At 67.5% G+C, this 57,671-nt stretch carries 45 protein-coding genes (1 of these 45 running past the window's edge); 39 read left to right on the plus strand and 6 right to left on the minus strand.

The annotated features are described in order from the left end of the window. Together NFU04_RS10295 and NFU04_RS10300 are read left to right on the plus strand one after the other, a co-directional pair. A partial coding sequence (locus tag NFU04_RS10295; RefSeq protein ID WP_251309352.1) for an Ig-like domain-containing protein occupies positions 1-2,206 on the plus strand: 2,206 nt, incomplete at its 5' end. Between the two features lie 76 nt (positions 2,207-2,282). Then, a complete protein-coding gene (locus NFU04_RS10300) occupies positions 2,283-2,603 on the plus strand; it encodes a tryptophan synthase subunit beta like protein (RefSeq protein ID WP_251309353.1) in 321 nt (106 codons plus the stop codon). A 143-nt stretch (positions 2,604-2,746) separates the two neighbouring features. Here NFU04_RS10300 and NFU04_RS10305 read toward each other — a convergent pair whose 3' ends face one another. From NFU04_RS10305 to NFU04_RS10315, 3 genes are all read right to left on the minus strand, one after another. Beyond that, positions 2,747-4,648 (minus strand): EAL domain-containing protein, encoded by a 1,902-nt coding sequence (locus tag NFU04_RS10305; RefSeq protein ID WP_251309354.1) that lies wholly within the window; start codon positions 4,646-4,648, stop codon positions 2,747-2,749. A 67-nt stretch (positions 4,649-4,715) separates the two neighbouring features. Continuing rightward, on the minus strand, positions 4,716-5,420 hold the full coding sequence (locus NFU04_RS10310; protein WP_251309355.1) for a transglutaminase-like cysteine peptidase: 705 nt from the start codon (positions 5,418-5,420) through the stop codon (positions 4,716-4,718). Between the two features lie 58 nt (positions 5,421-5,478). Further along, positions 5,479-6,174, minus strand: a complete 696-nt coding sequence (locus NFU04_RS10315) for an arylesterase (protein WP_459382083.1) — start codon at positions 6,172-6,174, stop codon at positions 5,479-5,481. On the opposite strand from NFU04_RS10315, the gene NFU04_RS10320 reads away from it, so the two are divergent. The 11 genes from NFU04_RS10320 (at position 6,173) to NFU04_RS10370 (ending at position 24,487) form a co-directional block, all read left to right on the plus strand. Next, a complete protein-coding gene (locus NFU04_RS10320) occupies positions 6,173-6,889 on the plus strand; it encodes an ABC transporter ATP-binding protein (protein ID WP_251309357.1) in 717 nt (238 codons plus the stop codon). The two genes, NFU04_RS10315 and NFU04_RS10320, sit on opposite strands and share 2 nt — an antisense overlap. Further along, positions 6,886-9,441, plus strand: coding sequence for an ABC transporter permease (locus tag NFU04_RS10325; protein ID WP_251309358.1), 2,556 nt, complete (start codon positions 6,886-6,888; stop codon positions 9,439-9,441). The genes NFU04_RS10320 and NFU04_RS10325 overlap by 4 nt, the downstream gene beginning before the upstream one ends. 295 nt (positions 9,442-9,736) lie before the next feature. Further along, positions 9,737-11,002 carry a serine hydroxymethyltransferase gene (gene glyA / locus NFU04_RS10330; protein ID WP_251309359.1) on the plus strand — a complete coding sequence of 422 codons (1,266 nt, stop codon included), beginning with the start codon at positions 9,737-9,739 and terminating at the stop codon, positions 11,000-11,002. 207 nt (positions 11,003-11,209) lie between these two features. Then, the gene (locus NFU04_RS10335; protein ID WP_251309360.1) at positions 11,210-12,619 is read left to right on the plus strand and encodes an MBL fold metallo-hydrolase RNA specificity domain-containing protein; all 1,410 of its coding nucleotides are present in this window, start codon (positions 11,210-11,212) and stop codon (positions 12,617-12,619) included. Positions 12,620-12,787: 168 nt separating this feature from the next. Next, positions 12,788-14,578 (plus strand): type I secretion system permease/ATPase, encoded by a 1,791-nt coding sequence (locus NFU04_RS10340; protein WP_251309361.1) that lies wholly within the window; start codon positions 12,788-12,790, stop codon positions 14,576-14,578. Further along, positions 14,562-15,935 carry an HlyD family type I secretion periplasmic adaptor subunit gene (locus NFU04_RS10345; RefSeq protein WP_251309362.1) on the plus strand — a complete coding sequence of 458 codons (1,374 nt, stop codon included), beginning with the start codon at positions 14,562-14,564 and terminating at the stop codon, positions 15,933-15,935. Before NFU04_RS10340 ends, NFU04_RS10345 begins: the two co-directional genes overlap by 17 nt. Positions 15,936-15,974: 39 nt before the next feature. Beyond that, on the plus strand, positions 15,975-16,646 hold the full coding sequence (locus NFU04_RS10350; RefSeq protein WP_251309363.1) for a response regulator transcription factor: 672 nt from the start codon (positions 15,975-15,977) through the stop codon (positions 16,644-16,646). A 585-nt stretch (positions 16,647-17,231) separates the two neighbouring features. Beyond that, positions 17,232-22,463, plus strand: coding sequence for a beta strand repeat-containing protein (locus tag NFU04_RS10355; protein ID WP_251309364.1), 5,232 nt, complete (start codon positions 17,232-17,234; stop codon positions 22,461-22,463). A gap of 256 nt (positions 22,464-22,719) precedes the next feature. Continuing rightward, positions 22,720-23,589 carry an MBL fold metallo-hydrolase gene (locus NFU04_RS10360; RefSeq protein ID WP_251309365.1) on the plus strand — a complete coding sequence of 290 codons (870 nt, stop codon included), beginning with the start codon at positions 22,720-22,722 and terminating at the stop codon, positions 23,587-23,589. 35 nt (positions 23,590-23,624) lie between these two features. Further along, positions 23,625-24,089, plus strand: coding sequence for a YeeE/YedE family protein (locus NFU04_RS10365; RefSeq protein WP_251309366.1), 465 nt, complete (start codon positions 23,625-23,627; stop codon positions 24,087-24,089). Next, positions 24,086-24,487 (plus strand): DUF6691 family protein, encoded by a 402-nt coding sequence (locus NFU04_RS10370; protein WP_251309367.1) that lies wholly within the window; start codon positions 24,086-24,088, stop codon positions 24,485-24,487. The genes NFU04_RS10365 and NFU04_RS10370 overlap by 4 nt, the downstream gene beginning before the upstream one ends. Before the next feature lie 253 nt (positions 24,488-24,740). Here NFU04_RS10370 and dsbG read toward each other — a convergent pair whose 3' ends face one another. Next, positions 24,741-25,493, minus strand: a complete 753-nt coding sequence (gene dsbG, locus NFU04_RS10375) for a thiol:disulfide interchange protein DsbG (protein WP_251309368.1) — start codon at positions 25,491-25,493, stop codon at positions 24,741-24,743. Positions 25,494-25,583: 90 nt separating this feature from the next. Here dsbG and nrdR point away from each other — a divergent pair, with 90 nt between their 5' ends. The 14 genes from nrdR (at position 25,584) to NFU04_RS10445 (ending at position 42,393) form a co-directional block, all read left to right on the plus strand. Next, a complete protein-coding gene (gene nrdR, locus NFU04_RS10380; protein WP_146804435.1) occupies positions 25,584-26,060 on the plus strand; it encodes a transcriptional regulator NrdR in 477 nt (158 codons plus the stop codon). A gap of 16 nt (positions 26,061-26,076) precedes the next feature. After that, positions 26,077-27,207 (plus strand): bifunctional diaminohydroxyphosphoribosylaminopyrimidine deaminase/5-amino-6-(5-phosphoribosylamino)uracil reductase RibD, encoded by a 1,131-nt coding sequence (gene ribD, locus NFU04_RS10385; RefSeq protein WP_251309369.1) that lies wholly within the window; start codon positions 26,077-26,079, stop codon positions 27,205-27,207. Between the two features lie 484 nt (positions 27,208-27,691). Further along, positions 27,692-28,867 (plus strand): bifunctional 3,4-dihydroxy-2-butanone-4-phosphate synthase/GTP cyclohydrolase II, encoded by a 1,176-nt coding sequence (ribBA, locus tag NFU04_RS10390; protein ID WP_251309370.1) that lies wholly within the window; start codon positions 27,692-27,694, stop codon positions 28,865-28,867. Between the two features lie 93 nt (positions 28,868-28,960). After that, the gene (gene ribH, locus NFU04_RS10395; protein ID WP_146804564.1) at positions 28,961-29,443 is read left to right on the plus strand and encodes a 6,7-dimethyl-8-ribityllumazine synthase; all 483 of its coding nucleotides are present in this window, start codon (positions 28,961-28,963) and stop codon (positions 29,441-29,443) included. Next, positions 29,440-29,946 carry a transcription antitermination factor NusB gene (gene nusB / locus NFU04_RS10400; protein WP_251309371.1) on the plus strand — a complete coding sequence of 169 codons (507 nt, stop codon included), beginning with the start codon at positions 29,440-29,442 and terminating at the stop codon, positions 29,944-29,946. The genes ribH and nusB overlap by 4 nt, the downstream gene beginning before the upstream one ends. Before the next feature lie 12 nt (positions 29,947-29,958). Then, on the plus strand, positions 29,959-30,930 hold the full coding sequence (thiL, locus tag NFU04_RS10405) for a thiamine-phosphate kinase (RefSeq protein ID WP_251309372.1): 972 nt from the start codon (positions 29,959-29,961) through the stop codon (positions 30,928-30,930). Next, on the plus strand, positions 30,927-31,400 hold the full coding sequence (locus NFU04_RS10410) for a phosphatidylglycerophosphatase A family protein (protein ID WP_146804567.1): 474 nt from the start codon (positions 30,927-30,929) through the stop codon (positions 31,398-31,400). Before thiL ends, NFU04_RS10410 begins: the two co-directional genes overlap by 4 nt. 27 nt (positions 31,401-31,427) lie before the next feature. Then, complete coding sequence (locus NFU04_RS10415) at positions 31,428-32,699, plus strand: DUF945 family protein (RefSeq protein WP_251309373.1); 1,272 nt, start codon at positions 31,428-31,430, stop codon at positions 32,697-32,699. A 198-nt stretch (positions 32,700-32,897) separates the two neighbouring features. Continuing rightward, positions 32,898-35,333, plus strand: a complete 2,436-nt coding sequence (gene lon, locus NFU04_RS10420) for an endopeptidase La (RefSeq protein WP_251309374.1) — start codon at positions 32,898-32,900, stop codon at positions 35,331-35,333. A gap of 190 nt (positions 35,334-35,523) precedes the next feature. After that, positions 35,524-36,537, plus strand: coding sequence for a thiamine ABC transporter substrate binding subunit (gene thiB / locus NFU04_RS10425; RefSeq protein WP_251309375.1), 1,014 nt, complete (start codon positions 35,524-35,526; stop codon positions 36,535-36,537). Then, a complete protein-coding gene (thiP, locus tag NFU04_RS10430; RefSeq protein ID WP_251309376.1) occupies positions 36,521-38,155 on the plus strand; it encodes a thiamine/thiamine pyrophosphate ABC transporter permease in 1,635 nt (544 codons plus the stop codon). Before thiB ends, thiP begins: the two co-directional genes overlap by 17 nt. Before the next feature lie 243 nt (positions 38,156-38,398). Further along, a complete protein-coding gene (locus NFU04_RS10435; RefSeq protein ID WP_251309377.1) occupies positions 38,399-39,070 on the plus strand; it encodes an ATP-binding cassette domain-containing protein in 672 nt (223 codons plus the stop codon). Positions 39,071-39,193: 123 nt separating this feature from the next. After that, complete coding sequence (gene ilvD, locus NFU04_RS10440; RefSeq protein WP_251309378.1) at positions 39,194-41,038, plus strand: dihydroxy-acid dehydratase; 1,845 nt, start codon at positions 39,194-39,196, stop codon at positions 41,036-41,038. A 320-nt stretch (positions 41,039-41,358) separates the two neighbouring features. Then, entirely contained in the window at positions 41,359-42,393 is a 1,035-nt protein-coding gene (locus NFU04_RS10445; protein ID WP_251309379.1) for an oxidoreductase, read from the plus strand. 76 nt (positions 42,394-42,469) lie between these two features. On the opposite strand, the gene nudE is transcribed toward NFU04_RS10445, so the two are convergent. Then, complete coding sequence (nudE, locus tag NFU04_RS10450; RefSeq protein WP_251309380.1) at positions 42,470-43,039, minus strand: ADP compounds hydrolase NudE; 570 nt, start codon at positions 43,037-43,039, stop codon at positions 42,470-42,472. 80 nt (positions 43,040-43,119) lie between these two features. On the opposite strand from nudE, the gene yrfG reads away from it, so the two are divergent. From yrfG to rsd, 9 genes are all read left to right on the plus strand, one after another. Beyond that, positions 43,120-43,788 carry a GMP/IMP nucleotidase gene (gene yrfG, locus NFU04_RS10455; RefSeq protein ID WP_251309381.1) on the plus strand — a complete coding sequence of 223 codons (669 nt, stop codon included), beginning with the start codon at positions 43,120-43,122 and terminating at the stop codon, positions 43,786-43,788. Positions 43,789-43,797: 9 nt separating this feature from the next. Beyond that, a complete protein-coding gene (gene hslR, locus NFU04_RS10460) occupies positions 43,798-44,184 on the plus strand; it encodes a ribosome-associated heat shock protein Hsp15 (RefSeq protein ID WP_251309382.1) in 387 nt (128 codons plus the stop codon). 36 nt (positions 44,185-44,220) lie between these two features. After that, positions 44,221-45,096 (plus strand): Hsp33 family molecular chaperone HslO, encoded by an 876-nt coding sequence (hslO, locus tag NFU04_RS10465; protein WP_251309383.1) that lies wholly within the window; start codon positions 44,221-44,223, stop codon positions 45,094-45,096. 273 nt (positions 45,097-45,369) lie between these two features. Beyond that, positions 45,370-46,947 carry a phosphoenolpyruvate carboxykinase gene (locus NFU04_RS10470; protein WP_251309384.1) on the plus strand — a complete coding sequence of 526 codons (1,578 nt, stop codon included), beginning with the start codon at positions 45,370-45,372 and terminating at the stop codon, positions 46,945-46,947. A 148-nt stretch (positions 46,948-47,095) separates the two neighbouring features. Then, positions 47,096-47,602: a peptide-methionine (R)-S-oxide reductase MsrB gene (gene msrB, locus NFU04_RS10475; protein ID WP_251309385.1), complete on the plus strand. Its 507-nt coding sequence runs from the start codon at positions 47,096-47,098 to the stop codon at positions 47,600-47,602. Between the two features lie 97 nt (positions 47,603-47,699). Next, on the plus strand, positions 47,700-50,066 hold the full coding sequence (locus NFU04_RS10480; RefSeq protein WP_251309386.1) for a Tex family protein: 2,367 nt from the start codon (positions 47,700-47,702) through the stop codon (positions 50,064-50,066). A gap of 65 nt (positions 50,067-50,131) precedes the next feature. Next, on the plus strand, positions 50,132-51,751 hold the full coding sequence (gene gshA, locus NFU04_RS10485) for a glutamate--cysteine ligase (RefSeq protein WP_251309387.1): 1,620 nt from the start codon (positions 50,132-50,134) through the stop codon (positions 51,749-51,751). A gap of 58 nt (positions 51,752-51,809) precedes the next feature. Beyond that, positions 51,810-52,325, plus strand: coding sequence for a disulfide bond formation protein B (locus NFU04_RS10490; protein WP_251309388.1), 516 nt, complete (start codon positions 51,810-51,812; stop codon positions 52,323-52,325). Between the two features lie 107 nt (positions 52,326-52,432). After that, positions 52,433-52,936, plus strand: a complete 504-nt coding sequence (gene rsd, locus NFU04_RS10495; protein ID WP_146804201.1) for a sigma D regulator — start codon at positions 52,433-52,435, stop codon at positions 52,934-52,936. Positions 52,937-53,018: 82 nt separating this feature from the next. Here rsd and NFU04_RS10500 read toward each other — a convergent pair whose 3' ends face one another. Beyond that, positions 53,019-54,416 carry an FAD-dependent oxidoreductase gene (locus tag NFU04_RS10500; RefSeq protein ID WP_251309389.1) on the minus strand — a complete coding sequence of 466 codons (1,398 nt, stop codon included), beginning with the start codon at positions 54,414-54,416 and terminating at the stop codon, positions 53,019-53,021. Between the two features lie 419 nt (positions 54,417-54,835). Between NFU04_RS10500 and NFU04_RS10505 the strand changes: the two genes are divergently transcribed. The 3 genes from NFU04_RS10505 to ptsP all read left to right on the plus strand — a co-directional run. Further along, positions 54,836-55,492: a histidinol-phosphatase gene (locus tag NFU04_RS10505; protein WP_251309390.1), complete on the plus strand. Its 657-nt coding sequence runs from the start codon at positions 54,836-54,838 to the stop codon at positions 55,490-55,492. 237 nt (positions 55,493-55,729) lie between these two features. After that, positions 55,730-56,221, plus strand: a complete 492-nt coding sequence (locus NFU04_RS10510) for an RNA pyrophosphohydrolase (RefSeq protein WP_146804195.1) — start codon at positions 55,730-55,732, stop codon at positions 56,219-56,221. Between the two features lie 55 nt (positions 56,222-56,276). After that, a protein-coding gene (gene ptsP, locus NFU04_RS10515) for a phosphoenolpyruvate--protein phosphotransferase (RefSeq protein ID WP_251309391.1) crosses the window boundary here: on the plus strand, positions 56,277-57,671 show its 5' portion. 867 nt of this gene lie beyond the right edge of the window; the window shows 1,395 of its 2,262 coding nt (coding positions 1-1,395); its start codon is at positions 56,277-56,279; its stop codon lies beyond the right edge, outside the window.

Consider the following 57,671-nt stretch of genomic DNA (forward strand, 5'->3'; position numbering starts at 1 on the left):
CGGCAGCGACGACGCCGGCAATGACTACAGCGCCGATGCCGAGCGCGACTACGCCGTCGATACCGAGGCCAGCGCCACCATCACTATCGACACCATCGCCGGTGACGACGTGATCAATGCCGCGGAAGCCGGCGATGACATCACCATCACCGGCAGCGTCGGCGGCGACGCCGGCGAGGGCGACAGCGTGACCCTGACCGTGGGCGATAAGACCTACACCGGCACGGTGGACGCCGACGGCAACTACGCCATCGAGGTGCCGGGCAGCGTGCTGGCCGGCGACAACCAGATCGAGGCCAGCGTCAGCGGCAGCGACGACGCCGGCAACGCCTACGGCGCCGATGCCGAGCGCGACTACGCCGTGGACACCACCGCCCCGGCGGTCGGCGTTGAGCTGGAAGCCGCCTCCGGCGGCACCTACAGTGCCGACGAGATCAGCGACGGCGTCAATGCCACCGTGACCCTGGGCGAGGGCACCCAGGTGGGCGACACCCTGGTGGTCACCGACGGCAAAGGCAACGAGCTGTTCAACGGCGAAGTGACCCAGGCCATGCTGGACGACGGCCTGGAGGTCACCGTCAGCGACCTGGACGGTGACGACACCGCGCTCAGCGTCACCGCCACGGTGACCGACCCGGCGGGCAACAGCGACAGCGCCAGCGACGACGGCGTGATCGACGCCACCGCCCCGGCGATCGGCGTTGAGCTGGAGGCCGCCTCCGGCGGCACCTACAGCGCCGATGAGATCAGCGACGGCGTCAATGCCAGCGTGACCCTGGGTGAGGGCACCCAGGTGGGTGACACCCTGGTGGTCACCGACGGCAAAGGCAACGAGCTGTTCAACGGCGAAGTGACCCAGGCCATGCTGGACAACGGCCTGGAGGTCACCGTCAGCGACCTGGACGGTGACGACACCGCGCTCAGCGTCACCGCCACGGTGACCGACCCGGCGGGCAACAGCGACAGCGCCAGCGACGAGGGCGTGATCGACGCTAGTGACGACGACGACGACGACGACGACGACGACGGCGACGACGACGACGACGACGACGACGACGACGAAGACGACGACGGCGACGACGGCGACGAAGACGACGACGAAGACGACGACGAAGACGAAGACGAAGACGAAGACGAAGACGAAGACGACGACGAAGACGACGACGACGACGACGACGACGAAGACGACGACGACGACGACGAAGACGACGACGAAGACGAAGACGACGAAGACGACGAAGACGACGAAGACGACGAAGACGACGACGGCGAAGAAACGCCTAGTGCTGATGAAATTATCTCCGGTGTTGCCGCCCATACCAGCGGTAATGGCGGTGGTAATGGCAATACCGGTACCTATGCCAATAATGGCAAGGGGGGGGGGTTGAAAAAAGGTGCCATGAAGGGCAGTGGCTCCACCGACGGGGCGCCGAAGGATGCGGAAGGGTATTACGGCGTCGATCATAGCGGTAACGATAATCCCGATATGATCGATGGCAACGAGGCGCTATTGATTCAGACGGTGCAGCCCCTGGATAGCATGACCTTTGTAATCAAGGGGGAGCTGGGGGGGGCGACCTTCTCGCTTTTCGATAGCGAGGGTAATCGTATCGGTGACCCGGCCCGGGTCGAGATTGTGGATGGCCGGGTGGAGATTAGCAGTGACAAGCCCTTTAGTTATATCGCCTTCGATGGTAACTCCAGTGGCGGTTCGGAGTTCTCCGTCAAGCCTGTGGGTTATGTGACCGAGTCAGGTGAGCAGTTCATCCAAGGCGAGAATAGTGATGACACGCTGACCGGTGATGAGAGTGACGATATCCTGATCGGCGGCGCCGGGGACGATATCCTGATCGGTGATGAGGGTGACGATGTCTTCCAGTGGCAGCTCGGCGATGAGGGAGAGAGCAGTGATCCCGCCGTCGATGTGGTCAAGGACTTCGGCAATGGTGACGATGTGCTGGATGTGGCCGACCTGCTACAGGATGAAGAGTCGGCGCCGGATCTCGGCAGCTATATCGTGGCCGAAGAGGATGGCGCGGATACCGTGCTTTATTTGAACTCTCAGGGTGGCCTGGGTGGCGACAAGGAGAATGCCGATCAGGTGATTCGCCTGGAAGGCAAGTCATTCGACGACTTCAGTGCCAGCAATGGCGAGGACCTGATCGCCAAGATGATCGCCAGTGGTCAACTGAATATCGATCAGTGATATACTCGATACCACCTATTACCTAAGGTTTCCGCCCGGCCATGCCGGGCGGTTTTTTTTGGATGGAGTGACTGCCATGTATGTCAGACGCGATGAAAATGGCGCCATTATCAAGGTCAGCAAGGTGCAGGATGGCGACTGTTTGGAGAGCGTGGATAACGGTGATAAAGCGCTAGGGGAGTTCCTTGCTGGCTTGGGGCACCAGGAGGAAATGACGCGCTCGGATCTCGACTTCGTGCGAGTGCTGGAAGACGTGATCTACTTGTTGATGGACAAGGGAGTGATTCGCTTTACCGATTTGCCGGATGCCGCCAGGGACAAGCTGATGGTACGGCAGAGCCTGCGCCGTCGTATCAATGATGTCGGGTTGATGGGCGAAGAGGGGGATGTGATCTAGCGTTGTCTCTGGGGCAGGAAGGTGGATGCGCTCGCCTTGTCGGATGCTCTCGCCGTAGGCTCGTTTATCCGACCTACGGGATGAGCCCAGGTGGTCGGATAAGCGAGCGCACCCGACGGGCCTCGACGGCCGGCCCGACGGGCTTAGGTGCGTACTCCGGGGCCGGTCACGCCATCCAGGCCGAGATCGATCACCGTTCGCCACTCGGCGTCGCTGGCGACCCCCTCGGCGATCGCCAGGATGCCCAGGGAATGGCAGAGGGTGGCCATGCCGCGCAGGATCGTCTGCTGTTCCGGGCTCGCCTCGATGCCCTGAACCAGGCTGCGGTCGAACTTCAGGTAGGAGAGGCCGCTATCCTGCAGCTCGCCGAGGCGGGAAAACTCGCTGCCCACATGCTCCAGGCCGATACGGCAGCCCAGGGGCTGCAACTCCCGGCACAGCAGACGGAAGCGTTCCAGGTCGCGCAGGGCGGCGGATTCCGGCAGTTCCAGCCATAGCAACCGGGCCTGGTCGGGGTGCGCCTTGAGCAGGCCGAGCAGCCGGGTCAGGAAGTGGGCATCGCGAACCGAGGCGGGGGAGAGGTTGATCCCCAGGGGAGCCTGGTCGCGGCCGATGGCATCGATGGCGGCCTTGGCCACTGCCAGGTCGAGCGGGGTCGAGAGCTCCAGGCGCGATATCCAGGGCATAAAGGTGCCCGCCGCTCGCCATTCGCCCTCGAGGCGAAGGCGGGAGGGGCACTCATGATGTAGCAGCTCGCCCGCGGCATCGAGCACCGGGAAGCTGGCCAGGCGAGGGCCCCGGGCGATGGACCGTTCCAGGGCATGTCGCCAGTCGGCATGGTTGGTATAGAGCAGGTCGCTGCGCTGGGTCTCGACCCACTGCTGACCCAGGTCGCCCTGGGTCTCGGCGGCGGCCAGGGCGCCATCCAGGCCGGCCATCAGCGTGCTGATGGTATCTCCCGAAGCATAGTGGCAGAGGGCCGAGGGCAGCCCCAGGTTCACCGCGGCCTCGCCGAGTCGCAGGGCCTCCAGCTCGGCGCTGAGCGCCTCGGCCAGTGAGTCGTCGTCTGCGCCTCCGGGGGTCAGCAGGGCAAAGTCGCCACCATTCAGGCGGCCCACGATACCCCCGCCCTGGGCCTTGGCGATCTTGGTGAGGCTCAGGCTCAGGTTCCTGAGCAGCTCATTGGTCTGTGCCCGGCCCAGGACCTGATTGACCTCGGCCAGCTGGGTCAGACGCACCAGCGCCAGGCTGCCATTGGCACGCTCATCATCGCTTTCGAGGTGGGTGCTCAACTGGGTCATGAAGGCATCGCGTCCCAGGGCACCGGTCGCCTCATCCTGCTGTAGCCGGCGGCGCAGCTTGTCGAGCTTCTCGCTCTCGCTATGCAGCATCTGCCCCACGGAGCCGGAGAGCCGGTTCATGGCCTGGACCACCTGGCGCAGCTCGCGGGTGCGCGGCTCGGGGCTGGTGGTAAAGCGTCGGGCGCCGATATCCCGGGCCTGGGTGATCACGGCCTCCAGCGGCCCGCGGATGGTCCGCACGATCCAGCCGGCGAGCAGCAGGCCGACCAGGGCGGCCAGGCCGAACCAGGCGACCAGCCGGATGGCGCCGCGCCACAGGGAGTGGTAGGCGAAGCTATGGTGGCTCTGCAGGGTCAGGGTGCCGTATTGCTGCCAGCCGTTCTGGATCACCGCCTGGCTCGGTGGCACGTCGAAGCGCACCAGGTCGACGAACCAGCCGGGCACGCTCTCGATGCGGCCATCGGCCTCGCGTCGGGCGATCAGTTCACCATCGGGGGCGTGCAGTTCGATCAGTTGGTAGTGGCCGGTATCGAACTGGGCGGCCATCAGCAGTTCGATAATCACCGGATCCTTGTCCAACTGGCTCATGGAGAGGGCCAGGGCATTGACGTTGTCGCTATTCTTGACCCGAATCTCCTGCTCGGTGTAGCCCCGCAGCGCCGTGAGCCCGACCGCCAGGCTGCCGCCCAGGGTCAGTAGCAGGATCGCCAGCACGGTGATCCACAGTTGTTTTATCAGCGACATGGCGGCCACTCCCTGGCGAGGTTCCGCGGCGAATCCACGGCGGTTGGTGTCATGGTCTGGGATGAAATCATAGGAAACCCTGCTCCTGCATTCGGGTCAGTACGCTGCTCCACCGTGACAGGCGTTGTACCGGGTTGGCGCGGGATTGCGTCGAGCCGCCGGCCCAGAGGCCATCGCTGTTGAAGCTGAACACGGGGTCCAGATCGACCCGCTGGGCGGCGGGGGTAATCGAGGGCACCAGGTTGTCGAGGATCAGGGGCTCGCTGGCCGGTGTCTCGTAATACCCCAGCACCATGTGTGCCTGGGTGATCTGGCTGCGGCCGATGCGCGCCCGCACATAGATCATGCGCAGCTGCCGGGTCGGCACGCCGAGTCGCTTCAGGGTGATGTACTTGGCGATGGAATAGTCTTCGCAGTCGCCCTGGGCCTTGCCCAGGGTCTCCAGCGGCGTGGCCCAATAGTCTTCCTGGCCCCAGATATCGATATCATCCAGCCAGCGAATGCGGCGATTGAAGAAGTCGTTGGTTTCGCGAAGCTGCGTCGGTAACGGCTGGCCGGCCAACCGCTCCAGCAGCGCGAACCACTCCTCCAGCAGGGCACTCCCCCGGCCCCCGTAGCGGGTACGCATCACCAGGCGTAGCTGGCCGGGATTGAAGCTCCCCTCGGCCTGTTCTGGCCAGCCGCCGACAAGCAGCGTCGCCAACAGGGCCAGGCCGCCGCCGAGCAGGCCGCGACGCGAGCAGCGTAATTGTGAGTGCGGCGGCGGGGCCATGAAGAAGTCCAGTAACGGGGCGTCTGCCCCCATTATATCGGCTGCCGGTGAATAAGCTTTAGTCGGATGCCCTGGCCAGCTCCACCTCCAGCAGGGGCGCCAGGACGGGCCAGACGTTGGCGAGGATCCTCGGCTGCGCCTCGGCGGTGGGGTGGATGCCGTCGGCCTGCATCAGCTCGCGGTTCAGTGCCACGCCCTCGAGCAGGAAGGGCACCAGGGGCAGGTCATGCTCATCGGCGAGGCGCCGGTAAACGCCGGTAAAGGCCTCCCGATAGGCCTGGCCATAATTGGGTGGAATATCGATGCCCAGCAGCAATACCTCGGCCTCGGCCGCACGGCTGGCCTCGATCATGCGCCTCAGGTTGGTCTCGAGCTGACCCGGCGGCAGGCCGCGCAGGCCATCGTTGCCGCCCAGCTCCAGCAGAACGATGTCGGGGGCGTGCTGTCCCAGCAAGTCGGGCAGCCGCGCCGCGCCGCCGCCGCTGGTCTCGCCGCTGATGCTGGCATTGATGACCTCGGCGCGGCCATCCAGGCGCCGCTCCAGCAGCGCCACCCAGCCCTGCCGAGCCTCGATACCATAGGCCGCGCTGAGGCTGTCGCCCATCACCAGCAGGCGGGGCGGCGATGCCGCGCTGGCCGTGCCCGCCAGCAGTAACAGCAGGCCCAGCGTCCAGGCCACCAGGTACCGGTGCCCACGGCCCCCGTGGCAGACTGACCGGCAATGATGCCAAGCGAAAGGGAAGCCCTCGATCATGTCCCACTCCTCGTCTGAAGCCCTTGCCCCGATTCTACACGCCGACGGCCTCGGCAAGGTGGTCGATAGCGGCGAGCGCCGGCTGACCATTCTGAGTGACCTGGCGCTGGAGGTGTTCCCCGGCGAGAGCGTGGCGATTCTCGGCCAGAGCGGTGCCGGCAAGTCGACCCTGCTGGGACTCTTGGCGGGCCTGGATACCCCCAGCGGCGGTCGGCTGGAGCTCTTCGGCCAGTCGCTGGCGGCGCTGGACGAGGATGGCCGGGCGGCGCTGCGCGCCGGGCGCGTCGGCTTCGTGTTCCAGAACTTCCAGCTGCTGCCGACCCTTACCGCCCTGGAGAACGTCCTGCTGCCGCTGGAGCTGTCGCCGCCGCGCGATGGCGAGGCCCGCGCCCGGGAGTGGCTGGAACGGGTCGGGCTGGGGGAGCGCCTCGCTCATCTGCCCAAGCAGCTCTCCGGCGGCGAGCAGCAGCGGGTGGCCATCGCCCGGGCCTTCGTCACCGGCGCCGAGCTGGTCTTCGCCGACGAGCCCACCGGCAACCTGGACCCGACCACCGGGGCGCGGATCATCGAACTGCTCTTCCGGCTCAACCGCGAGGCGGGCACCACCCTGGTGCTGGTGACTCACGACCACGCCCTGGCGCGGCGCTGCCAGCGGGCCCTGCGCCTCGCCGAGGGGCGCCTGGCGCCCCTCGCCCTGGACGAGGTGGAGGCATGAGCCGGGCGGCGACCCTGCCGCATCAGGGCGCGATTCAGGCGCTGCGCTTCTCCGCCCGGGGGCTGTGGCGCGACCTGCGCGCCGCCGACGTGCGGGCGCTCTTCGTGGCGCTGATGCTGGCGGTGGCGGCCTCCACCATGATCGGTTTCTTCCTCGACCGCCTCGACCGCGGCCTGACCCGTCAGGCGGGACAGTTGCTGGGCGGCGACCTGGTGCTGGAGCAGGGCCAGCCCTTCGCCCCGGAACTGCGCCGGACCCTGGAGGGGGCCGGCCTCGCCCTCAGCGACCAGGTGGACTTGGTCTCCATGGCGAGCCTGGGGGACGCCTTCCAGGTGACCAGCCTCAAGGTGGTGGACGATGTCTATCCCCACTATGGGCAGGTGCTGGTGGATCGCGGCGCGGGCCGCGAGGCCCTGGCCCGGGGCCCGGCCCCCGGCGAGGCCTGGATGGCGCCGCGCCTGGCCCTGCTGCTCGAGGCGGAGCTGGGCGATCGGGTGCGCATCGGCGAGGTGGAACTGACCGTCAGCGGCCTGGTGGAGCGGGAGCCGGACCAGTCGGCGGGCTTCGGCAACTTCAATCCGCGGCTGATGATGCACCTCGACGACCTGGCGGCGACCGGCCTGGTGCAGCCCGGCTCGCGGGTCGAGTACGAGCTGCTCGCCGCCGGGCCGCCCGACGCCCTGAGCGGCCTCGATTCGCTGCTCGAGGCGCTGCGCCGCGACGGGGTCGAGGTGCGCGACGTGCGCCGCGACCGCCCCGGCCTCGGCAATGCCCTGGACCGGGCCGAGCGCTACCTGAGCCTGGCCGGCCTGGCGGCGGTGCTGCTGGCCGGGGTCGCGGTGGCCATGGCCACTCGCCGCTACGTGGATCGTCACCTGGATACCGCGGCCCTGCTGCGCTGCTTCGGCGCCACCCAGCGCCAGCTGACCCGGCTCTTCGCCCTGCAGCTGCTATGGCTGGCCCTGGTGGCCGCGGCACTGGGCGCCCTGTTGGGCCTGGCCGGCCAGGCGCTGCTGCTGGGCCTGCTGAGCGCCTTCCTGCCCCTCACGCTACCGGCGCCGGGCCCCTTGCCGCTGCTGCTCGGCGTCTTGACGGCGGTGGCGGTGCTGGTGGGCTTCGCCGGGCCCACCCTGCTGCGCCTCAAGCGGGTCAGCGCCCTCAAGGTGCTGCGCCGTGAGCTCGACCCGCTGCCGCCGTCGGCCTGGCTGGTGGTGATCGTCGCCAGCCTGGTGTTCGGCGCCCTGCTGTGGCTCTACTCCGGGGATATCGGTCTGGCCAGCGGCCTGCTGCTGGGGGGCTGGGTGATGCTCGGCCTGCTCTGGGGCCTGGGACGGGGGCTGCTGGCCCTGGTGCTGTGGCTGGTCGGTCGGCTGCCGGCGGGGCAGGGCGGCTGGGGCCAGGCGCTGCGCCTGGGCGGGCGACAACTGGCACGGCGTCGCGACGCCAGCCTGGGGCAGATGCTGGCCTTCGCGGTGACCTTCTTCGCCATGGCGATGATCGCCCTGGTACGTGGCGACCTGCTGACCACCTGGCAGGCGCAGCTTCCCGAGGCGACGCCCAACTACTTCGCCATCAATATCCAGCCCGCCGAGCGGGAGTCCTTTAGCGAGGTGCTGGAGGCTCGCGCCGACGACCGCACCAGCCTCTACCCCATGGTGCGGGGGCGCCTCACCGCCATCGATGGCACCCCGGCGCGGGAGGCCGTGCCGGCCGAGGCGCGTGGCGACAATGCCCTGCGCCGCGAGCTCAACCTCACCTGGCAGGAGACCCTGCCCGAAGGCAATCGCCTGGTGGCCGGGCGCTGGTTCTCCGCCGAGCCCGTCCCCGGCGAGCCGGTGCCGATCTCCCTGGAGGATGGCTTCGCCGCGCGCCTGGGCCTCGGCCTCGGCGATACCCTGACCTTTACCATCGGCGGCCGGGAGGTCAGCGGCCGGGTGGCCAGCCTGCGCAACCTGGACTGGGACAGCTTCCGCCCCAACTTCTTCGTGATCTTCCCGCCCGGGGCGCTGGAACGTTTCGGCCACAGCTATATCACCGCCTTCTATCTCGACCCGGGGGAGGGCGAGACCCTGCGTGGCCTGGTGCGCGACTTCCCCGGCGTCTCGCTGCTGAATATCGACGCCATCCTGGCCCAGGTGCGCGAGCTGGTCGCCCAGGTGACCCGGGCGGTGGAGCTGGTACTGGCCCTGGTGTTGCTGGCCGGGGTCAGCGTGCTCTACGCGGCCCTCACCGCCAGCCGCCCGGTGCGTGCCCACGAGGGCGGCCTGCTGCGGGTCTTCGGCGCGGGAACGCGCACCCTCTCGCGGGTGCAGGGCGCCGAGTTCGCCATCCTCGGCCTGGCCAGCGGCCTGATGGGGGCCCTGCTGGCGGAGCTGGCCACCGCGGGGCTCTATGCGCTGTGGTTCGATCTGCCGCCGCGCTGGCATCCCCCGCTGTGGTTGTCGTTGCCCCTCGGTGGCGCTCTGTTGATCGGGGCGATCGGCCACCTGCTCTCCCGGGGGCTGCGCCGCGAGGCGCCCATGGCCAGCCTGGGCCTGCTGGGGGAGACCTGAGCCGCGCCGCCATATCGCCATGTGTGGATGCGCGGGGCTTGTCGGATGCTCTCGCCGTAGGCTCGTTTATCCGACCTACGCGGCGGGGTCGATGTAGGTCGGGTAAGCGAGCGTCAGCGAGTGCACACGACAGGCCAGACAGGCCCGGCAGTACTGTGCCGCCTTCGGGTTTAGCTGCGCTAAAGCGAAAGTGAGAAATTATCGAGTGGTCCATGATGGCCTTTCATGTGAAAGGCCGTCGAGGCTGGGGTATCATGGCGCCTTCGAGTTTACCGCCTACCGAGGACCCTCGCCGATGTTCAGTCGTGACATGCAGATTGCCGGTTTCGATGATGCGCTCTTCGACGCGATGCAGAAGGAAGTCGCGCGCCAGGAAGCGCATATCGAGCTGATCGCTTCCGAGAACTATGCCAGCCCCCGCGTGATGGAAGCCCAGGGCTCCCAGCTCACCAACAAGTACGCGGAAGGCTATCCCGGCAAGCGCTACTACGGCGGCTGCGAGTACGTGGATATCGTCGAGCAACTGGCCATCGACTACGCCAAGGAGCTGTTCGGGGCCAGCTACGCCAATGTCCAGCCGCACTCCGGCTCCCAGGCCAATGGCGCCGTCTTCCAGGCCCTGGTCAAGCCGGGCGATACCGTGCTGGGCATGAGCCTGGACGCCGGCGGTCACCTGACCCATGGCGCCAAGCCCAACTTCTCCGGCAAGCACTACAATGCCGTGCAGTACGGCATCGACGAGAGCGGCCGCATCGACTACGAAGAAGTCGCCAAGCTGGCCCGTGAGCACCAGCCGAAGATGATCATCGCCGGCTTCTCCGCCTACTCCCAGATCATCGACTGGGCCAAGTTCCGCGAGATCGCCGACGAAGTGGGTGCCTACCTGCTGGTCGACATGGCCCACGTGGCCGGCCTGGTGGCCGCCGGTGTCTACCCGACCCCGCTGCCCCACGCCCACGTGGTCACCACCACCACCCACAAGACCCTGCGCGGCCCGCGTGGCGGCCTGATCCTCTCCGCCGAAGGCAACGAGGAGATCGAGAAGAAGCTGCAGTCCGCGGTCTTCCCGGGTGGCCAGGGCGGCCCCCTGGAGCACGTCATCGCCGCCAAGGCGATCTGCTTCAAGGAAGCCATGGATCCGTCCTTCAAGACCTACCAGCAGCAGGTGGTCAAGAACGCCCAGACCATGGCCGGCGTCTTTATCGAGCGCGGCTTCGAGATCGTCTCCGGCGGCACCGAGGATCACCTCTTCCTGCTGTCGCTGATCAAGCAGGGCCTGACCGGCAAGGACGCGGACGCCGCCCTGGGCCGCGCCCATATCACCGTCAACAAGAACGCCGTGCCCGGCGATCCCCAGAGCCCCTTCGTCACCTCCGGCCTGCGCATCGGCACCCCGGCGGTGACCACCCGCGGCTTCGGCGAAGCCGAGTGCCAGGCACTGGCCGGCTGGATCTGCGATATCCTCGACGTGATGGCCAAGGGCGAGGACACCGCCGCCATCGAGGGCGAGGTCAAGGCCAAGGTCGAGGCGGTCTGCGCCGAGTTCCCGGTGTACAAGTAAGCCCGCTCAATCGCTAGGTCTGCGATCCCTGCCAGAGGGGGCGGCAACCCCTAGGTCGCCGCCCCGGGTTATCACGCCCCGCGCCGTCTCGACGGCGCGGGGCGTGTCGTTCAGGGGCCCTGGTCACGGCCTTGTCCTGAAGCAAGGTGGCGTCGCGATATCTCCAGTATGCTGAGGGGAAACCGGCGGCGAAGGGGGCTCGAGACCATGGCGACACTGACGTTTCTCGGCGCGGTGGGGGAGGTGACCGGCTCGCGTTATCTGCTCGAGGTGGATGGCAGCGAGGGCACGCGGAAACTGCTTCTGGAGTGCGGCATGCACCAGGGCGGAGGCGATGCCGACGAGCGCAATGCCCGGCCCTTCGGCAGGCTGGCTCGGGAGCTCTCGGCGGTGGTGATCTCCCACGGTCACCTGGATCACGCGGGGTTGCTGCCCAAGCTGGTGCGCGAGGGCTACCGGGGGCCCATCCACTGCACCCGGGAGACTCGCGACCTGTTGGAGATCATGCTGGCGGATGCGGCCTTCGTGATGGCCAAGGACGTGGAGTGGGAGAACCGCTGGCGCCGCAAGGCCGACAGGCCGCTGCTGGAGCCTCTCTATGACTCCGACGACGTGGAGCAGACCCTGGCCCAGTGCGAGCCCCATCACTATGGCCAGCCGGTCAGCCTGCCGGGAGGCGTGACCCTGGTCTACCGGGATGCCGGGCATATCCTCGGCTCGGCGATCGTCGAGCTCAAGGTGCCCTCCGGGGGACGCGACCGGCGCCTGGTCTTCTCCGGCGACCTGGGCAACCCCGAGTCGGTGCTGATGGAGGACCCGGAGAAGGTCTTCGATGCGGACCTGGTGCTGATGGAGAGTACCTACGGCGATCGCGATCACCGTCCCCTGGACGAGACCCTGGAGGAGTTCGCCCGGGTGCTGGAGGAGACCCACGCCGCCGGTGGCAATGTGCTGATTCCCGCCTTCGCGGTGGGGCGTACCCAGGAGGTGCTCTATCACCTCAGCGTGCTCTACCACGAGGGGCGCCTCAGGCAGCAGCTGGTGTTCCTCGATAGCCCCATGGCCATTCGCGTCACCGAGCTCTACCAGAAGAAGCGCAAGTCGCTGAATGACGAGGACCTCAGGGTGCTCAACGTGGCCGCCCAGGGAGATCCCAGCCAGTACCTGCCGGTGTTGCGCCTGACCCGCAGCGTCGAGGAGTCCATGGCCATCAATCGCATCCACGGCGGCGCCATCATTATCGCCGGGGCCGGGATGTGCAACGGCGGGCGGATCATCCATCACCTGCGCTATAACCTGGCCAAACCCAGCACGCGGGTGGTGATCGTCGGCTTCCAGGCCGCCGGCACCCGAGGGCGCCAACTGGTGGATGGCGCCGAGCGGATCAAGCTGTTCGGCGAAGAGGTCCCGGTCAAGGCGCGTATCCACACCATCGGCGGCTTTTCCGCCCATGCCGGCCAGAGCGAACTGCTGGCCTGGGCCGGGGCCTTTCGCCAGCGGCCGCGCTTCTACCTGGTGCATGGCGAGCCCGGGGCCCAGCAGGCGCTGCGATCGGCCCTGGCCGCGGCCGGCATCGAGGCCGAGATCCCCGACTATGGGGCGCGCATCGAGCTGTAGTCGAAGAGTCGATAATTATTTTTTAGTAAATTGAATATTAAGGAGTTTTCAGTAGCCGTGGCTGGCTGGTGAAATGGCGGCGGGGGAACTAACGTAAGTAGGGTTATCGTGTTTATCGCATCCGTTACCCCTTGTACTCGAGCGTTGCGCTCGCCCCGGTGATCCCGCATGGCCAACCAGGAGGAAGTCACGGACCTCAAGCAGGCGTTAGGCGTCTGCCGGGGGGGCTTCGCGTCGGTGGGCTTGTTCAGCCTGTTTATCAACCTGCTGATGCTGGTGCCGGCCATTTACATGTTGCAGGTCTACGACCGGGTCCTCTCCACCCGCAGCACCGAGACGCTGCTGATGCTGACCCTGGTGGTGATCTTCCTGTTTATGATCATGGCGGGGCTGGAGTTGATCCGCACGCGGATGCTGGTACGCATCGGCAACCGCCTCGATACCCTGCTCAATGGCCGCCTCTACCAAGCCATGTTCCGCTGTAGCCTGATGGGCAACGGTGCCACCTCGGCCCAGCCCCTGGAGGACCTGTCGAGCCTGCGTCAGTTTCTCTCCGGCAATGGCCTGCTGGCCTTCTTCGACGCCCCCTGGGTGCCCATCTACCTGGCGGTGCTTTTCCTCTTTCACCCCTGGCTGGGCTTCTTCGCCACCGCGTCCGGCCTGCTGCTGCTGGCCCTGGCACTGGTCGGCGAGAGGCTTACCCAGCCCTTGCTGGCCGAGGCCCAGGGGGAGCATATCAAGGCCCGGGAGCTGGCGGCATCGAACCTGCGCAACGCCGAGGTGCTGCATGGCATGGGCATGTTGCCGGGTATCATGAATCGCTGGTCCCGGCGCCATCACCACTACCTGGCCGGGCTGTCCCGGGCCAACGACCGTGGCGAGGCCCTGGGCAATGTCTCCCGGGTGCTGCGCCTGCTGGCCCAATCGCTGATCCTGGGGCTGGGAGCCTGGCTGGTGCTGCGTGGCGAGATGACCCCGGGCATGATGATCGCCGGCGCCATCATCATGAGCCGCGCCCTGGCTCCCATCGATCGGCTGATTTCCACCTGGAAGGGGTTCGTGGCCGCCCGCGGGGCCTACGGCCGCCTCGACACCCTCTTGAAGCAGCATCCCGCGGAGCCGGCGCGGATGTCGCTGCCCGCCCCGCGGGGCGAGATCCAGGTGGAGGGCGTCTCCGCCGCGCCCCCCGGCTGTCATGTGCCGACCCTTCGGGGGCTCAACTTCGCGGTGAGCCCCGGCGAGCATATCGGCATCATCGGCCCCAGCGCCGCCGGCAAGTCGAGCCTGGCTCGGGTGCTGCTGGGCATCTGGCCGCCGCTGGCCGGCACGGCACGCCTCGACGGGGCCGATGTGGCGCACTGGAATCGCGAAGAGCTGGGTCCCCATGTGGGCTACCTGCCCCAGGATATCGAGCTGTTCGAGGGCAGCATCGCCGAAAACATCGCCCGCTTCGGCGAGGTCGATACCCAGGCGGTGGTCGCCGCCGCCCGCAAGGCCGGGGTTCACGAGATGGTACTGGCCCTGGCGGAGGGCTATGACACCCTGATCGGCCCCGGCGGCGCCGGCCTCTCCGGTGGCCAGCGTCAGCGTATCGGCCTGGCCCGGGCGCTCTATGGCAGCCCGGCGCTGGTGGTGCTCGACGAGCCCAACGCCAGCCTCGACGACCGCGGCGAATATGCCCTGCGCGCCGCCATGGCGAGTCTCAAGCGCGAGGCGGTCACCCTCTTCGTGATCAGCCACCGGACGCATCTGCTGAAGAGCATGGACAAGCTGATGCTGTTGCGCGACGGCCAGATCCAGCTGTTCGCCGCCTGTGACGAGGTCATGGCGCGCCTGGCCGCCAAGCCGGCCGCCAGGGCGCCGCTGGCGTCGGGGCGTATCACGGCGGTGGCCGGCGGGCGCCCCGCCCAGGTGCGGCCGCCGAGCGAAGGAGAGAACCAGGATGAGTCGACTGGTTGAACGGGAGGCGCAGGAGCGCAAGGCGGCGGTGGCCGAGCCAGCCGTGCTCGAGGGCGAGTACGAGGTGCGGGTGCCGGTCACCTACCGTTGCTACTACTATATCGGGCTGCTGGTGCTGTTGTTGGCGCTGGGGGGCTTCGGCGGCTGGGCCTTCAGCGCCAGCCTGGCGGTGGCGGTGGTGGCACCGGGGCAGGTGGCCGTGGAGTCCTTCCGGCGGTCGGTGCAGCACCTGGAGGGCGGAATCGTCGGCGAGATCCTGGTCGCCGATGGAGATCGCGTCGAGGCCGGTCAGCCCCTGATCGTGATCGACGATGCCCGGGCCCGCTCCCAGTTGCAGATCGCTCGCACCCAGTACCTGGTGGGGCGGGCCACCGAGTTGCGCCTGCTGGCCGAGCAGCGCGGCGACGAGACGCTGACCTTTCCCGACGCCCTGACCGGCAGCGACCTGTCCCGGGTACGCGAGATGCTCTCCGTGCAGCAGGCGCTCTTCGCCGCGCGTCGGGAGTCCCTGCGTGGCACCCTGGCGGCACTCGACTCCCAGGCCGAGCAGATGCAGCGCCAGATCGCGGGGCTGGAGGAGATGGTCCCCTTGGGCGTGCGGCAACTGGCCTCCCTGAGCGGCGAGGCCAATGACCTCCGAGACCTCTTCCGGCGTGGCATGGTCGGCAACCAACGACTGCGCGAGGTGGAGCGAGACAGGCTGGAACTCGCCCGGGAGGTCGCCAGCTATCGCGCCGAGATCGGACGCCTGGGGGCCCAGATCAGCGAGACACGGGTACAGCGCGAGATCCGGATCCAGGAATTCCAGCGTGAGCTCGGCGAGCAGCTCCGCGAGGCCCAGGTCCAGGTGGCCGAGGCCGAGGAGCGTATCGCCTCCCTGGCCGATCAGGTGGCGCGTACCACGGTCATGGCCCCGGTGGCGGGCATCGTCGTCGAGCGCCGGGTGCATTCGGTGGGGGACGTGGTGCGCCCCGGCGACCCCTTGCTGGATATCGTGCCGGTGGACGACAGCCTCCTCGTCGAGGCCCGGGTACCGGACCGTGACATCGACCAGCTCTATCCCGGCCAGCCGGCGGAGATCCGCTTCACTGCCTTCAACCAGCGCACCACCCACGTTATCGCGGCGCGGGTGATCTTTATCGATGCCGACAGCCAGGTGGATGAGGCCACGGGCGTACGCTTCTACCGGGTGCGGCTGAGGGTGACCGAAGAGGGACGCGACAGGATGACCGAAGAGATGCAACTGCTCTCCGGAATGCCGGCGGAGGTGATGATTCATACCGGCGAACGTACCTTCGCCAGTTATATCACCAAGCCGATCACCGACATGCTGGCCCGGGCCATTCGTGAAGAATAGCCCCGGCCGGGCGGCGACAGGGAAGGGAGACGCATTCGTATGTTGTTGGAGAATCCACCGATTCACCTGGTGACCGAGTCGACGCCCCAGTCCCAGCTATTTGCCGACTACCTGCATCGGCAACTGGAGTGCGCGGTGTCCCTGTTGACGCCACGGATGGTTGGCCGGCCTCGGGGAGGGCGCCGGCAACTGATCCTGCTGGATATCGACCACCTGGAGGAGTCGACCCTGCACGCCTGGCAGCTTCGCGCCGCCGAACTGCCCGACGTCTTCCTGGCCGCCTTCAACCTCTGCGACGAGGCCCAGGCGGTCGAGCTGCTCTCCAGCATGCACCTCCAGGGCATCTTCTATCGCAGCGACAGCCTCGAACTGATCTGCAAGGGTCTGAGCCTGCTGCGGGAGGGGAAGCCCTGGATGTCCCGCTCGCTGATGGCTCGTCTACTGGAGTATTACCGGCAGCGCCAGCTCAATGTCTATCGCCCCACCTGTGGGCTGACCCAGCGCGAGCTGGAGATCATCGGCCTGCTGGGCGCGGGTGCCAGCAACCTGGAGATCGCCGACCGGCTCTTCGTCAGCGAGCATACCGTCAAGTCGCACCTCTACAACATCTTCCGCAAGATCGACGTGCATAGCCGCGGCCAGGCGATCAACTGGACCCGCCGCCACCTGGGCGCCCCGCCCCCGCTGCCCGAGCACCGCTACCCCGAATAACCCACCTCCTTTCTCCCGTGATCCATGACGCTCGCCTCCAACCCGTTGGAGGCGTCTTCGGCCTATGCAACCTGCATAGGCCTGGGCATCGCGCCAGAAAAGCCGGACCAGCGAACCGGTGGGCGGGTAAATGCACCTATGGGCCGGGTAAACGCACCTGTGGGTCGGGTAGGCGCACCTATGGGCCGGGTGAATGCACCTGTAGGTCGGGTAAACGAGCGTCAGCGAGTGCACCCGACGGCTTGCGATTAAAAGTATGAGAAAATTCATCTTTCTAGTGTGAGTAATCACAATATATTGGCATATTGGTTTATGGGGTTTTCTCGTGTTTCCGATAGCAGATAATTGATTCTGTTTTCTTGTGTAATTGATAAGTAAGTGGCGGGGGTGTGACTAAGTTTTATATGAGTGGTCGGCGACTTTGTCGAACGATGCCGTCGAGTCGCTTATTGATACTTCGGGACGAGGCGCCGGGGAGTAAGTCGGGGACGTAATACACCGGATGGTGGCTCCGTCGTAAAGCTCCTTGGCCCGGAAGTGGGCCGGATAATTATCGCTAACCTGAGTGGCTGTGGGAGAAAAACCATGTCAGAAGATATCCTGGAAGTCACGAGTGCCATCAAGGTCGACGAAAGCCCCAGCGAGCAGGATGATGATATCTCCGTCGCCGACGGGGAGACGCTGTTTGCCGACCTCTACAACCTATTCGGTACGCCCGCGAATCTCGCCTTCAAGGCGGGGATGATCAGCACCCCCGACGGACTCACGACCATCGGCTGGGCGGCGGACGCGGATGGCACCTCTATCGAAGACCTCGCCAGCAACCTGAAGGCGCTGGACCCCGACACCGATACCTACGAAACGGTAACGCTAAATACCGATCCGAGCGATGACAATATACTGATCGGAAGGACGGAATCGGGCAATGTCGCCTTTATCGCGGTAATCGTGCCGAGCGCGGACGGCACCTCGTCCGATGTCTATCTCCTCGACTACCTGCCGAAGCAGCATGCCGACGGGTCGAATCCCGATGACACCACCACGCTGAACAACCTCTTCGTCAATGTCACCGTGGAGGAAACCCTCCAGTTCGATTTCGAGGGGGCGCCTTCGGGAAATAACGACTTTATGGCCTTCGGCGAGTCTGGTGGTGTGGCGATCGTGGTCACCGGGCGCAGCGCAGGCGAGACTGTCAATAGCAGCAAGTCCAATAACGAGCCAACCTCGCTCGCCGCCAACAGCAATAATATCAATGCCGGCGAGGGGCTAGTCGTTACCTATGTCAACGAGATGGACCCGAATTACCTGGTCCCCGATCTGTCCGGGCCCGAGGCCAGCGACCCGGCCAATATCCAGTTCGGCTCGCTGCAGTCGGCCACGGAAGGCTCGGTAACCATCGTCAAGGTGGGCCCCGGTAATACGACCGCGACGGTGGAACTTACCGCGCTCTTCACCGCACAGGAGGAGGGCACCGGCTTTATTCCGGGGATCGCCGACGATACCGTTATCGAGATTACCGCCGTCTACGTCAACGACGTGGCGGTGGCCTTTACCACCGATGCCAGTGGCACCGTGAAGGTCACGGGAATTACCAATAACGACGTGATTACCTTCGAGACCGCCGGCGACCATAACCGCTTTATGGTGGAGAATGGTGGAACGGGGAATGCCAGGTTCAATATCGGCGGCGTGGCACTTGCTGATATCAATACGCAGAGCGATGCCGATGCGATTACCCTGGAGTTCGATGACGATGGGCCGGGCGATCCGACGGTGGCGCTGAGCGGGACCGACCCGGTCGGGCTGACCTTCGACGGTGGGCTGAGCGGCGGTAACTTCACCGGCACCGAGAGCGGCGACGACACCAACGGCTCGCCGACGGTCGCGGTGGTCGACTTCTCGACCGCCTTCACCATCGGCAACCAGGACGACTTCGGGGCCGACGGCGCCGGGCAGACGGATATCGACTACGCGCTGCAACTGGCGACCGGCGTGTCGGAGGGCGATTCCTCGGGCCTGACCTCGGACGGGGAGGCGATCAACCTCTACATCAACGGTGACGGCACCCTGGTCACGGGCTCGACCGCCGCGGACGAGGGCTCGGTCGCGGCCGGCAACACGATCTTTACCCTGGCGCTCAATAGCACCACGGGCGTGCTGACGCAGACCCAGAGCGGGGTGATCGACCACGACCAGACCGACACCTACGACGGCGCCTACATCAGCGACGAACAGGCGCTGGCCGACGGGCTGGTCGAGCTGGTGGCCTCGGCCGAGACCACCGACAGCGAGGGTGACACCAGCGGTGTCAACTCCGAGGCGCTCGATCTCGGCGGCAACGTGCGCTTCGGCGATGACGGCCCGGGCGATCCGACGGTGGCGCTGAGCGGGGCCGACCCGGTCGGGCTGACCTTCGACGGTGGGCTGAGCGGCGGTAACTTCACCGGCACCGAGAGCGGCGACGACACCAACGGCTCGCCGACGGTCGCGGTGGTCGACTTCTCGACCGCCTTCACCATCGGCAACCAGGATGACTTCGGGGCCGACGGTGGCGGGCAGACGGATATCGACTACACGCTGCAACTGGCGGCCGGCGTGTCGGAGGGCGATTCCTCGGGCCTGACCTCGGACGGGGAGGCGATCAACCTCTACATCAACGGTGACGGCACCCTGGTCACGGGCTCGACCGCCGCGGATGAGGGCTCGGTCGCGGCCGGCAACACGATCTTTACCCTGGCGCTCAATAGCACCACGGGCGTGCTGACGCAGACCCAGAGCGGGGTGATCGACCACAGCCAGACCGACACCTACGACGGCGCCTACATCAGCGACGAGCAGGCGCTGGCCGACGGGCTGGTCGAGCTGGTGGCCTCGGCCGAGACCACCGACAGCGAGGGTGACACCAGCGGCGTCAACTCCGAGGCGCTCGACCTTGGCGGCAACGTGCGCTTCGGCGATGACGGCCCGGGCGATCCGACGGTGACGCTGAGCGGGACCGACCCGGTCGGGCTGACCTTCGACGGTGGGCTGAGCGGCGGTAACTTCACCGGCACCGAGAGCGGCGATGACACCAACGGCTCGCCGACGGTCGCGGTGGTCGACTTCTCGACTGCCTTCACCATCGGCAATCAGGACGACTTCGGGGCCGACGGTGGCGGGCAGACGGATATCGACTACGCGCTGCAACTGGCGGCCGGCGTGTCGGAGGGGGATCCCTCGGGCCTGACCTCGGACGGCGATCCGATCAACCTCTACATCAACGGTGACGGCACCCTGGTCACGGGCTCGACCGCCGCGGACGAGGGCTCGGTCACGGCCGGCAACACGATCTTTACCCTGGTGCTCAATAGCACCACGGGCGTGCTGACGCAGACCCAGAGCGGGGTGATCGACCACGACCAGACCGACACCTACGATGGCGCCTACATCAGCGACGAACAGGCGCTGGCCGACGGGCTGGTCGAGCTGGTGGCCTCGGCCGAGACCACCGACAGCGAGGGTGACACCAGCGGCGTCAACTCCGAGGCGCTCGATCTCGGCGGCAACGTGCGCTTCGGCGATGACGGCCCGGGCGATCCGACGGTGACGCTGAGCGGGACCGACCCGGTCGGGCTGACCTTCGACGGTGGGCTGAGCGGCGGTAACTTCACCGGCACCGAGAGCGGCGACGACACCAACGGCTCGCCGACGGTCGCGGTGGTCGACTTCTCGACCGCCTTCACCATCGGCAACCAGGACGACTTCGGGGCCGACGGCGCCGGGCAGACGGATATCGACTACGCGCTGCAACTGGCGACCGGCGTGTCGGAGGGCGATTCCTCGGGCCTGACCTCGGACGGGGAGGCGATCAACCTCTACATCAACGGTGACGGCACCCTGGTCACGGGCTCGACCGCCGCGGACGAGGGCTCGGTCGCGGCCGGCAACACGATCTTTACCCTGGTGCTCAATAGCACCACGGGCGTGCTGACGCAGACCCAGAGCGGGGTGATCGACCACGGCAAAACCGACACCTACGACGGCGCCTATATCGTTGACGAGCAGGCGCTGGCCGACGGGTTGGTCGAGCTGGTGGCCTCGGCCGAGACCACCGACAGCGAGGGTGACACCAGCGGTGTCAACTCCGAGGCGCTCGACCTCGGCGGCAACGTGCGCTTCGGCGATGACGGCCCGGGGGATCCGACGGTGGCGCTGAATGAAACCGACCCGGTCGGGCTGACCTTCGACGGCGGGCTGAGCGGCGGCAACTTCACCGGCACCGAGAGCGGCGACGACACCAACGCCTCGCCGACGGTCGCGGTGGTCGACTTCTCGACCGCCTTCACCATCGGCAATCAGGACGACTTCGGGGCCGACGGCGCCGGGCAGACGGATATCGACTACGCGCTGCAGCTCGCGGTGGCGGAAGGCACCGCTTCGGGCCTGACCTCGGGCGGGGAGGCGATCAACCTCTACATCAACGGTGACGGCACCCTGGTCACGGGCTCGACCGCCGCGGACGAGGGCTCGGTCGCGGCCGGCAACACGATCTTCACCCTGGCGCTCAATAGCACCACGGGCGTGCTGACGCAGACCCAGAGCGGGGTGATCGACCACGGCCAGACCGACACCTACGACGGCGCCTACATCAGCGACGAGCAGGCGCTGGCCGACGGGCTGGTCGAGCTGGTGGCCTCGGCCGAGACCACCGACAGCGAGGGTGACACCAGCGGTGTCAACTCCGAGGCGCTCGACCTCGGCGGCAACGTGCGCTTCGGCGATGACGGCCCGACCATCGCCGTCGGCGATGCCTCCGGCACCTATCCGGAGCCGGAGTCGGAGGATCCGGCCAAGGCTACCGGTACCTTCGTCGATGGTCCCGGGGCCGACGGGTTCGCCGATCTGGCGATCACCTTCGATTCGTATGAGATCGACGACAACGGCCCCATCCAGACTTCGGATCCGGATGCCAGCGTGACCTTTATGGAGTCGGTCACCGATACGACCTGGACGGGGACCATTACCGATGACTTCAATGGGGACGGCGAGTCCGAAACGGTCGAGTTCACCCTAGATGTCGATCTCGACAATGACACCTATATGGTCACCCTCGATACCCCGCCAGCACAAGAGATCGTGCTATCGACGGCGGATGGCTCGCTGGATGCCGGTGGCCCCGATCCGGTGCGGACTCTGACCCTGCTGGATTCCAGCCAGGTCGTGTTCTCCGCGGTGGATCCCACGGCCTCGTCGGGTGATATCTCGCTGTTCCTCAACCAATCGGAGGCCGCCATCGAAGCGGGCGCTACCTACCTGAGCGACGACGAGATGAACGTCAGTACCGCCGGCATCGGGAACGGTAACAACAACTTCAACGGCAACGCGCTTTCGGGCATCGACGGCAATGTGACACAGGGCGGCAAGGTCGATGAGAGTTTCGTTGTCGACCCGACCGGCTTCAACGTGAGCAGCGTCAAGGTCTACATCGACAACTCGGTGGGGGGCTATGACAACCCTCCGGAAGAACTCTACTACCGAGTCTACTACGCGGACGGAACGGTGAGCGCGGAGACCTTGGTCACGGATGCTCATCCGCTCTCGCCGGAGGCGGGCGGTCAGGTCAGCTTCACGATCGGTGACCCCGAGGGCCCCAACGACATCGATGCGGTGCAACTGTTCATGGGTACTGGGACCATCAAGATCCCGGTCATCGAGTTCACCACTTCGGAGCAGTTCGATCCGGATCCCCTCGCGTTGAATTTCACCGCAACGCTCGAGGACGGCGACCAGGACACTGCGGCGTACACGTTCTCCGTGGACTTCGACGCCTTGCTCTAAGCCAAGACGCGGGCCTGCCATCCGGTGGGCTCGCCCCATTCACCCTCTGTGGCCGACCCGCATCGCGCGGGTCGGCCCGTTGCATTATGTGCCGGGCCGGGCCTTCCCGATCGGGTCATCGTCCAGGGAAGCGATAACTGTCGGGGACTCATGCTAAGCGCATCACGCCTCTCTTTTTATAACTATCAAGTATAAAAACATGACTTTCTGTCGTTTATGATGGTGGCTCCAGAATCGCGATGCGAATGGAGGCCCCATGTCCCAGCAGCCCGTCATCACTGCCTTCTTCGACGAGCCCACCAATACCTTCAGCTATGTGGTGCAAGACCCGGACGGTCCGGCCTGCGCCATCCTCGACTCGGTGCTCGATTTCGACTACGCCGCCGGTCATACCGAGGTGCGTTCCGCCGACGAGATCGTCGCCTTCGTGCGGGGGCGTGGTCTCACCGTCGAGTGGATCCTCGAGACCCATGTGCATGCCGATCACCTGTCGGCGGCGCCCTACCTCCACGAGCGGCTCGGCGGGCAGACCGGCATTGGCGCGCGCATCACCGAGGTACAGGAGATCTTCGGCAAGACCTTCAATGCCGGCACCGAGTTCGCCCGCGACGGCAGCCAGTTCGATCGCCTCTTCGAGGAGGGCGACACCTTCGCCATCGGCCGGCTCGAGGGGCGCGTCCTGCATACCCCGGGACATACCCCGGCCTGCCTCACCTATGTGATCGGCGATGCCGCCTTCGTCGGTGACACCCTCTTTATGCCCGATTACGGTACCGCTCGCTGTGACTTCCCCGGCGGCGATGCCCGCACCCTCTATCGCTCCATCCAGAAGGTGCTGGCGTTGCCCGACGAGACGCGCCTGTTCCTCTGCCATGACTACAAGGCACCGGGGCGCGAGGAGTATCAGTATCAGACCACGGTGGCCGAGCAGCGCGCCCACAACGTCCACGTCCATCGGGGCGTCGGCGAGGAGGCGTTCGTGCGCATGCGTACCGAGCGGGATGCCACCCTGGGCATGCCACGACTGATCATCCCCTCGGTGCAGGTCAATATGCGCGCCGGCGAGATGCCTCCCGCCGAGGACAATGGCCAGGTCTATCTCAAGGTACCTATCAATCGCTTCTGAGGGCAGGGGCATTATCGACGAGGAGGAGTATCACGGTGGATTGGAGCGCAAGTCTGCATGGGCTGGCGGGAGGCGTGTTGATCGGCCTCTCGGCCACCTGGCTGATGGGCAGCCTGGGGCGAATCGCCGGCATCAGCGGCATTCTCTCCAGCCTGGTGTTCGAGCGTCCCAGGGGCGATAGCGCCTGGCGGCTGACCTTCCTGCTGGGGCTGATCAGCGGTCCCCTGCTGGTCATGGCATCGGGTGGCGGGCTCGGCAATGTGGCGGGTCAGGGTGCCGGTGCGGTGATCGGCGCCCCGGCCGGTGGCGTGGGCCTGATGGTCGTCGCCGGCCTGCTGGTGGGGCTGGGGACCGGGATCGGTAGCGGCTGCACCAGCGGCCATGGGGTCTGCGGCCTGTCGCGGCTCTCGCCGCGTTCGCTGGCGGCGACCCTGACCTTCCTGAGCATGGCCATGGTCACCGTCTATGTGGTCCGACATCTGCTGGGAGGTGGCGCATGAAGGCGGCGATGGGCTATCTGGCCGGGCTGCTGTTCGGCCTGGGGCTGGCGATATCCGGGATGACCGACCCGGCCCGGGTGCTGGGCTTCCTGGATATCGCCGGGGCCTGGGATCCGACCCTGATGTTCGTGCTGGGCGGTGCCGTGGTCACCACCTTTATCGGCTATCGGCTGGTGTGGCGACGCGGCGCGCCCCTGGTGAGCAAGGCGTTTCGGTTGCCCAGTCGCCGCGATCTCGATGCGCGGCTGCTCGGCGGCGCGGCGCTGTTCGGCATCGGCTGGGGGCTCTCCGGCTATTGTCCGGGGCCGGCCTTCGCCTCCATCGGCGGCTTGAGCGCGCCGCTGGCGGCCATGCTGGTGGCGATGCTGGCGGGCTGGTACCTGGCTCGCCGGTGGTAGGTCGGGTAAGCGAGCGACAGCGAGCGCACCCGACAGCAGGCGATACCGTATCGTCGGAGGTACTCGTATCGTCGGAGGTGCTCGCATCGTCCGAGGTACTCGCATCGTCGGATGCACTCGCATCGTCGGATGCACTCGCATCGTCGGATGCACTCGCCTTCGGCTCGTTTATCCGACCTACGCTCGTTTATCCGACCTACGCTCGTTTATCCGACCTACGCTCGTTTATCCGACCTACGTTGGTTTGTCCGGCCTATGGGCGCGGTGAGCCCATCACCGTTTCCATGGCCTGCTCATCGGGCAGGCCCTGGGCCAGCTCCACCAGCTCGCCCTGGCGGTAGAGGATACCGGGGGTGGCCATGATGCCGAGGCCATGCATCAACTGCTGGTTGGCATAGATGGCCTCTTCCAGTGCCCGGGGCAGTTGCTCCAGGGGCGCGATCTCGCCGCCGGCCTGGTGCTCGGCCAGGGCCGCGGCGGGGTCGTCGCTGGCCAGCAGGGCGACGGCCTCCCGCGGGCTCTGGCTGCTCAATATCCCCACCATGATATGTCGCAGTTGCACTCGGCCGGCCTCGACCCAGGGGCGGGCCGCCGTCCAGAAGGCGTCGCAGTAGGGGCAGCGAGTGTCGGTAAAGACATAGACGACGCGTTCGGCGGCGTCGTCGCCATCGGCGATCCAGGCACTCTGTTCGAGTTCGGCCCAGGTCTCGGCATCCTGGGGCGCGCGCACCAGGCGCTCCAGGGGGGCGGCGCTCAGGTCGTTGCCCGCGGCGTCCTGCAGGGTGCCGACGATCACATGCTCGCCATCCGCCAGCAGGTAGGCGGCCAGTTCTCGACCCTGATAGCTGCCGGCGTAGCCGGTCAGGCCGCCGGGGGCCTCGAAGCTGCCGTGGATGCTCAGCCCCTGGCGCTCCAGGGCGGCGATGGGGGCGGGCAGGGACTCGGCCCCGGTGGGCAGGGCGGCGGTGATCAGGACGGCGCCGAACAGCAAGGCACGAGGGGGCATGGTGTCTCCGGGGATAGTGGCTGGGCGAGGTATCGGCGAATCGCTACAATAGGACGCAATCCAGCCAACAGTAAATCCCGGAACCGATTCATGCATTGTCCCTTCTGCGGTGCCCATGACACCAAGGTCACCGACTCCCGCCTGGTGGTGGATGGCGATCAGGTGCGCCGTCGCCGCCAGTGCGCGGCCTGCGGCGAGCGCTTCACCACCTACGAGACCGCCGAGCTGGTGATGCCCCGGGTGATCAAGGCGGATGGCTCACGGGAGAGCTTCGACGAGGCCAAGCTGCGCGCCGGCATGCTGCGCGCGCTGGAGAAACGCCCGGTCAGCGCCGAGTCCATGGAGGCCGCCGTGGAGCGGATTCGTCAGCGGCTGCGTGCCCGCGGCGAGCGGGAGATCCAGGCCCGCGATATCGGCGAGGAGGTGATGCAGGCCCTCAAGCGCCTCGATCAGGTGGCCTATATTCGCTTCGCCTCGGTCTATCGGCGCTTCCAGGACCTGGACGAATTCCGCGCCGAGATCGATCGCCTGGCCCAGGAACCGCAATTTTCGCCCCACGACGACTGAAACTCCGAGGAGCCCCATGGCCATGCCTACCCCCGAGCAGTGGATGGCGCGCGCCCTGACCCTGGCGCGCCGCGGTCGCTACACCACCCATCCCAATCCCCGGGTCGGCTGCGTGCTGGTCAAGGAGGGGCGCCTGGTGGGAGAGGGCTTCCATCGCCGCGCCGGCGAGCCCCATGCCGAGGTGCTGGCGCTGCGGGCGGCCGGCACGGCGGCGCGGGGCGCCACCGCCTATGTGACCCTCGAACCCTGCGCTCACCAGGGGCGCACCGGCCCCTGCGCCCGCGCCCTGGTGGACGCCGGGGTGGCGCGGGTGGTGGCCGCCATGCAGGACCCCAACCCCCGGGTGGCCGGCCAGGGCTTCGCCATCCTCCGCGAGGCCGGTATCGAGGTGGCCTGCGGGCTGCTGGAGGCCGAGGCGCGGGCGCTCAACCCCGGCTTTATCCGGCGCATGAGCGCGGGGCGTCCCTTCGTGCGCCTGAAGATGGCCATGAGCCTGGATGGTCGCACCGCCATGCGCTCCGGCGAGTCGCAATGGATCACCGGCCCCCAGGCCCGCTCCGCGGTGCAGCGGCTGCGCGCCGAGTCCGGCGCGGTGATGACCGGGGTGGAGTCGATCATCTTCGATAACTCGCGGTTGACGGTACGCGCCGACCAGTTGGGGCTCGCGGACGCCGAAACGATTGCCGGGCGCCAGCCGCTGCGGGTGGTGGTGGATTCGTGGCTGCGGATGCCCGAGGCCGCGGCCTGCCTGCGCGAGCCGGGGCGAACCCTGGTGGCGACCCGCAGCGAGGACGGCGAGCGGCGCGCGCGCCTGGAGGCCGTCGGCGCCGAGGTGGTGGTCCTGCCGGCAGGAGAGGGCGGCCGGGTCGACCTCTCGGCGCTGCTGGCGCACCTGGCCGCCGAGGAAGAGGTGAACGAGGTGCTGCTGGAGACCGGGGCGACCCTGGCCGGGGCCATGCTCGACGCCGGCCTTATCGACGAATTGCAGCTCTTTATGGCGCCGACCCTGCTGGGCGGCGAGGCGCGACCGTTGTTCCAGCTGCCGGGCCTCGAGCGCATGACCCAGCAGCGCCCCCTGGAGATCCTCGATATCCGCGCCATCGGCCAGGATTGGCGGATCACCGCCCGGCCGCGGCGGGTCACGTAGGTCGGATAAGCGAGCCTGTAGGTCGGGTAAACGAGCCTGTAGGTCGGGTAAACGAGCCTGTAGGTCGGGTAAACGAGCGTCAGCGAGAGCACCCGACTAGCGCCTGGCGTTCGACCCGGGAGAGTCGGATGCCCTCGCCGTAGGCTCGCTTATCCGACCTACCTCTGCCCCCTGGCTTATCCGACCTACTGGCGCCAAACGTTCGACCCAAGTGAGTCCCTGAGCGCCAAGGGCGCTTTGGCACTGGTCCCACGGGTTAGCGACGGTCGGCCTTGGACTAGCGCCTGGCGTTCGACCCAAGTGAGTCCCTGAGCGCCAAGGGCGCTTTGGCAGATGGCCTGATACAGGCCGGCATGGGTGGCCAACCACTAGCGCCTGGCGTTCGACCAAGGTACCCTGAGCGCCGGCCCGATAGGGGCGTTGGTATTTGGCAACGTCGTCGCCCGGTGGCGACACCCGGCCCAATCAGAGATTCGGAGATCCCATGGCGCACTCTTCCCAGGATTCGGCTTCCCCCGAGTCCTCCACTCAGGCCGCCGCGTCCGGCAACGGACTGGCCAGCATCGAGGCCCTGGTCGAGGACATTCGCCAGGGCAAGATGGTGATCCTGATGGACGATGAGGATCGCGAGAACGAAGGCGATATCATCATGGCCGCCGAGAAGGTCGAGGCCGAGCATATCAACTTCATGGCGCGGCACGCCCGTGGCCTGATCTGCCTGCCGATGACCCGTGAGCGCTGCGAGCGCCTCAAGCTGCCGCTGATGGTCAGCGACAACGGCTCCGGCTTCGGTACCAAGTTCACCCTCTCCATCGAGGCCGCGGAAGGGGTCACCACCGGGATCTCCGCCGCCGACCGCGCCCGCACCGTGCAGGTGGCCGCGGCCCGCGACGCCAAGCCCGAGGATATCGTCCAGCCGGGGCATATCTTCCCGCTGATGGCCGAACCCGGCGGCGTGCTGCGCCGCGCCGGCCACACCGAGGCGGCCTGCGATCTGGCGGCCATGGCCGGCCTGGAGCCCAGCGGCGTGATCTGCGAGATCATGAACGAGGACGGCTCCATGGCGCGCCGCCCGGAGCTGGAGCGCTTCGCCGCCGAGCATGGCATCAAGATGGGCACCATCGCCGACCTGATCCACTATCGCATCCATAACGAACACACCGTGGAGCACCTGGAGGCGACGCCGGTGGACACCGCTTTCGGCGAGCTGAGCCTGCATGTGTTCCGCGACAGCATCCAGGGCGCCCATCACCTGGCCCTGGTCAAGGGACGCCCCCACCCGGACGGCCCCACCACGGTGCGGGTGCACCTGGCCGATACCCTGCGCGACCTGCTGACCCTGAGCAAGCCGGAGAGCCAGAGCTGGACCGCCGGCGCGGCCCTGGCCGAGGTGGCCGCCGCCGAGGCCGGCGTCTTCGTGCTGCTCGACGATGGTCGCCCCCATCAGGATCTCAAGGATCAGCTGGACATCCTGCTGGAGCGCAAGCGGGCACCGCGCACCACCGATTCCGATGGTGCCGGCAACTACCTGACCATCGGCACCGGCTCGCAGATCCTGCGCCACCTGGGCGTGGGGCAGATGCGTCTGCTCAGTTCACCGTGGAAGTTCTCGGCCCTGTCGGGGTTCGATCTGGAAGTGGTGGAGCGGGTCGGCCCCTGAGCCGCCGTCGCCACCGATTCTTCAATTTAGTGGCGGGCCCTCGGGCCCGCCGATAGGCGCCTCAGGCGCTCGCGATCAAGCAGGAAAGCAAGCATGCAAGCGATCTCCCAAGTCGAAGGCAGTTTCACCGATGTCGATGGCCGCTACGTCATCGTGGTGGGCCGTTTCAACCACCATGTGGTGGACAGCCTGGTGGACGGCGCCGTGGATAGCCTGACCCGACATGGCGTGGACGCCGACAATATCGATATCGTCCATGTGCCGGGGGCCTGGGAACTGCCGCTGGCGGTGAAGCGGGCCCTGCAGGTGGTGCGTCCCGACGCGGTGATCGCCCTCGGCGCGGTGATCCGTGGCGGCACCCCCCATTTCGAGTACGTGGCCGGCGGCTGCAACGCCGCCCTGGGCAACCTGCAGCTGGAGTTCGATACCCCGGTCGCCAACGGCGTGCTGACCGTCAACTCCATCGAGCAGGCCATCGAGCGCTCCGGTACCAAGGCCGGCAACAAGGGCGCCGAGGCGGCCATGGCGGCCATGGAGATGGTCTCCCTGCTCAAGCGCTTCGGGGGTGAGGCATGAGCGCACCCCGTGGCGGTCAGCGTCCGCCCTCCAAGGCGCAGCAGAGCCGCCGCGCCGCCCGCGAACTGGCGGTGCAGGGCATCTACCAGTGGCAGCTGACCGGCAAGTCGATCACCACCGTGGAGGCGGAATTCCGCAGCCAGGTGGCCGACGACGACCTGGAAGACCACGAGAACTGGCACAAGGTCATGGAGATCGCCGACCTGGCGCTCTTCCATGAGCTGATGCATGGCGTGGTGCGCTTCCAGGCCGACCTGGACGCCAGCCTGGCGCCCCTGCTCGACCGGCGCATCGAGGACGTCGACCCCATCGAGCTGGCGATCCTGCGCCTGGGGACCTATGAGCTCTCCCGCCGCCTCGAGGTCCCCTACCGGGCGGTGATCAACGAGGGCGTCGAGCTGGCCAAGTCCTTCGGCGCCACCGACGGCCACAAGTACATCAACGGCATCCTCGACAAGCTCGCCGGGCGGTTGCGCTCGGCCGAGGTTCGCGCCCGCCGCTGAGGTGCCTCGCCCATGCGAAATCACCCAGACAGCGCCGCGCCCAGCGAATTCGAATTGATCGCCCGCCACTTTCGGCGTCCCGCCCGGGACGCCGGGGTGGTGCTGGGCGTGGGCGACGATTGCACCCTCTTGGCGCCGACCCCGGGGCAGCAGCTCGCCGTCAGCGTCGATACCTCGGTGGCGGGCGTGCATTTCCCCGGCGAGGCGCCGCCATCGGCCATCGGCCATCGTGCCCTGGCGGTCAGCCTCAGCGACCTCGCCGCCATGGGCGCGCGGCCGCGCTGGTGCCTGATGTCCCTGACCCTGGCCGAGGCCGACGATGCCTGGCTGGCGGACCTCGCCGCCGGCTTTCACGGGCTCTGCGAGTCCGCCGGGATCAGCCTGGTGGGCGGCGACGTGACCCGGGGGCAACTGGCCATCGGCGTCACCGTGCACGGCGAGGTGGCGCCCGGTGAGGCGCTGCGCCGCGACGGCGCTCGCCCCGGCGACCTGCTGGCGGTGACCGGCGGCCTGGGCGGCGCCCATGGCGGCCTCCGCGCCTGGCAGGCCGGCGAGCGGGACCTCGCACATCCGCTGCTGCGCGCCTACCTGCTGCCCCAGCCGCGGCTGGGGGCGGGCCTCGCCCTGCGTGGCCTGGCGAGTGCCGCCATCGACCTCTCCGACGGCCTGCTGGCTGACCTCGGCCACCTGCTCGAGGCCTCCGGGCTGGGCGCCACCCTGGAGCCCGAGGCCCTGCCCCTGGGCGAGGGCCTGGTGGATGCCCTGGGGGCTGAGGCGGCCCGTCAGGCGGCGTTAAGCGGCGGTGACGACTATGAGCTGCTGCTGGCGATCCCCGCCGAGTGCCTCGACGAGGCCCGGCGGCGCCTCGCCGAGCTGGCCCTGCCGCTGACGGTGATCGGTCGCTGCGAGGCGGCCCCCGGGCTGCGCGGCGTGGTGTCCGGCGATGCCGGCGGCTGGCAGCATTTCCCGGGAGGCCGGAAATGAATCGGGCGCCGGCCAGTGTCTGGCGCCGCCCCACCCACTTCCTGGCCTTCGGGCTGGGCAGCGGCGCGGTGCCCTGGGCCCCCGGCACCTTCGGCACCCTGGCGGCGATCCCCTTCTACTGGCTGATGGCCGACCTGCCACTGAGCTGGTACCTGATGATGATCGTCGTCACCTTCGTGGTGGGGGTCTGGCTCTGTGAGAAGACATCCAACGACCTGGGGGTCCACGACCATTCCGGCATCGTCTGGGACGAGTTCGTCGGCTACTGGATCACCATGGCGGCGGTACCCTTCTCCTGGGAGGCGGCGCTGTGGGGCTTTCTTATTTTCCGGATCTTCGATGTCTTCAAGCCCTGGCCGATCCGCTGGGCCGACCGGCGGGTGGCGGGGGGCTTCGGCATCATGATCGACGACGTCATGGCGGGGCTCTATGCTTGGGGGACCATCCATCTCTGGCTCTGGCTCCACTAGGCCGATTGTTCATTAAGGGAGACATCTATGCGCAAGGGAGTGCTGGCCCTGGGGGCCCTGGTGATCATTGGCGGCGGCTACCTGGCCGGTCATGCGGTGTCCAGCGCCGTCTTCGAGCGGGAGCTGGCGACGAGCCTGGAGAACATGGCCCAGCAGGGCAATCTGCGCGTCGAGCGCCTGAGCAGCGAGTCGGGCTGGTTCCACTCCAGCGGCGAGGTGCGCCTGGCGCCCCTGGTGGGCAATGACTGGCAGGCCAGGGTGCCCTATCAGGCGAGCCACGGCATCCTCACCACCCGGGTCGAGGGGGACGCCGACCTGAGCCTGGACGGCGCCCTGGTCGAGGAGCTTCGCGGCGCCCTCGGCGAGCTGCCGGAGCTGCCCACGCCGCGCTGGGTCGCCGACTTCCATACCCTGAGCCAGACCCTGGACGCCAGCCTGGAGCTGGCCGGCTTCACCTGGGAGGCGAGCGACTGGCGCCTCGACTTCCAGGGCATCTCGGCGACGCTGAGTGGCGAGCGCGGCGACCTGATCCTCGAGGGGGAGGTCGCGCCCTGGTGGCTGACCGCCGACGAGGGTCGCCTGGCGGCGGGTCCCACCACCCTGGAGAGCCATTACCGCTACGGCGAGGGGGGGCGCCGCTTCCATCAGCAGGACAGCATGCGCCTGGAGAGCCTGCGCTTCGTCGAGGCGCGCGGCCAGACCCTGCATCTGCAGGGGCTGGGCTACACCAGCGACGTCGACCTGGGCGAGGAGTTTCTCGAGCTGGCCATGGGCCTGTCGCTGGAGGAAGCCCGCCTGGACGACGCGCCGGTGGCCTCCGGGGGCTTCGATCTCGCCCTGGAACGCCTGGACGCCGACGCCGCCTGGCGCCTCTACGAGAGCCTGCGCGACGAGCTGGAGCGCCTCGACGGCGACCTGGAGCAACTGACGCCCGCCGAGTGGGAGGCGCTCCTCGAGGCCTGGTTCCCGGACCTGCTGGCGCTGCTCGCCGAATCGCCGCGCCTGGTGCTCTCCGAACTCGACCTCGACAGCCGCATGCTGGGCCTCTCGACCCAGGGCGAGGGGGAGCTGACCTTCGACGGGGCGGGCGTCACCGAGCTGAGCCTGGAGCAGCTGGCGCGTCCCGGCGGGGGTGCCGAGCTGCGGCGGCGCCTCGACGGCCGCTTGCGCCTGGCGCCGCTGCCGCCTTCGCTGGCCCTGATGCTGGGGCTGCCCGGCGGCAGTGACGAGCTGCGCGTCGAGCTCCGCGAGGGCCGGCCCTACCTCAATGACCAGCCGCTCAAGGCGCTGCCCTGGTAGCTCAATCGGGTGCCCCCCGTCGGGTGCACTCGCTGTCGCTCGCTTACCCGACCTACGTGGATTCCCGGCGTAGGTCGGATAAACGAGCCGTAGGCGAGAGCATCCGACGTCTTCCCGGGCACCCATGCTTGAAGTTTGTCGTCGCCGCCCGCATTCCTGTTGCCATACTGGTCATCGACCCCGGATACAGGATGGATCATGAGCGAGCATGACGACGAGCGGCACAACCTGATTGTCGATGGCGTCGAGGACGTCGAGGCCTCCGAGCACGGCGACGAGTCGGGCGACGAGCCGACCCACGCCATGGTGCCCAGCGGCGATAGCCTGCCGGAACGCATCTACCTGCTGCCGATCCACAATCGGCCCTTCTTTCCCGCCCAGGTGCAGCCGCTGGTGATCCACCGCCCGCGCTGGGAGGAGACCATCGAGCGAGTCGGCAAGACGCCCCACCATGCCGTGGGCCTGGCGTTCGTCGGCGAGACCGACCTCGAGGAGCTGACCCCCGAGCACTTCCCCGAGATAGGCACCACGGTGCGCATGCACAAGGTGGAGCAGGGCGACAACCAGATCCAGTTTATCGCCCAGGGCCTGAAGCGCTTTCGCATCCAGCGCTGGCTCTCCCGCCGGCCCCCCTACCTGGTGGAGGTGAGCTACCCCAAGGAGCCGGTGGATGCCGAGGCCGACGAGGCCCGCGCCTACGCCATGGCGGTGATCAACGGCATCAAGGAGCTGCTGCCGATCAACCCCCTCTACGGCGAGGAGCTCAAGCACTACCTCAACCGCTTTAGTCCCCACGAGCCGGGGCCCCTGGCCGACTTCGCCGCCGCCATCACCTCCGCCAAGGGGCCGGAGCTGCAGGCGATCCTCGAGACCCTGGCGGTGCTGCCGCGCATGCAGAAGGTGTTGCCGCTGCTGCACAAGGAGATCGAGGTGGCCCAGCTGCAGAGCGAGATCAGCGAGCAGGTCAACGCCAAGATGCAGGAGCGCCAGCGGGAGTTCTTCCTGCGCGAGCAGCTCAAGGTGATCCAGCGCGAGCTGGGCATCTCCAAGGACGATCGCGAGAACGACGTGGACACCTTCCGCGACCGCCTGGAGGAGTTGACGCTGCCGCCCAGGGTGCTGACCCGCGTCGAGGAAGAGCTCGACAAGCTCTCGGTGCTGGAGACCGGCTCACCGGAGTACGGCACCACCCGCAACTACCTGGATTGGCTGACCAGCCTGCCCTGGGGCATCACCAGCGACGACAACCTGGACCTGGCCCATGCCCGGGAGGTGCTGGATCGCGACCACGACGGCCTCAAGGACGTCAAGGAGCGGATCATCGAGTTCCTCGCCGAGGGCACCTTCAAGGGCGACGTGGGCGGCTCCATCCTGCTGTTGGTCGGTCCGCCCGGGGTCGGCAAGACCTCCATCGGCCGCTCCATCGCCGAGGCCCTGGGGCGTGAGTTCTACCGCTTCTCGGTGGGCGGCATGCGCGACGAGGCGGAGATCAAGGGCCACCGGCGCACCTATATTGGCGCCATGCCCGGCAAGCTGGTCCAGGCCCTCAAGGAGGTGGAGGTCCAGAACCCGGTGATCATGCTCGACGAGATCGACAAGCTGGGCCAGTCCTTCCAGGGCGACCCCGCCTCGGCGCTGCTCGAGGTGCTCGACCCGGAGCAGAACGTCGACTTCCTCGACCACTACCTGGACGTGCGCCTGGACCTCTCCAAGGTGCTCTTCGTCTGCACCGCCAATACCCTGGACTCGATCCCCGGTCCCTTGCTCGATCGCATGGAGCAGATCCGCCTCTCCGGCTATATCGCCGAGGAGAAGCTGGCCATCGCCAAGCACCACCTCTGGCCCAAGCTGCTCAGGCGCGACAAGATCCCCAAGAAGCGCATCAACCTGACCGATGCGGCCCTCAAGCAGGTGATCGAGGGCTATGCCCGGGAGGCCGGGGTGCGCCAACTGGAGAAGCAACTGCACCGCATCGTGCGCAAGGCGGCGGTCAAGCTGCTGGAGAATGGCCAGCAGAGCGTCAAGGTCTCGGTGAATAACCTCGAGGCGTTCCTCGGCGCGCCCATCTTCCGCCGCGAGAAGGTGCTCAAGGGGGAGGGCGTGGTCACCGGACTCGCCTGGACCGCCATGGGCGGCGCCACCCTGCCCATCGAGGCGGGCAAGGTGCACGCCCTGGCCCGCGGCTTTAAGCTCACCGGCAAGCTCGGCGAGGTGATGCAGGAGTCGGCGAATATCGCCTATAGCTATGTGCAGGGGCACCTGGGGGAGTATGGTGCCGACCCGGACTTCTTCAACGAGGCCTTTATCCACCTGCATGTGCCGGAGGGGGCGACCCCCAAGGACGGTCCCTCGGCGGGGGTCACCATGACCACGGCGCTGCTGTCGCTGGCGCGCCACCAGGCCATCGACCGGCCCCTGGCGATGACCGGGGAGCTGACCCTGACCGGCCAGGTGTTGCCGGTGGGCGGCATCCGCGAGAAGATCATCGCCGCCCGGCGCAGCGAAATCTTCGAGGTGATCCTGCCGGAGCCCAACCGCCGCGACTATGACGAACTGCCCGAATACCTCAAGGCGGGGATGAGGGTGCACTTCGCCAAGCGCTACCAGGACGTGGCCCGGGTGGTGTTCGGCTGATCCGGCGCTCGCTCAAGGCGGGGATGAGGGTGCACTTCGCCAAGCGCTACAAGGACGTGGCCCGAGTGGTGTTCGGCTAGCCGCATCGTCGGATGCTCTCGCCTTTGGCTCGTTTATTCGACCTACGGGGCCGGCGTAGGTCGGATAAGCCGAAGGCGCATCCGACGAATTATTCAATAAGGGGCTATTGATGAACAATGCAGTGAGGTTTGGTGCCTGTGCCATCGTGGCGCTATCCCTGGCGGCGGGGACGGTCTCGGCGGACGAGCGCACCCTGACCGTCTACACCTACGGCTCCTTCGTCTCCGAGTGGGGGCCGGGGCCGGGCATCGAGGCGGCCTTCGAGGCCCGGTGCGGCGACTGCGACCTCGAGTTCGTCGCCCTCGACGGCGGGGTGGATATCCTCCAGCGCCTGCGCCTGGAAGGCGAGGGCAGCGCCGCCGACCTGGTGCTGGGCCTGGACATGAACCTGATGGCCGAGGCCCGCGAGCTGGGCGTGCTGGCCCCCCATGGGGTCGACACCGCGCCGTTGCGGCTGCCCATCGACTGGCGGGACGACACCTTCCTGCCCTTCGACTGGGGTCACTTCGCCTTCGTCTACGACACCGAGCAGCTCGCCACCCCGCCGGCGAGTTTCGCCGAGCTGCTGGAGGCGCCGGACGACGTCCGGGTGATCATCCAGGACCCCCGCACCAGCACCACCGGTCAGGGCCTGCTGCTGTGGATCAAGCAGGTCTACGGCGACGCGGCCGCCGAGGCCTGGGCGCGCCTCAACGAGCGGGTATTGACCGTGACTCCAGGCTGGAGCCAGGCCTACTTCTCGCTGTTCATGAACGGCGAGGCGCCCATGGTGCTCTCCTACGCCACCTCGCCCGCCTACCATATGGCGGTGGAGGAGAGTGACCGCTACCAGGCCGCCGAGTTTTCCGAGGGCCACTACCTGCAGGTGGAGACCGCCGCCATGCTGGAGCGCAGCGACGAGCCCGAGCTGGCCCGGGACTTCCTGCGCTTCATGCTGACGCCGGATTTCCAGCGTCATATCCCCCTGGGTAACGTGATGAATCCGGCCATCGACCTGGGCGACGCGCTCCCCGAGGTCTTCGAGCGGCTGATCGAGCCGGCGAGCCTCACCTTCACCCCGGAGGAGGTGCGCGACAACCGCCGGGCCTGGATTCGCGAATGGCTTAATGCCAGCAGCCGCTAGCCGGGTCTCGCCGCTGGCCCTGGGCGCTGGTTGGCTGGCCCTGGGCGCGGTGGCCGGGCTGGGACTGGCCAGCCTGGCGGCGCTGCTCTGGCAGGCGCCGTCGCTGTCGGTCGGCGACCTGTGGCGGGAGCCCTGGCTGGCGGGTATCCTGCGCTTCACCCTCTGGCAGGCGACCCTCTCCACCGGGCTTTCCGTGGGGCTGGCCATCCCGGTGGCCCTGGCCCTGGCCCGGCGGCCGCGCTTCCCCGGGCGGCGCCTGCTGCTGCGGGCCATGGAGCTGTCGCTGGTGATTCCCACCCTGATCGCCCTGTTCGGCCTGGTGGCGGTGCACGGTCGCCAGGGCTGGGCGGCGCCGCTCTGGGAGGGGCTGACCGGGACCCCGGCGGGCTACCTCTATGGCCTCTCCGGCATCGTCCTGGCGCATGTCTTCTACAACCTTCCACTCTCGGCGCGGCTGATGCTGCAGGCCCTGGAGACGGCGCCGGCGGCCCACTGGCGGCTCACCGCCCAGTTGGGCCTCTCCCGGGGCGCCATCTGGCGCACTCTCGAGTGGCCGCGGCTGCGTTCGCTGCTGCCGCGCCTGGCGGCCCTGGTCTTCACCCTCTGTTTCACCAGCTTCGCCATCGTCATGACCCTGGGCGGCGGGCCCCGCTCCACGACCCTGGAGGTGGCCCTCTACCAGGCGCTGAAGTTCGACCACGACCTGGCCCTGGCGGCGCTGCTGGCGCTGACCCAACTGGTGCTCTGCCTGAGCCTGTGGCTGGTGGCGCTGACCCGGGGCGGCACGCCGCGGCTGGTGCCCGGCGCCAGCGGTGGCCTGCCTGGCGGGCGCTGGTGGCGCCGCGATGCCCTGGGGCTGTCGCGGTGGCATGACGGACTCTGGCTGCTGGGGCTGACCCTGCTGCTGGTGCCGCCGCTGGCGGCGGTGACCCTGGCCGGCCTCTACGGCCTGCCCGAATTGCCGGGGCGGGGAAGCCTGTGGCCGGCGGCGCTGCGCAGCCTGGCCATGGCGCTGGGAGCGGGAGGCCTCTCCCTGCTGCTGGCCCTGGCGCTGCTGGCCGGGGCCGAGGCGCTGCGGCGGCGCGGCTCGCGCCTCGCCGCCCTGGCGATGGAGGGCAGCGGCCAGTTGATCCTGGTGATTCCGGCCCTGGTGCTGGGCACCGGCCTCTTCCTGCTGCTGCGCCCCTCCCTGGGCGCCGGCTGGCACGGCTACGCCCTGGTGGTGCTGGTTAATGGCTTTATGGCGCTGCCCTTCGCCATGCAGGTGCTGCGCGGCGCCATTCCCGGCCTCTCGGCCCCGGAGGAGCGCCTGGCGGAGCAGTTCGGCATCCATGGCCGGGCGCGACTGCGCTGGCTGGTCTGGCCACGGCTACGCCGCTCCGCGGCCCTGGCCCTGGCCTATGCCATGACCCTCTCGCTGGGCGACTTCAGCGTGATCGCCCTGTTCGGCAGCCCGGCGGCGCCGACCCTGCCGATGCTGCTCTTCCAGCAACTGGGCGGCTACCGCTGGCAGGGCGCCGCGGCCACCGCCCTGGTGCTGCTGCTGGCGGTGGTACTGGTCTTCAGCCTGCTCGACGTTCTGAGCCGGCGCCGCCCGCGCTACCCCTTTCGACCCTAAACCCACTTCTCAGACGAAGGGCAGGGCTATCGCTGTGGGAATGGCTGAGGGAATGGCTGAGGGGCGCTGGGGGCAGGGCGGAGCAAAGCGTCTTTTTCAGGGACGAAAAAGTCGAGCGTCCATGGATGGATTCACAGCGTCTTTGCGAAGGCCTGCCCCCAGGGTAGCCCCGTGCCTTCGTGCTGAGCTGCGATAACCCTACAACGAAGAGTTGCTTGATCGATAAGCTTCACACCACGAGCGATGACATGGGCGCCTATGCTCCACTGCGATGATCTGATCTTTCACTACGACCGCCATGAGCCGGGGGAGACGCCGGACTTCTGCTTCCGCTTCGACCTGGCTCCCGGCGAGTGCCTGGCCCTGGAGGGGCCCTCGGGGGCCGGCAAGAGCACCCTGCTCAACCTGCTGGCGGGCTTCCTGGAGCCCGCCGCCGGCAGCCTGCGCTGGGGCGAGCGCGACCTGCTCGGGCGGCCGCCCTGGGAGCGGGGCATCACCACGGTCTTCCAGGAGCACAACCTCTTCGATCACCTGCCGGTGTGGGCCAATATCGGCCTGGGGCTGGTCCCCAGCCTCCGGCTCGACGCCGCCCAGCGCCGGCGCATCCGCGATGGCCTGAGCGAGGTGGGGCTGGCGGGCCTCGAGGAGCGCCTACCCGGCGAGCTCTCCGGCGGCCAGCGCCAGCGGGTGGCCCTGACCCGGGCGCTGCTGTGCCAGGCGCCGTTGCTGCTGCTGGACGAGCCCTTCACCGGCCTCGATCACGCCAACCGCCAGGGCCTCTGGGCCCTGGTCAAACGCCAGCAGCAGGCGGGGGTGGCGGTGCTGCTGGTCAGCCACGACCGGGAGGATATCGAGGCCCTGGCCCAGCGCCGCCTGGCCCTGGTGGACGGCCGCCTGACGCCCTGGGGCGAATAACGCTTGAGTAGCTGAGGGGTGCTGGCCTGATGGCCAGCCACATGACAAAATCGGCAGGACTGGACACCGATTCGACCGGCCGACCGCCCCCGGTACGGCCGGCAGCACCATCTAGAGGACACCATGCCCGAGTATCGTTCCCGCACCACCACCGCCGGTCGCAACATGGCCGGCGCCCGCGCCCTGTGGCGCGCCACCGGCATGAAGGATGACGACTTCCACAAGCCGATCATCGCCGTGGCCAACTCCTTCACCCAGTTCGTGCCCGGCCATGTGCACCTCAAGGACATGGGGCAACTGGTGGCCCGCGAGATCGAGAAGGCCGGCGGGGTGGCCAAGGAGTTCAACACCATCGCCGTGGACGACGGCATCGCCATGGGCCACGACGGCATGCTCTACTCGCTGCCCAGCCGCGACCTGATCGCCGACAGCGTCGAGTACATGGTCAACGCCCACTGCGCCGACGCCCTGGTGTGCATCTCCAACTGCGACAAGATCACCCCCGGGATGCTGATGGCCGCCATGCGCCTGAATATCCCGGTGATCTTCGTCTCCGGCGGCCCCATGGAGGCCGGCAAGACCAAGCTCCTCGACCACGGCCTCGACCTGGTAGACGCCATGGTGATGGCCGCCGACGACAGCGTCGACGACGAGACCCTGGCCGAAGTCGAGCGCAGCGCCTGCCCCACCTGCGGCAGCTGCTCCGGCATGTTTACCGCCAACTCCATGAACTGCCTGATGGAAGCGCTGGGCCTGGCGCTGCCGGGCAACGGCACCGTGGTGGCCACCCATGCCGACCGTCGCCGGCTGTTCGAGACCGCTGGCCACCGCATCGTCGAGCTGGCCAAGCGCTACTACGAAGGCGAGGAGGCGCACCTGCTGCCCCGGGCCATCGGCGCCAAGGCGGCGTTCAAGAACGCCATGACCCTGGATATCGCCATGGGCGGTTCCACCAACACCATCCTGCACCTGCTGGCCGCCGCCCAGGAGGCCGGGGTCGACTTCGATATGACCGATATCGACCGCCTCTCCCGGGAGGTGCCGCAGCTCTGCAAGGTGGCGCCCAACACCCAGAAGTACCATATCGAGGACGTGCACCGGGCCGGCGGCATCATGGCCATCCTCGGCGAGCTGGATCGTGCCGGCGTCCTCGATACCCGGGTGCCCACCGTCTACGGCGACTCCATGAAGGCCGCCCTGGACGAATGGGACATCATGCGCAACCCCAGCCCCGAGGTGGTGGAGTTCTACAAGGCCGGCCCCGGCGGGGTGCCCACCCAGGTGGCCTTCTCCCAGAGCGCCCGCTGGCCGAGCCTCGATGGCGACCGCGCCACCGGTTGTATCCGCGACCTGGAGCACGCCTTCTCCCGGGAGGGTGGCCTGGCGGTGCTCAAGGGCAATATCGCCGTGGATGGCTGCGTGGTGAAGACCGCCGGGGTCGACGACTCCATCCTGGTCTTCGAGGGCCCGGCCCATGTGGTGGAGTCCCAGGATCAGGCGGTGGCGCATATCCTCGAGGGCAAGGTGAAGGAGGGCGATGTCGTCGTCATCCGCTACGAGGGACCCAAGGGCGGCCCGGGCATGCAGGAGATGCTCTACCCGACCTCGTATCTCAAGTCCAAGGGGCTGGGCAAGGCCTGTGCACTGCTCACCGACGGTCGCTTCTCCGGCGGCACCTCCGGGCTCTCCATCGGCCACGTCTCGCCGGAGGCGGCGGCGGGGGGCGCCATCGGTCTGGTGGAACAGGGCGATCTCATCCGCATCGACATTCCCAACCGCAGCATCGACGTCAAGCTCTCCGACGAGGCGCTGGCGGCGCGCCGGGCGGCCATGGAAGCCAAGGGCGGTGACGCCTGGAAGCCGAGCATCCAGCGCGACCGCCGGGTCTCCGCGGCCCTCAAGGCCTATGCGCTGCTGGCCACCTCCGCCGACAAGGGCGCGGTGCGCGACCTCTCCAAGCTGGATTGATCCGCCTCAGCAAAAAAAGACCCGCGCCTCGGCGCGGGTCTTGCGATTCGGGGCTCGCTCGGCATCAGGCGGCGCGCTCCAGGGGCGCCTCGGGGGACCGGTGCTCGGCCTCGGCCCGCAGTTCGCACTCGATGGCATACCAGAACTCCATCGCTTCCAGGCTTTCCAGTTCACAGCACATCGTTATCCTCCTTGCTCGGATGAATGAGCCAGCGCCATTCAGTATGGGGGACTCCCGGGCGGGGGGGATGACCATTCTTTGATCCTTTTATGATATCGATCACGCAAGCGGCGATAAGTCGCCGACAGGAGGAGCGTCTATGACTGAAACGATTCAGGTTGGCCTGGTGGGCTATGGCTTCGCCAGCCAGGTCTTCCATGCGCCGCTGATCCAGGCCACCCCGGGCCTGACCCTCGCCGCGGTGGCCTCGAGCGATGCCGCCAAGGTGATCGAGGCCCTGCCGGGAGTGGCGGTGGAGGCCGACCCCGAGGCGCTCTTCGCCCGACCGGAGATCGACCTGGTGGTGATTCCCACCCCCAACGAGACTCACTACCCCCTGGCGCGGGCCGCCCTGGAGGCGGGCAAGCATGTGGTGGTGGACAAGCCCTTTACCCTGGACCTGGCCGAGGCGCGGGCCCTCGAGGCCCTGGCGGAGGCGCAGGGCAAGGGCCTGTCGGTGTTTCATAACCGCCGCTGGGACAGCGACTTCCTGACCCTCGCGGCGTTGCTGGCCGAGGAGAGCCTGGGGCGGGTCACCCGGGTGGAATCGCGCTTCGACCGCTTCCGTCCCGAGGTGCGTGACCGCTGGCGGGAGTCGCCGCGCCCCGGCGGCGGCATCTGGTACGACCTGGGCCCGCATCTGCTGGATCAGGCCCTGATGCTTTTCGGCAGGCCCCGGGCGATCCTCCTCGACCTGGCGTCACGCCGTGACGGCGCCCGGGTCGATGACGAGTTCGCCGCCCTGCTCGACTACGAGGGGCTCAGTGTGGAGCTCAAGGCGGGTACCCTGGTGGCGGAGGAGACGCCGCGCTGGCGAGTGCATGGCACCCGGGGCAGCTACGTGAAGTTTGGCCTGGACCCCCAGGAGGCGCGGCTCAAGGCCGGTGATACCCCGAGCGACGGCTGGGGCCAGGATGCCCCGGGGCGACTCTGCCTGGCGACGGAGGCGGGCGAGCCGGTATCCCGGGAGCATCCCAGCCTGCCGGGGGATTATCTCGCCTACTACCGGGGGGTGGCCGCGGCGCTGCGCGGCGAGAGTCCCATGCCGGTGAGCGTGGAGGAGGCCGCCGCGGTGATGGCGCTGCTGGAGGCGGGACTGACCAGCCATCGACAACGGCGCTGGATCAGTCTCTAGGTTGGTCTGCTGATGCCGAGGCTCGGGGCTACCCTGGGGGCCGTCGGGTGCTCTCGCTGTCGCTCGTTTACCCGACCTACCAGGTAAACGGGTGGGGCCGCTCGTCGCGCAGCCGCTCCCGGGCGATATAGAGGGCGGCGATGGCCCGGGCCTCGTGGAAGTCTTCCCGGGCCAGCAGCGCCGGCAGCTCGTCGATGGCGTGGGTCTCGACGATCAACGGCTCCGGCTCGTCACCGGGCAGGCGCTGCGGGTAGAGGTCGCTGGCCAGCATCACCTGCATGCGATGACGCATGTAGTTGGGGGCCAGGGAGAGCTCCACCAGCGGCTCGATATGCTTGGCGCCGAAGCCGCACTCCTCCATCAGCTCCCGGTTGGCGGCGGTGACCACATCCTCGCCCGGGTCCACCAGCCCCTTGGGCAGGGTCAGCACATAGTCCTCGAAGCCGGCGGCGTATTCGCGGATCAGCAGGACATGCTCCGGGTCGGGCATGGCGACGATCATCACCGCCCCCTGGTCGCTGCCCATCAGGCGCTCGAAGTGACGCTCCTCGCCGTTGCTGAAGCGCAGCTCCAGCTCCTCGACCCGAAACAGCCGGCTGCGGGTCACTTCGCGCTGGGAGAGGATACGGGGCTTGCTGGGGTACATGGAGACTCCGTGGGGCGGTGCGTGGGGCGGGGGGATTTTGTACAATAGCATCCTATATCCGAGCGTGGAGCCCAAGGCCAATGATCGATTGGCAAGCCATCGATACCGTCCTGCTCGACATGGACGGCACCCTGCTGGACCTGCATTTCGACAGCCACTTCTGGCTGGAGCACCTGCCGCGACGCTATGGGGAGCTGCACCGTCTGGACGAGGCCAGCCAGCACCAGCTGCGTGAGCGGATCATCGGCGAGCAGGGCACCCTCAACTGGTACAGCCTGGCCTACTGGAGCCGCGAGCTGGGGGTCGATATCGTCGCCCTCAAGCGCGAGGTCCAGCACCTGATCGGCCTGCGCGGCGATGCCCTGGATTTCCTCAAGTGGCTCAAGCGAGCCCACCCCCGGGTGGTGCTGGCCACCAACGCCGATCGTGCCAGCCTCGAGCTCAAGCTGCCGCTGACCGGCCTGGAGGAGTACCTGGATGCTATCGTCTCCTCGGCGGACCTGGGCGTGCCCAAGGAGGCCCAGGAGTTCTGGTTCGAACTCCAGGAGGTGGAGCCCTTCGACCCGGCCCGGACCCTCTTTATCGACGACAACCCCGCGGTGCTGGAGAGCGCCCGGGAGTTCGGCATCCGTCACCTGCTGGGCATCAAGCAGCCCGACAGCACCCAGCCGGAGCGCGAGCTGGAGGAATTTATTGCCCTGGATCGCTTCGCCAGCATCCTGCCCTCCGAACGCCCGCCGCAGGCCTAAGGAGGCCCCATGGACAGCGTAAGACTCGACAAGTGGCTGTGGGCGGCGCGTTTCTTCAAGACCCGCGCCCTGGCCAAGAAGGCCATCGAAGGGGGCAAGGTGCACTACAACGGGGATCGGGCCAAGACCAGCAAGAGCGTGGAAGTCGGTGCCCTGATCCGCGTGCCCCAGGGCTGGGATGCCTGGGAGGTGGAGGTGCTGGCGCTCTCCGATCAGCGCCGCGGGGCCCCCGAGGCCCGTGCCCTCTACCGCGAGACCGCCGAGAGCGTGGCGCGGCGGGAGCGTGAGAGCGAGGCCCGGCGCCTGACCAATCAGGCCATGCAGCACCCCCTCAGGCGCCCCGACAAGAAGCAGCGACGCGAGATTCAGCGCTTCCAGCGCCGCCAGGGCGACTGACGCCCCCTCACCGAAGTCTATTTTCAGGTTTTTTCCATGACCGATCAGATTCAGCGTTTTCTCTTCGACGATACCCAGGTGCGCGGCGAGATCGTCTCCCTGGAGGCGGCCTATGCCGAGGTGCTCGACAAGCAGGCCTACCCGGCCCCGGTACGCCGCCTGCTGGGCGAGATGCTGGCGGCGGTGGCCCTGCTCACCGATACCGTCAAGCTCGACGGTACCCTGAGCCTGGAGGTGCGCGGCGAGGGGGCCCTGGCCCTGCTGATGGCGGAGTCCAATCCCGGCGGCGAGCTGCGCGCCATCGCCCGCCTGGCCGAGGGGGCCGATCTGCCCGATGCGGCCGCCGACTTCCGCGAGCTGCTGGGGGCGGGGCATATCGTCATCACCCTGGATCCCCGGGAGGGGCGCCGCTACCAGGGCATCGTCGAACTCAAGGAGGCGAGCCTGGCGGCCTGCCTGGAGGCCTATTTCGCCCAGTCAGAGCAGCTACCCACCCGGCTGTGGCTGGCCGCCGATGGCAAGCGTGCCGGCGGCCTGCTGCTGCAGCAGATGCCCGACGACGGTCGTCCCCATGATGCGGACGCCTGGGAGCGTACCGTGCACCTGGCCGATACCGTGCGCGACGAAGAACTGCTCGGCCTCGAGCAGCATGAATTGCTGCATCGCCTCTATCACGAGGAGACGGTGCGGGTGTTCGAGCCCAAGGCGCTGCGCTTCGGCTGCACCTGCTCCCGGGAGCGGATCGCCCAGTCGCTGCTCTCCCTGGGCGCCGAGGAACTGCGCGAGATCGTCGCCGAGCACCAGGGCATCGAGACCGAGTGTCACTTCTGCCATACCCGCTACCACTTCGGGGCCGCCGAGGTGGAGGGGTTGATCGAGGCGCCGGATGCGCCGCCGCCCACCCTGCATTGACGGGGGGAGCGCCCCCTCGATCGAGACCCGATGCCCTGGCCCTGTGCCGGGGTTTCATATGCCAACAACGGTCGTCATGTAGTAGTAAAACTACATGATATTCGGCGAACGAGATCCTTTGTCCGCGCATTAGTTTTTGTCATAATGAGCGCCCTTTACAGGCGGCCCGATGTCATAAGAGGCGGTACACCGTCCGGGGCATCGGGCAGGCAGCCCACCTGTCGTAGCTACGACCCACGAGAGAGAACAGGCCGCATGGCCCAGGACACCGACATGACCACCACCCAAGCCGCAAGCGCCGCTGCGTCCGTCACTCCCCGCGTCTTCACCAACCTGAGCAGTGCCGAGCTGATCGAGAGCGCCCTGCTGCGGGGCGAGGGGCAGCTGGCCGACAATGGCGCCCTGGTCGTCAAGACGGGGGAGCGTACCGGGCGTTCGCCGGCGGACCGTTTTATCGTCGAGGAGCCGTCCACCCGCGACCAGATCGACTGGGGAAGCGTCAATCGTCCCTTCGACGCCGACAAGTTCGAGGCGCTGTGGCGTCGCGTCGAGGCCTACCTGGGCGAGCGTGAGCACTACCTCTCCGAGGTGCACGTGGGTGCCGACCCCCAGCACTACCTGCCGGTGCGCATGCATACCGAGACCGCCTGGCAGAACCTCTTCGGCCGCACCATGTTCGTGCGCCCCGAGGCCTATAATCCGGCGCGCCGCGACGAGTGGACCATTCTCAACGCCGCCAACTTCGTCTGCGAGCCGCAGCGCGACGGCACCAACAGCGATGGGTGCGTGATCCTCGATTTCGCCGGGCGCCGGGTGCTGATCGCCGGGATGCGTTACGCCGGCGAGATGAAGAAGGCCATGTTCAGCGTGCAGAACTTCCTGCTGCCGGCCTCCGACGTGCTGCCCATGCACTGCTCCGCCAATGTCGGCGAGGATGGCCAGACCTGCCTGTTCTTCGGCCTCTCCGGCACCGGCAAGACCACCCTCTCCGCCGACCCGGCCCGCTACCTGATCGGCGACGACGAGCACGGCTGGGGCGAGGGCACTGTGTTCAATATCGAGGGCGGCTGCTACGCCAAGTGCATCGACCTCTCCGAGAAGAACGAGCCGGTGATCTGGCGCGCCATCAAGTTCGGCGCCGTGCTGGAGAACGTGGTGCTGGACGACCGCCGCGCGCCCGACTACACCGACGACAGCCTGACCCAGAACTCCCGGGCCGCCTATCCGCTGGAGCATATCGACAAGCGGGTGCCCGAGAACCGTGCCGGCGAGCCCAATGCCATCATCTTCCTGACCTGCGACATGAGCGGCGTGCTGCCGCCGGTGTCGCTGCTCTCCGAGGAAGCCGCCGCCTACCACTTCCTCTCCGGCTACACCGCCAAGGTGGGCTCCACCGAGATGGGCTCCTCCGCGGGCCTCGAGGCGACCTTCTCCACCTGCTTCGGCGCGCCCTTCTTCCCGCGCCCGGCCCGCGAGTACGCCGACCTGCTGATCAAGCGGGTCAAGGCCAACGACGCCCGGGTCTACCTGGTCAACACCGGCTGGACCGGCGGCGCCTACGGTCAGGGCGGCTCGCGCTTCAGCATCCCCACCACCCGCGCCATTATCAGCGCCATCCAGTCCGGCGCCCTGCGCGACGTGGAGACCCGGCGCATCGACGGCCTCAACCTGGAGGTGCCGGTGGCGGTGCCCGGCGTCGATACCCAGCTGCTCGACCCGCGCCAGACCTGGGACGACCAGGCCGCCTACCAGGCGCAGATGCAGGCGCTGGTGGCCAAGTTCGTGGCCAACTTCGAGAAGTTCGCCGGCGTCGATCCGGCGATCATCGCCGCCGGCCCGCAGCAGGGCTAAGCCGGCACGCGACCCGGTGTCGCAGTGACGAACCCCGGCCCGGTGCCGGGGTCTGAAACGGGGAGGGCGCAAGCCCTCCCCGTTTCGCGCTGCATCCGCCTCGAGGTGTCACGCGTATCCTGGGTAACCCTGTCGAAGGAGAGGCACCATGAAACGACGTCATTTTCTGGGCTTCCTGGGCGCCGGCGGCCTGGCGGGGCTCTTCCCCGCCCTGGCCAATGCCCGGCCGCGCCTCGATCTCTCGGCCGCGCCGGGCCTCGAGCCCCTGGAGCTCGGCGAGGCCGAGTGGCGGGAGCGGCTGACCCCGGAGCAATTCGAGATCCTTCGCGATCACGGCACCGAGCCGGCTTACTCGAGCCCCCTGGATGGCGAGTGGCGCGACGGCGAGTATCGCTGCGCCGGTTGCGACCTGCTGCTCTTTACCAGCGCCATGAAGTACGACTCGGGCACCGGCTGGCCGAGCTTCTTCGAGCACGTGGAAGGGCACCTGCTGACCCAGGTGGACTACAAGCTGATCTGGCCGCGCACCGAGTATCACTGCGCCCGCTGTGGCGGCCACCAGGGGCATGTCTTCGAGGATGGTCCCGAGCCCACTGGCCTGCGCTGGTGCAACAACGGCCTGGCCTTGCGCTTCGTTCCCGCCGCGGCCGCTTAACGGTAGTTTCCTAACGATCTAGGCGGCAAGGCTCCCGACTCGGGCGCCATTATGATACCTTGACGCGATCTTTCGCCGCTGGAACGTCAAGGATTTCATGGACGCACACGCCAAGATCATCGCCCGCCTCGCCGAGGAACTCGCGGTCCGCCCTCAGCAGGTGGCGGCCACCGTGGAGCTGCTCGATGGCGGCGCCACCGTGCCTTTCATCGCCCGCTACCGCAAGGAAGTGACCGGGGCCCTGGACGATACCCAGCTGCGTGAACTGGACGAACGCCTGCGCTACCTGCGCGAGCTGGAGGAGCGCCGCGAGGCGGTGCTGGCCGCCATCGACGAGCAGGGCAAGCTCTCCGACGAGCTGGCCGGGCTGATCCGCGCCGCCGACACCAAGCAGCGCCTGGAAGACCTCTATCTGCCCTACCGCAAGAAGCGCCGTACCAAGGCGCAGATCGCCCGGGAGGCGGGCCTGGAGCCGCTGGCCGATGCCCTGCTGGCCAATCCCGAACTCGACCCCCAGGCCGAGGCCGCCCGCTATCTTCGCCCAGCGGAAGGCGAGACGCCGGCCATCGAGGACGCCAAGGCGGCCCTGGACGGCGCCAAGCAGATCCTCATGGAGCGCTTCGCCGAGGACGCCGAGCTGGTCGGCCGGCTTCGCGAGCGGCTCTGGCAGGAGGGGCTGCTCAGCGCCCGGGTGCTGGAGGGCAAGGAGCAGGAGGGCGCCAAGTTCTCCGACTACTTCGAACATGACGAGCCCCTGGCCCGGGTGCCCTCCCACCGCGCCCTGGCCATGTTCCGCGGTCGCAACGAGGGGGTGCTGAGCCTGGCCCTCAAGCTGCCCGGCGAGGACGAGGCGCCGCTGCATCCGGCCCAGGTGGCCATCGCCCGGCACTTCGAGATTCGCGATGAGGGGCGTGCCGCCGACAAGTGGCTCGCCGAGGTGGTGCGCTGGACCTGGCGGGTCAAGCTCTACACCCACCTGGAGACCGAGCTGATGGGGCGGCTGCGCGAGAGCGCCGAGCTCGCCGCCATCGAGGTCTTCGCCGCCAACCTCAAGGACCTGCTGCTGGCCGCCCCGGCGGGCCCCAAGAGCACCCTGGCCATCGACCCGGGCCTGCGCACCGGCTGCAAGGTGGCGGTGGTGGATGCCACCGGCCAGTTCCTCGAGCAGGCCACCATCTTCCCGCATGCCCCGCGCAACGCCTGGGATGCCTCCCTGGCCGAACTGGGCAGGCTGGTGGAGAAACACGACGTCGAGCTGATCGCCGTGGGCAACGGCACCGCCAGCCGCGAGACCGACAAGCTGGCCGGCGAGCTGGTCAAGCGCCTGAGCGGGCGCCGCCTGGCCAAGGTGATGGTCAGCGAGGCCGGCGCCTCGGTCTACTCCGCCTCGGAGTATGCCGCCCGGGAGCTGCCCGACCTGGACGTCACCATTCGCGGCGCCGTCTCCATCGCCCGGCGCCTGCAGGACCCGCTGGCCGAGCTGGTCAAGATCGAGCCCAAGTCGATCGGCGTGGGCCAGTACCAGCACGACGTCTCCCAGCTGCAGCTCTCCAGGAGCCTGGAGGCGGTGATCGAGGACTGCGTCAACGCCGTGGGCGTCGATCTCAATACCGCCTCCAGCGCCCTGCTGGCGCGGGTGGCGGGGCTCAATGCGGCGCTCGCCGAGAATATCGTCGCCCGGCGCAACGCCGAGGGCGCCTTCGCCAGCCGCAAGCAGCTCCTCGACGTCAGCCGCCTGGGGCCCAAGACCTTCGAGCAGTGCGCCGGCTTCCTGCGCATCATGAACGGCGACAACCCCCTGGACGGCAGCGCCGTACACCCGGAGGCCTACCCCCTGGTGGAGCGCATCGCCGACCGGAGCGGCCGCGAGGTGACCAGCCTGATCGGCGACAGCGCCACCCTCAAGGCGCTCAAGCCCGCCGACTTCGCCGACGAGCGCTTCGGGGTGCCGACGGTGAGCGATATCCTCAAGGAGCTGGACAAGCCGGGCCGCGACCCGCGCCCCGAGTTCAAGGCCGCCGAATTCCGCGAGGGGGTCGAGACCCTCAAGGACCTGGAACCGGGGATGATCCTCGAGGGCAGCGTCACCAACGTGACCCACTTCGGTGCCTTCGTCGATATCGGCGTCCACCAGGATGGCCTGGTGCATATCTCGGCGCTCTCCGACAAGTTCGTCGAGGACCCGCGCTCGGTGGTCAAGGCCGGCGATATCGTCAAGGTCAAGGTGATGAGCGTCGACCTGGAACGGGCCCGTATCGGCCTCTCCATGCGCCTCGACGACCAGCCCGACGAGGAGGGCGCGCCGCGTCGCGGCGGCGAGCGCCCGGGCGGCAAGGGGCCGGGTGGAAAGGGGCCGGGTGGAAAGGGGCGCGGCGGCAAGCCGCGGCGTCAGTCGAGCGGCGCCGACAGTCAGCCGATGGGTGCCCTGGGGGCGGCCCTGCTGAAGGCCCGCGACAAGGGCTAAGCTGAGAGTCTCTGGCTCCTAGCCAACGATATTCGAGGCGGCTCGGCCGCCTCCCATGATATGGGGTGTTGATCTTGTCCGAGCAACTCACAACCGTCATCGGACGGCTCAAGGGACCGGCCCGCCAGGGGCTGATCGGGCGCATTCGCCGCGGCGTAGAGAAGGAAGGGCTTAGGGTCGGAGGCGACGGGCGTATCGCCCAGACCCCGCATCCCCGGGGGCTGGGGTCCAAGCTGACCCATCCGCATATCACCACCGATTACTCCGAGGCGCTGCTGGAGTACATCACGCCGGTCACCTGTCGCCCCGAGGATGCCCTGGATTTCCTGGCCGATCTCCACCGCTTCAGCTATCGCGAGCTCGGCGACGAACTGATCTGGCCGGCCAGCATGCCGTCGCGGCTGGCGGGCAATGCCAGCATCCCCATCGCCGACTACGGGGCCTCCAGCGTGGGCACCATGAAGCATGTCTACCGCAAGGGGCTGGACGTGCGCTATGGGCGCATCATGCAGGCCATCGCCGGGGTGCACTACAACCTCTCCTTCCCCGATACCCTCTGGCAGCAGCTGCGGGAGATCGATGGCATCGAGGAGCAGGCCCTGAGCGACTACCGCTCCAGCCGCTATTTCGGGCTGATTCGCCAGTTCCGTCGCCATAGCTGGTTGCTGATGTACCTGTTCGGCGCCTCGCCGGCCTTCGACGAGAGCTTCCTCGATGGTCGCGAGGCCCCCGAGGCGCTGGGGCTGCGCCGCCACGGCGCGGCGACGCGGCTGTCGCCCTATGCCACCAGCCTGCGCATGTCCGGCCTCGGTTACCAGAACAAGGTGCAGGCCCAGCTGAAGATCTGCTTCAACTCGCTCTCCAACTATGTGGGCACCTTGCGCCACGCCATCGCCACCCCCTGGCCCGCCTACGAGGCCCTGGGGGTGAAGACGGCGGAAGGCTGGCAGCAGCTCAATGCCAATATCCTGCAGATCGAGAACGAGTACTACAGCGATATCCGTCCCAAGCGAGTCGCCCAACAGGACGAGACCCCCAGCCAGGCCCTGGAGGCCCGCGGCGTCGAATATATCGAGATCCGCTGCCTCGACCTCAACCCCTTCCTGCCGCTGGGTATCGACGCCACCCAGATGCGTTTCCTCGACACCTTTATGCTCTGGTGCCTGCTCGCCGAGAGTCCCTGGATCGACGACGCCGAGTGCGATCACCTGGACGACAATCGCCGCCTGGTGGTGGAGCGCGGCCGCGACCCCGAGGCGCGGCTGCATCTCGACGGTGTGGAGCGTCAGTTGGCGGCGCGGGCCGAGGAAATCTTCGCCGAGCTCGGTCAGGTGGCCGAACTGCTCGATGCCCAGGAGGGCGGTTCGCCCCATGCCGAGGCCTTAGAGGCCCTGGCACCGCGGCTGCGGGATCCGTCCCAGACGCCGGCGGGGCAGTTGCTGGCCCGGCTCGAGTCCAGCGGGGAGGACTTCGTCGAGGCGACCCTGGCGCTGGCCCGGGAACAGGCGGCCCAGTGGCGTGAAGAGGCCATGGACCCGTCCCGGGAGGCGCTCTTCACCGAGCTCGGCGAGACCTCCCATCGCCAGCAGCGGGAGCTCGAGGCCGCCGATACGCAATCCTTCGATGACTTCCTGGACCACTATTTCGCCCGGGCTCGCGAACCCCGCGGCACCCCTGTGGTCTGATCCTGCGTTTGCCCCCGCGCCGCGGGGGCGCCGACCCCGGTAAAGGAATCTTGAGCCGATGATGGCGACCCTTTCGACCTGGAGTCCCCGCCGCTGGAGCCTGGCGGGGCTTGCCTTCTGTGTGCTGATGTTGGCGGTGGCCCTGGGCCTGGAGCATCTGGTGGGCCTGGAGCCCTGTCCGCTGTGCATCTTCCAGCGGGTGGCGGTGCTGGCCACGGCCCTGGTGCTGGCGGTGGTGGCGCTTCATAACCCCGTCGGTCGCGGCGGCCGGCTCGCCTATGGCGGCCTGGGACTGTTGGCGGTGCTGGGTGGCATCGGCGTGGCCGGCCGTCATCTCTGGCTGCAGTCGCTGCCGGCGGACCAGGTGCCCAGCTGTGGTCCAGGCCTCGACTATATGATGGAGGTATTGCCCTTCCAGGAAGTGCTGGCCATGGTGCTCTCCGGCTCCGGCGAGTGCGCGGAGATCGACGTCCTGTGGTGGGGTGTCTCGCTGCCCGGCTGGACCCTGCTCGGCTTCCTGGTGCTGGCCCTGGCCCCCCTGGGGCTGCTGTGGTGTGGCCTGAGACGTGCTTGAGCGGGTGCCGAACGGGCGTTGGTTGATGGCATTCACGGCAAGGCATTGACACCCGCCCCCGCTCGGGTGAGTCTGGGTGACGAGCCATGAGTCGTGAGGGACAAGCCATGCTGGAAGAGTGCAAGACGGCCCTGGAGCGCTGGGGCGGGGTGCATCGACTGATCGATCGCTGGCTGGACCAGCGCCGCGAGCTGCTGGTGACCTTCATGGACCTCAAGGAGGCCTGTGATGCCGAGCTGGAGGCGGTGGAGAAGCCCCAGATCGACGCCTTCAGCGAGCTGCTGATGGACTATATCAGCGCCGGCCACTTCGAGATCTATCCCCAGCTGCGCGAGGAGGCCACGGCCTTCCACGACCATGACGCCCTGGCCCTGGCCGACAAGCTGCTGCAGCGCTTGGAGATGTCCACCGAGTTGGTGTTGGCCTTCGACGAGGACTTCTCCACCCCCAGCCGTTGCCAGCACTACCTCTCCCGGCTGCCGGCCTGGCTCGACCGCCTGGCCAAGGGGCTCGGCGAGCGCTTCTCCCTGGAAGATCAACTGATCGAGCGGCTGCACGCCGCCCACTCGCCGCCGCCGGCCTCCCAGGCCGCGGCGCGGCTCTCCCCCTGACGGCGCATGCCGCGCGACGACTCCCTCGAACGACGACGCCCCGGCCAAGTGGCCGGGGCGTCGTCGTTGGCAAGCGTGCTGCTTACATCAGGGAGTGAGCCTCGGGGCGCTCCAGGTCGGTGAGGGGGATCTCGCCGGTCAGCAGGTCGCGCTCGAAGGTTTCCTTGTCGACGTTGAAGCCGAGGAATTCCTGGGCCAGGTACATATCCTTCTCGGCGTTGCCCAGGCAGCTGGTGCCGCCGGGGGAGGGCGTCATATTGAAGACGATGCCGGTCCCCGGGTTGATCTTGGCTTCGCCCATCACCAGCTTCTGCTTCTCCTTGTCGATCAGCTGCGGGCGCACCCCGCCGAAGCCCTTGGCAAAGGTCACGTCCTGGGCGGTGAGGCTCGGCACGATCTTCTTGATGTCCTTGAGGAAGAGGCGCTCGCGCAGCACCGGCACCTCGAACAGGAAGTTCTTGAAGATATAGCGGCGGATATCGCGCACCTTCATCAGGTCCCAGAGGGCCTTGATCACGTTGCGATCCAGGCGCAGCACCTTGAGGAACTCGAAGAAGGTCTTGCCGTTGTAGCGCTCCAGCAGGGGCAGCATCAGGGCGGTGGGGCCGAAGCGGGTCTTGCCTTCCACCAGCACATCCGGGTCGCCATGCACCGCGGCGAAGGGCAGGTTCTCGTTCTGCACGGTGTAGACCTTGCCGTTGAGCACCTGGGGCGTGAAGTAGAAGGAGCCGGCCATGGGCAGGCAGGACTTGTCCAGGCCGTAGCCCATCTTGTGGGCGAACAGCAGGGAGTGGCCGCCGGCGCTGACCACCACGTAGCGGGCGGTGAGGGTGCCCTTGTTGGGGGTCTTGACCCGGAACAGCTTGTCCTCGCCCTGGGTGATCGACTCCACCGCGGTGGAGAGATGCACGTCGCAGGCCATGCCCTTCTCCTGGGCACTCTGCTGAGCCTGCTCCACGAAGGCTTCGGAGAGGGTGGTGTAGTTCACCGCGGTGTATTCATCGGTGGAGCCCATGGCCACGATGGGCTCCTCCGGACGGCGCCCCTCCACCAGCTTGGGCTCCAGCTCGGCGATGTCGTCGCGCTCGAGCAGGCGCATCTTGGGGAAGAGCTGCTGGAACTTGGTGAAGCGCTGACGCAGGAAGTCGCACTCGGTCTCGCCCACGCCCAGCACCATCTTGGGGTACTTATAGACGATCTTGTCGCGCTGCTCGGGGGCCAGCTTGGTGGCGAAGTTGACCACCATGCCCGCGGTGCGCTTGGTGACCTTGGCCTTCTCGAGGGTGTAGTTGGTCTCGATATCGCCACAGTGGATCGTCTGGCTGTTGTTGCGGCCATGGGAGTTGACGATGGCCACGTGGTCGTACTTCTCGACCAGGCCCAGGGCCTTGAGGTCGGTATAGCGCGCCAGCTCGTAGAGGAGGGCGGTGCCGGAGACGCCGCCACCCACGATCAGAACGTCATAGGTCGGTGTGGACATGGGAGGTTCTCGCTTGCCTGGTGCGGGAGTCACCCTCCAGGGATTGCCCGGAGGCCCTGGCCTGCCGCCTAGGTTGGCCATCGGCAGGCTCGACGAATCGATGCAGGCATTATAGCCATTTTGGCGGCAAAGAGAATCCATGCCAAAGCTAGACTTTATGGGAGTTATACTGGGCATAAGGAAAAGCTTTGGCTGAGAATCCGGTTATTCTACTTTTAATATCAATGACTTATATCTGACATAAGGTCGTGGTTCGGTTTGTGCGACGCAATATAAAACTTTTGTATGGGCTATGCCTGATGTCGGCTATTGAGGGCGAACCGGTGCGGCGGCTCCCCCCGCCGGGGGATCTCTGCCATAATCGTGGGCTTTTCGACCACCAACCGCGGCGTCCTGGCGCCGACTGAGAGGGGAACGCAGTGAGCCTGGCCATCTTCGACCTCGACAACACCCTGCTGAGCATCGACAGCGATCATGCCTGGGGCGAGTTTCTGCTGGAGCAAGGGGCCGTGGATCCGGTCAGCTACCGCGAGGCCAATGACCGTTTTCTGCGTGACTACGAGAACGGCACCCTGGATATGGCGGCCTTTCTCGAGGTGGCGCTGCGCCCCCTGGCCGAGAACACCCCGGAGCAACTGGCGGCCTGGCATCAGCAGTTCATGGCCAGCAAGATCGAGCCGCATATCCTGCCCAAGGGAGAGGAACTGCTGGCCCGTCATCGCTCCCGGGGCGATACCCTGCTGATCATTACCGCCACCAACCGCTTTATCACCGGGCCCATCGCCGAGCGGCTGGGGGTGGATGAGCTGATCGCCGTGGAGCCGGAGGTGGTCGATGGCCGCTATACCGGCAAGGTCTCCGGCGTGCCCAGCTATCGTGAAGGCAAGGTGGTGCGCCTGGCGGCCTGGCTCGAGGACAAGGAGTTCGGCCTCGAGGACGCCTGGTTCTATAGCGATTCACACAACGACCTGCCGCTGCTGGAGAAGGTCGAGCACCCGGTGGTGGTGGATCCGGACGAGACCCTGCGCGCCGAGGCCGAGCGTCGCGGCTGGCGGATTATCAGCCTGCGGGAGTGATGGCCGCCGGATTTTCGGCATCACCCTAACGACGTGCCTTTCCCTGCGAGAAGCAGCGGGTCGCCACTCTGGCGGCCCGCGTCTTTCGTGGCTTTCCTGTCGATCTTCCCGGCCGGGCCTGCCCCGGGGGCTTGCGTCGATGCGACCGCGGCTTGTGCGCCCCGCAAATGCCTTATTGATGCGCTTTCCGGCTTTGTGGAAGAATGGCTGCCATAGTGAATTTATAAGGTGATGTCCGTGATCGACGCTGACGGCTTTCGGCCTAACGTTGGCATTATCATTGTCAACCGCCAGGGCCAGCTGCTTTGGGCGCGTCGGGTAGGACAGAATGCGTGGCAGTTTCCCCAGGGAGGCATCAAGGCAAACGAGACTCCACAACAGGCCCTGTATCGGGAACTGGAAGAGGAAATCGGCCTGACGGCGGCCGATGTCGAGGTGCTGGCCTGTACCCGTGGGTGGCTGCGCTACCGCTTGCCACGACGCATGATACGAACGAATTCGCGGCCGGTGTGTATCGGCCAGAAACAGAAGTGGTTCCTGCTGAAAATGCGTTGCCAGGACAGCCGGATCTGCATGGATGGAACGCCCAAGCCGGAATTCGACGGCTGGCGCTGGGTCAGCTACTGGTATCCGCTGGGACAGGTGGTGCCCTTCAAGCGGGAGGTGTACCGGCGAGCCCTGCGTGAGCTGGCGCCCCGCGCCCAGCGCCTGGCCCTGATGGGGGAGTAGCTCCGAAGGACCCGCGCCGACGAGGCTCCTTTCAATCATTACAAGAAGATACGCTATGCTCGACGTCCTTCGCCGCATCGTTCAGGAGGTCAACGGGGCCCGCAGCCTGGATGCGGCCCTGGCCACCATGGTGCGTCGTATCCGCAAGGCCATGCGCACCGACGTCTGCTCCTTCTATCTCTATGATACGGAGCAGGAGTGCCTGGTGCTGATGGAGACCATCGGCCTGCGCACCCAGGCGGTGGGGCACGTGACCCTGCGCCTGGGGGAGGGCCTGGTCGGCCTGGTCGGCCAGCGGGAAGAACCCCTCAACCTCGAGGATGCGCCGGCCCACCCCGCCTACCGCTATTTCGAGGAGACCGGCGAGGAGCGCTTCTCCAGTTTCCTCGGCGTGCCCATAATCCATCAGCGTCGCATGCTCGGCGTATTGGTGGTGCAGCAGCAGGACAAGCGCCGTTACGATGAAGGCGACGAGGCCTTCCTGGTGACCATGGCCGCCCAGCTGGCCGGTGTGCTGGCCCATGCCCTGGTGACCGGTACCCTGAGTCGTCCCACCCGGGCCGATGGTCAGGCGGTCTTTACCGGGGTGGCCGCCTCGCCGGGAATGGCCATCGGCGAGGCCCGGGTGATCATGCCTCCCGCCGACCTGGACAGCGTCCCCGACCTGATTCCCACCGATACCGAATACGAGATCAAGCGTCTGCAGGACGCCATCTACCGGGTGCGCGACGAGATCCGCGCCACCGGCGAGCGCCTGGCCAGCCGCATCAGCGCCCAGGAGCTGGCGCTGTTCGAGGTCTATCAGCAGATGCTCAGCGATGCCGCCCTGGGGCAGGAGGTGGTCAAGCGCATCCGCGAGGGGCAGTGGGCCCCGGGGGCCCTGGCGGACGTGGTGCGCCGGCATGTGCAGTACCTGGAGCGGGTCGACGACGACTACCTGCGCGAGCGCGCCGCCGATGTGCGTGACCTGGGGCGCCGGGTGCTGGCCCACCTGCAGGAGGAGAGTCCCCAGACCCCGGACTCCTACCCGGCCCGCACCATCCTGGTGGGTGACGAGATCAGCGTGGCGAGCCTGGGGGAAGTGCCCCGGGAGAAGCTCGCCGGCCTGGTGGCGGTGCGTGGCTCCAGCACCTCCCATGTGGCGATCCTGGCCCGCGCCATGGGGATTCCCACCGTGCTGGGCATGGTCGATCTGCCGTTGCCCCGGCTCAACGGCACGCCGGTGGTGCTGGACGGCCACCGCGGGCGACTGATCGTGCGTCCCGGGACCGAGATGCGCAGCCACTACCAGACGCTGATCGACGAGGAGCAGGCCCTGACCGAGGTGCTCGAGCACGAGCAGGACCTGCCCAGCGAGACGCCGGACGGTCACGCCATGGCGCTGATGGTCAATACCGGCCTGGCGGTGGACGCGGTGGCGTCCCTCAAGCCGCGTATCGGTGGGGTCGGG

The organism is Halomonas sp. NCCP-2165, assembly GCF_023708045.1.
Lineage (GTDB): Bacteria > Pseudomonadota > Gammaproteobacteria > Pseudomonadales > Halomonadaceae > Bisbaumannia > Bisbaumannia pacifica.

Bases quoted from the DNA above. Each gene is read 5' to 3' on its own strand.
- NFU04_RS10300 (WP_251309353.1), top strand. From the start codon at position 2,283: ATGTATGTCAGACGCGATGAAAATGGCGCCATTATCAAGGTCAGCAAG.
- NFU04_RS10305 (WP_251309354.1), bottom strand. From the start codon at position 4,648: ATGTCGCTGATAAAACAACTGTGGATCACCGTGCTGGCGATCCTGCTA.
- NFU04_RS10310 (WP_251309355.1), bottom strand. From the start codon at position 5,420: ATGGCCCCGCCGCCGCACTCACAATTACGCTGCTCGCGTCGCGGCCTG.
- NFU04_RS10320 (WP_251309357.1), top strand. From the start codon at position 6,173: ATGTCCCACTCCTCGTCTGAAGCCCTTGCCCCGATTCTACACGCCGAC.
- NFU04_RS10315 (WP_459382083.1), bottom strand. From the start codon at position 6,174: ATGATCGAGGGCTTCCCTTTCGCTTGGCATCATTGCCGGTCAGTCTGC.
- NFU04_RS10325 (WP_251309358.1), top strand. From the start codon at position 6,886: ATGAGCCGGGCGGCGACCCTGCCGCATCAGGGCGCGATTCAGGCGCTG.
- glyA (WP_251309359.1), top strand. From the start codon at position 9,737: ATGTTCAGTCGTGACATGCAGATTGCCGGTTTCGATGATGCGCTCTTC.
- NFU04_RS10335 (WP_251309360.1), top strand. From the start codon at position 11,210: ATGGCGACACTGACGTTTCTCGGCGCGGTGGGGGAGGTGACCGGCTCG.
- NFU04_RS10340 (WP_251309361.1), top strand. From the start codon at position 12,788: ATGGCCAACCAGGAGGAAGTCACGGACCTCAAGCAGGCGTTAGGCGTC.
- NFU04_RS10345 (WP_251309362.1), top strand. From the start codon at position 14,562: ATGAGTCGACTGGTTGAACGGGAGGCGCAGGAGCGCAAGGCGGCGGTG.
- NFU04_RS10350 (WP_251309363.1), top strand. From the start codon at position 15,975: ATGTTGTTGGAGAATCCACCGATTCACCTGGTGACCGAGTCGACGCCC.
- NFU04_RS10355 (WP_251309364.1), top strand. From the start codon at position 17,232: ATGTCAGAAGATATCCTGGAAGTCACGAGTGCCATCAAGGTCGACGAA.
- NFU04_RS10360 (WP_251309365.1), top strand. From the start codon at position 22,720: ATGTCCCAGCAGCCCGTCATCACTGCCTTCTTCGACGAGCCCACCAAT.
- NFU04_RS10370 (WP_251309367.1), top strand. From the start codon at position 24,086: ATGAAGGCGGCGATGGGCTATCTGGCCGGGCTGCTGTTCGGCCTGGGG.
- dsbG (WP_251309368.1), bottom strand. From the start codon at position 25,493: ATGCCCCCTCGTGCCTTGCTGTTCGGCGCCGTCCTGATCACCGCCGCC.
- nrdR (WP_146804435.1), top strand. From the start codon at position 25,584: ATGCATTGTCCCTTCTGCGGTGCCCATGACACCAAGGTCACCGACTCC.
- ribD (WP_251309369.1), top strand. From the start codon at position 26,077: ATGGCCATGCCTACCCCCGAGCAGTGGATGGCGCGCGCCCTGACCCTG.
- ribBA (WP_251309370.1), top strand. From the start codon at position 27,692: ATGGCGCACTCTTCCCAGGATTCGGCTTCCCCCGAGTCCTCCACTCAG.
- ribH (WP_146804564.1), top strand. From the start codon at position 28,961: ATGCAAGCGATCTCCCAAGTCGAAGGCAGTTTCACCGATGTCGATGGC.
- nusB (WP_251309371.1), top strand. From the start codon at position 29,440: ATGAGCGCACCCCGTGGCGGTCAGCGTCCGCCCTCCAAGGCGCAGCAG.
- thiL (WP_251309372.1), top strand. From the start codon at position 29,959: ATGCGAAATCACCCAGACAGCGCCGCGCCCAGCGAATTCGAATTGATC.
- NFU04_RS10410 (WP_146804567.1), top strand. From the start codon at position 30,927: ATGAATCGGGCGCCGGCCAGTGTCTGGCGCCGCCCCACCCACTTCCTG.
- NFU04_RS10415 (WP_251309373.1), top strand. From the start codon at position 31,428: ATGCGCAAGGGAGTGCTGGCCCTGGGGGCCCTGGTGATCATTGGCGGC.
- lon (WP_251309374.1), top strand. From the start codon at position 32,898: ATGAGCGAGCATGACGACGAGCGGCACAACCTGATTGTCGATGGCGTC.
- thiB (WP_251309375.1), top strand. From the start codon at position 35,524: ATGAACAATGCAGTGAGGTTTGGTGCCTGTGCCATCGTGGCGCTATCC.
- thiP (WP_251309376.1), top strand. From the start codon at position 36,521: ATGCCAGCAGCCGCTAGCCGGGTCTCGCCGCTGGCCCTGGGCGCTGGT.
- NFU04_RS10435 (WP_251309377.1), top strand. From the start codon at position 38,399: ATGACATGGGCGCCTATGCTCCACTGCGATGATCTGATCTTTCACTAC.
- ilvD (WP_251309378.1), top strand. From the start codon at position 39,194: ATGCCCGAGTATCGTTCCCGCACCACCACCGCCGGTCGCAACATGGCC.
- NFU04_RS10445 (WP_251309379.1), top strand. From the start codon at position 41,359: ATGACTGAAACGATTCAGGTTGGCCTGGTGGGCTATGGCTTCGCCAGC.
- nudE (WP_251309380.1), bottom strand. From the start codon at position 43,039: ATGTACCCCAGCAAGCCCCGTATCCTCTCCCAGCGCGAAGTGACCCGC.
- yrfG (WP_251309381.1), top strand. From the start codon at position 43,120: ATGATCGATTGGCAAGCCATCGATACCGTCCTGCTCGACATGGACGGC.
- hslR (WP_251309382.1), top strand. From the start codon at position 43,798: ATGGACAGCGTAAGACTCGACAAGTGGCTGTGGGCGGCGCGTTTCTTC.
- hslO (WP_251309383.1), top strand. From the start codon at position 44,221: ATGACCGATCAGATTCAGCGTTTTCTCTTCGACGATACCCAGGTGCGC.
- NFU04_RS10470 (WP_251309384.1), top strand. From the start codon at position 45,370: ATGACCACCACCCAAGCCGCAAGCGCCGCTGCGTCCGTCACTCCCCGC.
- msrB (WP_251309385.1), top strand. From the start codon at position 47,096: ATGAAACGACGTCATTTTCTGGGCTTCCTGGGCGCCGGCGGCCTGGCG.
- NFU04_RS10480 (WP_251309386.1), top strand. From the start codon at position 47,700: ATGGACGCACACGCCAAGATCATCGCCCGCCTCGCCGAGGAACTCGCG.
- NFU04_RS10490 (WP_251309388.1), top strand. From the start codon at position 51,810: ATGATGGCGACCCTTTCGACCTGGAGTCCCCGCCGCTGGAGCCTGGCG.
- rsd (WP_146804201.1), top strand. From the start codon at position 52,433: ATGCTGGAAGAGTGCAAGACGGCCCTGGAGCGCTGGGGCGGGGTGCAT.
- NFU04_RS10500 (WP_251309389.1), bottom strand. From the start codon at position 54,416: ATGTCCACACCGACCTATGACGTTCTGATCGTGGGTGGCGGCGTCTCC.